Consider the following 55,920-nt stretch of genomic DNA (forward strand, 5'->3'; position numbering starts at 1 on the left):
GCGGATTCAACAGAGCAGTTCGAACTCGAATGGGATGAGAACGACGGTGAGGAGGGTGGCGGAAGTGATCAGTTAGAAATCGAGTAGTCACTCCGCACGCACGCTGAGCGGGTGGTTCAAGCGAACTTCTCTGGAACAAATGTAGCCTCTGTGCTTACTTCACCCTCTATATACAGCAGCCGGAACCGATCAATCACTGACGATTTTAAGAGAGCCGCCGTGTCGGTGGAGCCGACCGCTTCCGCCGACGCCCCGGACGCGGCCCCCTCGTCGCGGTGTGCGAACCGGCCCGTTTATCCGGGATCCGTCCGTGGCGGCGCACGTATGAGTGGAACCTCGCCGGCGACGGAGCGGGAGATCGACCGCAACCTGTTCGTCACCGTCTCCGGCCCGCCCGGCTGCGGGGCGACGACGCTGGTCGAGGCGCTGGCGGAGGCGCTCGACTGCGGCTACGTCTCCGGGGGGGAGCTGTTCCGAGAGATCGCCGCCGAGCGCGACATGAGCCTCTCGCAGCTCATCGCGAAGACGGGCGAGTCCGAGGAGATCGACCGCGCGCTCGACCGCCGGCTCCGCCGGATCGCCGAGAAGTGGGGCGCCGCGAACAAGGCGTTCATCCTGGAGTCGCGCCTCGCCGGCTGGATCGCCGGCAACCGCGCCGATGTCCGGATCTGGCTCGACGCGCCCGACGAGGTGCGCGCCGACCGGACGCTCGACCGCGAGGAGATGACCTCCGAGATGCAGGTCCGCGAGGTGATAGAGGAGAAGCGGTACAAGTCGTACTACGGGATCGACCTCTCCGACCGCTCCATCTACGACCTCGCGATCAACACGGGACGGTGGGATCCGGAGACGACGCTCGACGTCGCGCTCACCGCGATCGAGGGCTACGACGTCGAGGCCGACGAGGGCGCGTTCGACACGCCCGACTTCGAGATCTAGCGGACCTTCTCGGCCCGCGTCCTTCCGGGCCCGGCCTTCTCGCCCTGTCTTTCCGGACCCGTCCTTCTCGCCCTGCGGTCCCTCGCCTACAGCGTGATCACGTGGTCGACGCCGACCTCGCCGAGCGCCGCGTAGAGGTCGGGGAAGCAGCCGACGGTCGCGCCCTCGACCGTGTTCGTCGGCTCGTACCGGTCCCGGCCGTGCTCGTCGGTGCGGTCGAACTCGGCGAGCCCGCGGCGGGTCGCGCACTGATCGCAAAGCATGAGGAGGATGTCCCGCTCGGCCGCCACGTCGGCGAGCCGCTGCCCCAGCGGGTCGCCCCCGCGGAGCGCGTAGGTGTTGTCGTGGAAAAAGAACATCCCGACCACGTCGGCGCCGTGCGCGTCGGCCTCCAGCTGCGGGAGGATCATGTCCCCGAGCACGTAGTCGATGGTCTGTCCGGCCGTCGCGAAGACGTAAGCGACCTTCATACCGCGTGGTCGAGCGGTCCGCTGATTGCTCCGCGGGCATCGGCAGCGTTCCCCGGTGTCTGTGACGACGGTTCGCGGCCCCGACCGCCGGACCGCGCTCAGACCACGACGGACCCGAAGGGATACGCGCCCGTCTCCGCCGTCCATATCGGACCCCGCGAGACGTCGACGAGCGAGACCCGGTCGTCGTCGTAGTGCGAGACGACCAGCCGGTCGCCGACGCGGGTCGCGGCGAGCCCCGGCGCCGGGGTGTCGACGATCGCGCCCGAAAGCGAACGGAGGCCGTCGGCGGCCGCGTCGAGCACCCACCGCTCGCCGCCGATCCTGAACAGGTCGACGGGCCGGTCGAACCCCTCGTGGACCGCCGCGAGCCCGAGGTCGCGGTCGAACTCGTGGACGACGCCGTCGCCGCGGCCGGGGACGAACACCCGGTCCGCGGTGACGACGAGGTCGTACGGGTCGGCGCCGACCGCGGCCTCGCCGAGGACGGAAGCGTCGGAGGCGTCGCCCGGCTCGTCGGTGCCTCCCGCCGCGTCGGGCCTTCCCGGCGCGTCGGCCCCTCCCGGCGCGTCGACTCCCTCCGGATCGAACGCGACGACGCGGGCGCCCGCCTGATCCACGGCGTAGCCGCGGTCGCCCTCGGGGCCGACCGCGACGCCCTGCACTCGGGCGTCGGGACCGACATCGACGGCGCCGAGTCGCTCGCGGGCCGCGGGGTCGACGACGTCGACGACGCCCTCCCGGCGGCTGCCGGCGTAGAGCCGATCGCCGTCCTGAGAGACGGCGACCTCGTGGGGCTCGGCGCCGACCCCGATCCGGGCGACGAGGGTCAGCGACTCGGGGTCGACGACGGCGAGCGCGTCGCCGGCGGTACAGGAGACGAACAGCTCCCCGTTCGCGGTCGCGAAGTGCGAGGGGCCGAGCACGCCCGTCTCGACCCGCGAGACGGCGCCGTCCGCGTCGACCGCCGTGACCGCTCGCTCGCCCATCGTCGCGACGAACGTCCGTCCCCCGCGGGTCGTCGCGTGGACCGGGTGGCTGCCGACCGGGACCTCGCCGAGGGGCTCGCCGTCGGCGAGCGCGAACAGCGCGAGCGCGTCGTCGCCCTCGCAGGGGACCGCGACGATTCGGTCGGGCGGACCGTCTGAGCCGCTCTCGCTCATCCGGTACAGGAGAAGTCGCCGCCGCCGTCGTCGCCGCCGACGCTCCCCTCCGTCTCGATCACGGCGCTCGTCTTGGTCTCGACGGGGTACCGCCCGCGGTCCCCCTCGACGTTCGACCACTCGCCGAACCCGCCGTCGTACAGCCGCACGTCCTCGAAGCCGATCGCCCGCAGCGTCAGCCACGTGGACGTGGGGTCGACGTTGTCGTCGCCGTAGACGACCACGGTGCCCGAGCGGTCGAGCCCCGCCCGGTTCTCGTACAGCTGCACGAGCTCGCCCGGGTCCGTCATCTGCCGGCCGTCGACGTTGCCGACCCAGTGGACGCCGATCGCCCCGGGGAGATGTCCGTGGCGGTCGTTGTCGGGATTCAGGGCGTCGGCGGCGGGCGCTCCGAGGTACGCCTCCGGGACGCGCACGTCGACGAGCCCCGGCCCGTCGCCGTTGAACGTCCCGACGCGGTCGGCGAGCCACTCGCGGGTGACCCACGCCGACGCGGCGGGGTCGGCCTCGTACTCGGTCGGCTCGACCCGGTCGCGGGAGCCCGTTCCGAGCCGACCGTTCCAGCCCGAGAGGCCGCCGTTGAGGACGCGGACCGATCCGGCGTGGCCCAAGGCGACGAGCGCGAACGCGGTCCGGGTGACTCGCGACCCGACGCTGGCGCCGTAGACGAGGACGTCGTCGTCGGGGGACACCCCGACCTCACCGAACGCGTCGGCGATCGCCTCGACGTCCGGGACCAGTCCGGCGTCGGTCGACGCTCGGCTCGTGACCGCGTCGAACGGGACGCGCCTGGCGCCGTAGATCCGCTCCTCGCGGAAGCGCTCGGTGTCGCGAGCGTCGAGGACGACGACGTCCCCCCGGTTCTCGGCGAGCCAGCTCGGTCCGACGAAGTGCGAGACGTTCCCGCTCAGCCCGTACTGCGCGGCGGTGTCGGCCGGGGTGGTGATCCCGAGACAGCCGGCCGTGCTCGCCGCGCCGGCGGCCGTCGCACCCGCCGCGGCGCGGAGGAGGCCTCGGCGAGTCGACGCGGGATCGGACCCGCTCGTCTCGTCTGCTCCGGCCGCGTCGCTCTCGGCGGGGTCGGCGGGCGAGTCGCTCTCGGCGGGGTCGGCGGGCGAGTCGCTCTCGGCGGGGTCGGCGGGACCGTCGTCGCGCACGTTATCCGAGGCCATCTACCCGCAGTAGCAGTGGTCGTCCATGCACCACGACGCCTCCATCTCGCCGAACGCGATGCCGAGCGAGGCGAGCGACGCCTGGAGGCTCGACACCGCGTCCTCCTCCGGGCGGACCGTGCCGGCGACCGCGCCGGTGGGCGCCTCGCCGGCCTCGACGGTCGCGACGACCTCCCGCTCCGCGTGGTCGATCACGGCGACCTGGTTCGCGTCCTGCACGGGGACGTACAGCTTCTCGCGGTTCGGCCCCCACGCGCCGGCGATGCTGCTGCCGCCGACGTCGAGCGTCGTCGCGTACTCGTTCGCCTCCAGGTCGACGACGCCGACCCCCTCGCCGGGGATGAAGAGGTACGCCGCCGAGTTGTCCGGGGCGACCTCGCTCGTGATCGGCGCGCCCGGGAGCCCGTCGTCGCGGGTGACCTTCGCGATCTCCTCCGGGTTCTCCGGGTCGGAGATGTCCCAGACGCTCTCGGAGCCCTCGCGGGGCACCTCGGGGTCGCCGCCGAGCGTCCCTTCCCCGTTCTCGACGAGCAGGAGCTCCCCGTCGAACGAGGCGGTGCACATGAAGGGGAGGACGTTGCCCTCGGTGACCGGTTCGCCGGCGTCGACACGCGTCACCGTCTCGAACGGGTCGACGCTCAACACGCGGACCGCCTCGTCGGCGACGTCGACGACGAAGGCGTAGTCGCCGTTCGGGCCCAGCGTCATGTCGCAGGGGCCGACGTAGCCGGTCTCGATCTCGGCGGTCACCTCGCCGAACGCGTCGCTGTCGCGGTCCGCGTCGACGCGGAAGATAGCGTGGGCCTCGTCGCCCTCGGGCGCCATTCCGGTCGTCCCGCCCGAGGCGATGAGGAGGTGCTCGCCGTCGGGCGTCACGTTCGGATAGTTCGGGCCGTATCCGGTCTCGACGAAGGCGAGCTCCTCGAGGGTGCGCTGGTCGAACGCGCGGACGCCCCCGGAGACGTTCAGCCAGAGCACGTCGTGCTCGTCGTCGACGCCCGTGGCGTACTGGTTGGCCGGGAAGGAGGCGGTCGTGCCGAGGAACGCGGTGTTGAGCAGCTCGTCGCTCTCCGTGTCGATGACGCTCAGCGTTCGGTCGCCGTTGTTGAACACGAACATCGTCGGCGCGGGCTCGTCGCCGTCACCGCCGCCACCGCCGCCGGAACAGCCGGCCAGCGCCGTCGTCGCGCCGACGGCGCCCGACGCCTGCAGGAGGCGTCGCCGGTCGATCCCGTCGGCGAAGGGGTTGCGCCGGTCGTCGTTCGCCAGCTCGCTCCCCTTCGCGGGACGGGGACCCGCGTCGGCGGACGCGTCCGGCGCGGCTTCGCCGGAGTCGCGCGGCGCCGAGTCGTTCGATCCGCATCCGCAGTCGTCGCTCATATCCGCACGACGCGGCTCGCGCCTAAAGGGCTCCCGGAGGCGCGCTTCGTTGCCCCGTGTGTCAAATAGCGGCAAGTGTTGTTTGTTCCTCTGATCATCGCGCACCGTTACCGTCTTCAGCGACGTTTTACGCCGGGGAGCACTCGACCCGCGTAATGATACTGTCTCCCGTCGCGTACGTCGGGATATCGATCGCGGTCGGCCTCTCGTTCGGCGTGCTGTTACAGAAGGCGCGGTTCTGCTTCGTCAGCGCGTTCCGGGACTTCGTCGCGTTCAAAGACACGCGCGTGCTGAAGGGACTGCTCGCCGGGCTCGCGGTGATGACCGTGTTCTGGAGCCTGCAGGCCACGTTCGGTTACTTCCGCGGCTTCTGGACGCCCGCGTGGGGGCTGGGGTCGCTGTTCGGCGGCTTCGTCTTCGGCCTCGGGATGACGCTCGCCGGCGGCTGCGCGTCCGGCACCCTCTATCGGGCCGGACAGGGGTACCTCCAGTTCTGGCTCGTCCTCCTCTTCATGTTCGTGGGGTACGTCCTCTTCGCGTTCGCGTTCCCCGTGGCGGAGACGTACTACTTCCAGACGCTGAACCCGTTCGAAGGGCGGACGCTGTACCTCTCGCTGCCGTTCTCGCCGGCGATCACGGGGACGCTGGCGGTCGCGGCCGGCACCGTCGCGTACGCGTTCGTGAAGGGGCGGAGCCGGCTCCCGGACGACCCCTCAGGCGGGACCGGCGTGGGGGCCGACACACGCGCACAGGCCGTTCTCGGCGCCTCTCGGACGCTCTCGGCCGTCTCGGTCGGCCTGCGTGGCATCGCCGACGGCACCGTCGAGTACGTCCGCGGCCTCCGCGGCGACGACCGACCGGTGAGAGTCCGGCTCCGCGACTCGTGGGACGCGCGGACCGCGGGCGTCGCGATGGCGGTCGTCGCGAGCCTCTGGTTCTACGTGCACGGCCACTGGGCGATCACCGGCAGCGAGGCGCGCTGGGCCGGCTACCTCCTCGCGCAGACCGGCTACGACGTCGCGAGCGTCGAGTACTGGGGCTCGATCCTCTTCCGCGACGGCGACATCTCCCTGAGCATCGACATGGTGATGATCGCGTCGCTCGTCGTCGGCTCCTTCCTCGCCGCGTACGCCTCCGGCGACTTCCGGATCCGGAAACCGAAGCTGAACCGCGTGCCGAACTACGCCGCGGGCGGCCTCCTGATGGGCGTCGGCTCGCGGCTCGCCGCCGGCTGCAACATCGCGAACCTCTTCTCGGGGATCGCGCTGCTCTCCGTGCACTCGTTCCTCGCCGGCGGGGGGATCGTCCTCGGCGTCTACGTCATGACTCACTACATGTACCGCGAGGTCGGCTGCGCGATCTGACCGACGGCGCCGATCCGCCGTCGGTCCGGTCAGTCCGCCACCGGATCGAGCACGGCGACGTCGCTGACCTCGAACCGAGTGCCGCCGTTCGGGGCGTCCGTGACCGCGATCTCCCAGCCGTGCGCGGAGACGACGCTCGCGACGATCGCCAGCCCCAGCCCGCTCCCCTCCGACTCCGACGAGTACCCCCGCTCGAAGACGGAGTCGCGCTCGATCTCCGGGATGCCCGGTCCGTCGTCCTCGACGAAGAACCCCGCGTCGTCGGGCAGCGCGCCGATCCGGACCGTGACGTCGTCGCCCCCGTGCTCGATCGCGTTGCGAAAGAGGTTCTCGAACAGCCGCCGCAGCCGGTCGGGGGCCGCCCGGATCGCCAGGTCCGACTCGACGCGGAGCGCGGACTCCTCGGTCACGACCGATCGCCAGCATCGCTCGGCCACCGACCCCAGTCGGATCTCGTCGGCCGACTCGACGGACCGGCCCTGTCGGACCATCGTCAGCACGTCCTCGATGAGCTCCTCCATGCGGTCGAGCGCGGTCGCCGCCGTGTCGAGGTCCCGATCGCCGGTCGACTCCCGAGCGAAGTCGACGTACCCCTGCGCCACCCCGAGCGGATTGCGCAGGTCGTGGGCGAGCACGCTGGCGAACCGGTCCAGCCGCTCGATCTCGACCGCGGTGCGCCGACGCTGCAGCTCGTGTTCGAGCACCCGGGCGATCAGCTCCGCGAACAGCGTTTCCTCGTCGCTGAAGGGCCGCGATCGGGCGCCCTCGGAGACGAAGCAGACGGTCCCGTAGAGCTCGTCGTCGACGACGAGGGGGCTCCCGTGGTAACAGCGGAGTTCGTGCGCGTCGAACGCCGGGTCGTCGGCCCACCCCTGTTCGGGGGCGTCGTGGAGCGCGACCGTCTCCCGATCAGCGACGACGCGCCGGCAGTAGGTGGTCCCGAGGTCGAGAACCAGTCCGGCCGGGAACGCCCCCTCAGGCGGGTCCGTACTGGCGACCGTCTCCCAGTAGTCGCTGTCGGAGTGGATCTCCGTCAGGTGGGCGTTTTCGACGTCGAGGTACCGTTTCCCGAGCGCGAGGGCTCGTTCTGCCTTCTCGTCGAACTCGCGCGACTCGTTCATCACCTCGTAGAGCTCTCGGCGGGCCTTCTCGGCGTCCATGCGGGCCACTAACTGGCCTGCGGTACAAAGAGATACGCCAATGTGACAGTCGGACGCACATATAGTTTCAGAGACCGCTGTGCGGGCCGCCGCCCTCTCCGAGCGCTGCCGACGGAAACCGGGGGGCGGGTCGGGGCGACCTCCGTGTCAGCGGACAGATCGGGGCGAACTACGCGTCGGCGGACGCGTCGGTCTCCAGCTCGAAGTCCCACTCCTCGTAGCCGCCGGACATGCTGGCGACGACGATGTCTTCCTCGACGCCCTCGTAGCTGCTGATCAGCATCGCGGCCTGCTTCGATGACTGGCCGACCGGACACGCGCAGACGACGTCCCTGTCGTCCCAGTCGATGTCCGGGACCATCGACGGGAGGTCGCCGAGCGGGACGTTGATAGCGCCCGGGATGTGACCCCGCTCGTACTGTTCCTGCGGTCGCGTGTCGATGACGCGGATGTCGCCATTCTGGACGCGCTCGTTGACTTCCTCGGGGGTGAGTTCTTCGACCATGATCACTCCTTCCGCATGAAGATGCGGTAGCGGCCGTCGCCCGACTTCCAGACCTTCGCGGTCGCGTCGTCGCCGACGGCCTTCGGGACGTTCTCCGTGCTCGGGACGTGGTCAGTCTCTTGGACGAGCACGTCGCCGGGGGAGAGCCCCGCGACGGCCTTCTTGGCCTCGACCTGCGGGTACGGGCAGACCTCGCCGGTCATGTCCTGTACTTCGGTCGCGTCCTCGAAGAGCGCCTCGGCGGTCTCGTCGTCGAGCTCGTCGGGCATCTCGACGACGTCGTCCCACGATGGTTGGCTCATACGGCTCGGTAGACGATTCGCCGTGTAACGCCTTTCGTGACCGGCAGGCTTCTCCCGTATCTCTGACGGGCGATCGCGACGCACGACCGCGATAGGCGCCGAGACAGCCGTTTCCGTCGGACTCTTACCCGGGAGCGATCTACGAAGCCCATGAGCCAGTACGTCGTCGACGAGTCGACGATCTTCGAGACGCCCCTCGTGGAGCTCGACCTCGACCTCGGGGCCGACGCGGACGTGTACGCGAAGGCGGAGTGGTTCAACCTCTACGACGCCCCCCACGGCGGCGGGTCGATCAAGTCCCGGATCGCGAAGGGGATGCTGGACGGCGCCGAGGAGCGCGGCGACCTCGAGTCCGGCGTCACCGTCATCGAGCCTACCTCGGGCAACACCGGCAGCGAGGTGGCGCGGCTCGCGGCCGCCCGCGGCTACGACGTCGAGATCGTCATGCCCGACAACGCCGCCGGCGGGAAGGTGGACGCCGTTCGGGACGCGGGCGCGGAGATCCACTTCGTCGACGCCAACCTCGGCTACGACGCCGTCATCGAGCGCTGCGAGGAGATAATCGCCGCGGACCCAGAGGCGTACTTCCGCCCGAACCAGTACGAGAACCCCGACAACCCGGGCACCCACGAGCGGACGACCGCCCGGGAGATATACGAGGCGACCGACGGCGACGTGACTCACTTCGTCGCGGGGGTCGGGACGGGCGGGACGATCACGGGGACCGGCCGGGGCCTGACGGACCTGAGCGACGGGGCGACGGAGATCGTCGGCTTCGAGCCCGACGAGCAGCTCCACGCCATCGACGGCCTGAAATACCTCAAGACGGGCGACCACTACCACCCCGAGACGTACGACGAGTCGGTGCTCGACCGGACGGAGTACGTCGCCACCTCGGACGCGTACGACCAGGCGCGGGCGCTCCGCGAGCGCTACCTCGACGATCCGGTGCCGATCGCCGACCTCGGCCAGCACGACGAGGCGACGGTCCGCGAACACCTCCGCGTCGACGATCAGTTCGTCGTGGGCACGTCGGCGGGCGGCGGCGCGGCCGTCGTGGCGAACCTGGACGCGGCGGGCGAGCTCGACGACGACGACGTCGTCGTTTTCATGCTGTGCGACCGCGGCGACAAGTACGCAGACATCCCGCTCTGGGAGGACTACTTATAAGCGAATCCCGCCGCGAACCGAGAGACGGACCGGTTACCGACCGCCGGACGCCGCCGGGATGACGCGGACCTGCGCGTCTGCCGGGACCTCGGCGTCGACGCCGTCGACGGGCGTCCCCTCGACGTAGACGTTGATGAACTCCTTTATTTCGCCGTCTTCGAGCACGCTGTCTCTGAGCTCCGGGCCGTGCTCGTCGGCGTGGTTGTCGAACAGTTCGTTGACGGTCTCCCCTTCGACCTCGACCTCAGAGGTCGCGGACCCGCCGACGAGGACGGCCGGCAGCTTAATCGTGGCCATATTAGCGGTTCTCGTCCCAGTCAAAAAAGGACCCCGCCGACGGCAACGGTGGCCCCGGTCTAACACGACCGCCGAGCCCGGAGCGACGCGCCCGCGACGGACGTTCTGCCGTCGGTCCCGCGTCCGCGACGAGTCGAGCGAGGCCGTCGTCGGGCGCGGTACCGGCCGGCTCCCCGTGCGCCGCCGGTCGTCCTCTCGATGCGTTGCGGGCCGTCCCCCGATGCGCCGCGGGCCGTCCCCAGATGCGCAACCGGTCGTGCGAACCGGGCGCATCTCCGAGATGTCGGCAGCACGCGCCGGTGGGCGGCCGTCTTATTGGTTTGCAGCGACAAGCGGCGGCAAATGAGCGACCTCGACCTCGATCCGACGCAGCTCGACCGGTACTCCAGGCACATCATCATGGACGACGTCGGTCCCGAGGGGCAGAAGGCCCTGCTCGACGCCGAAGTGCTCGTGCTCGGCGCCGGTGGGCTCGGGGCGCCGATCATCCAGTACCTCGCCGCCGCCGGGGTGGGGACGCTCGGCGTCGCCGACGACGACGAGGTCGAGCTGTCGAACCTCCAGCGCCAGGTGATCCACGGGAACGACGACGTGGGACGGAAGAAGGTCGACTCCGCCGCCGACTTCGTCGAGGGACTCAATCCCGACATCGACGTCCGGAAGCACGAGCTGCGGGTGACCCCGGACAACGTCGAGGAGCTAATCTCCGGCTACGACTTCGTCGTCGACGGCACGGACAACTTCGCGACGCGGTACCTCGTCAACGACGCCTGCACGCTCGCCGGGATCCCCTTCTCGCACGGCTCCATCTTCAAGTTCGAGGGGCAGGTGACGACGTTCGCGGGCGACGACGACTCGCCGTGTTACCGCTGTCTGTTCCCCGAGGCGCCGCCGGCCGGGATGGTCCCGAACTGCGCGACCGCCGGCGTCCTCGGCGTGCTCCCCGGCACCGTCGGCTGTCTGCAGGCGACGGAGACGGTGAAACACATCATCGGCGAGGGCGAGTCGCTGGACGGCTCGATGCTGTTCTTCGACGCGCTCGACATGGAGTTCGACAAGGTCGAGATCCCCAAGCAGGACGACTGCCCGGTGTGCGGCGACGACCCGGCCATCGAGTCGGTACAGGACGTCGAGTACGACGCCTCCTGCGCCATCGACGTCGGCGGCGACGACGAGGCGGAGCCCGAGATCGAAGCGAGCGACTGATCGGTCGGGCCGAGGCTCGGAGAGAATTCCCTCTCGACGCGAGCGCTGATTGCGATGTGCACTCAAAAACGAGCGTCAGCGACGCGAGTTAACTCATAAACGATGCGGTGGCGCGTGCCTCCGAGGCCGTCTCGCGGCCGAGGAGCACGCGCGAGGTCGTCGGGCTTCGCCCGACTGCCAGAGGCGCGGAGCGCCTCGCTGTCGCCGGCGCTCCGCGCCGGCTGCCAGAGAATCTCCGATTCTCGCTGGAGTCGCGACCGAAGGGAGCGACGAGGCTGGGGAGGCGTGAGGCTGCCAGGCGGTGCGGTCGGGTGGGACTCAAACGGGCAGCCGCCGGCGGCGTCGCCGCCGGCTGCCAGCGGCGCGAAGCGCCTCGCTGCCGCGAGGGCGAAGGCGGTCTTCATCGGTGACCTAGCGTCGACCGCGTACAGCCGATCGGCTGTGGATTTAGCGGTTTTCACCGCCGATCTAGAATCAACCACGTATAAACGAGCGGTCGAGGCTGCGAAGCCCGTCACCGCCGACTCCGAGATTCACAAGCGGACGTCGTATCCGAACCCGTCCTATCGCTCGCTCCGCACCGAGACGGTCTCCTGTTCGAACCCCTCCTCGTCGCCCCGCCAGCGCCACGAGCCGACGAACGGGTAGCCGTCCAGCGCGCAGATCACGTACGAGTGACCGGGCCAGGTCGCCCGCGCGGCGTCCGTCTCGCTCGGGTGCGTCGGGCCGGTCGGGTGCGAGTGGTAGAACCCCACCACGTCGAGCCCGTCGTCCTCGATCGCTTCGATGAGCTCGAACTGCTCCTCGGGGTCGATGAGATAGCGGATCTGGGGCGTGTCGGCGACGTTCTCCGCCTGATACGCCTCGGTGACGACGCTCGGCTCGCCGTCGGTGCCGTGGGTGCCGGCGAGCACGCCGCAGATCTCCGCCTCGCCGCCGCCGTACGCGTGGTACACGATGTCGTCGTACACGGCCCGTGAGAGTTCGATCATGGGCGAGCGAAGGCGACTCCGACCGATAAGTCCGTCCCGACCGGCAAAGGGCGCGCTCCGTCACAGGTAGCGGCAGTCGTTGACGGGCCGGGGGAGGGTTTTTCCCGCCGCGGTCGGAGTCACACCCATGAGCGACGCCCGAAGCGGGTCCCCGGCGCCGACCGCCGACGAGGCACTCCACACGACCCTCGACATGCCCTTCGACGACGCGGTCCCGTTCGTGCAGATCGAACACGAGCTCGCCGACTTCGAGACGGTGCAGGTGACGCGGCTCGATCAGATGATCGAGGGGATGCTCGGCCACGACGACGTCGAGCGGACGGCGCTCATCGTCGTCTGTCACCCCGAGATTGCGTTCGACGCGATCGAGATCGACCCCACGCTCGCCGGGATGCTCCCGTGCACCACCATCGTGTACGAGCGCGAGGGCGACGACTTGGTCCACGTCCACCACACGTCGGCGACGAAGGCGATCCGCGACCTCGGCTGCGCGCCCGCGGACTGCGGCGGCGCGGTCGACGACCTCGTCGAGAAGACCGGCGAGCTGATGACGGTCGTCTGGGAGAACATCGAAGAGCACGGTCGCGGGCGGCCGTCCGAGTAGGTCGCCGAACTCCCGGCCTCGGGCCCTCCCCGCTACAGCCCTTCGACGCGACGCAGCGCGTCGCGTACCTCTCCCGGCGTCTTGTAAGGGCCGCCCTGTACCCGGTGGTCGGGAAGGAGGATGGGGATCGGGTTCTCGTCCAGCGCCGTTCGCACGAGTCTGAGGTCGTCGGGGTCGTCCGCGTCGAGCGCCGCCAAGCGTGTGAGCCGACTCACGGACACCTCCTCGCCGTAGGGGACCGTCCGGAGCGCTTCGAGGACGTCGCGGCGGTCCGTCGGCACCGTGAGTCCGACGGCGACCTCGGCGAACTCGTCTCGCTCCCCGCGGACGTACGCGCCGATCCGGTCGAGGAGTTCGTGATCCGGCCTCGCGTCCGCCGGTATCTCCGCCGGGAACGACACCGAGATCACCCGTCCGCCGGCGAATCCGACCTCCACCGCGCGACCGAGGCCATCGAACTCGCGGGCGAAGACGCCCGACGCTCCCGTCGAATTCATACCCGTCATACGACGGCCCCGACGGTTAAAATGATGGGACGGACGGAGCGTCGCGTCGCCGACTCGGCCGCTCGTCCGTTCCGGGCGGGTCACGCCCGCAAGCCTTATGAACAGATACGTGCATTAGTGTACACTAATGGAGGATCCAACCGAGCTGGCCCCTGCGGTCAGGTCGATCCTGTCGGCGGCGCGCGAACGGGCGGCAGAGGGGCGTACCGACCGCGTCGCCGTCGACCCGCGCGACCTGCGCGCCGCGTTCGACCGGGCCGAAGAGGACGGTCGCGTGCCGGTCGTCGCGGAGGTCAAGCAAACGAGCCCCACCACGGACGGGACCCGCGAGGACGACCCCGTCGCGCTCGCCGAGGGGATGGTCGCGGGCGGCGCCGCCGCGCTGTCGGTGCTCACGGAGCCGGAGCACTTCGGCGGGAGCGTCGAGGTGCTCGACCGCGTGCGCGAGGCCGTCGACGTGCCGGTCCTCCGGAAGGACTTCGTCGTCGCCGAGCCCCAGCTAGACGCCGTCGAGAGCGACGTCGTCCTGCTGATCGCGCGGTTCGTCGGCGACGACCTCCCGGACCTGTTGGCCGCCGCCCGCGATCGCGGCTTTCAGGTCCTCGTCGAGGTCCACGACCGCGAGGAGCTGGCGCGGGCGCTCGACGCGGGCGCGACCGCGATAGGCGTGAACAACCGCGACCTCGCGGAGCTGGTCGTCGATCTCGGAACCTTCGACTCCGTGGCGCCCCACGTCCCGGACGACGTGACGCTCATCGCCGAGAGCGGTGTCGGATCCCCCGCCGACGTCCGGCGGATGCGGGCGGCCGGCGCCGACGCGCTGCTCGTCGGGAGCGCGATCATGGACGGCGACGTCGAGGCGAACACGCGGGCGCTGACGCGGGCGGAGGCGGACGGCGAGGCAGAGACGGACGGCGAGGCTGAGGCGGACGAAGACGCGGAGACGGACGAAGACGCGGAGGCGGTCATCGACGAGACCACCGACACCACGGAGACACCCACATGAGCGAAACCGAATCATCGACGAGCGAGGTTGGAGAGCTTTCGCGCCGCCCGGGCCGCGAGCGCGGCCGAGAGGACGGGAAGTTCGGCCGCTACGGCGGCCAGTACGTCCCCGAGGCGCTGATGCCGGCGATCGAGGAACTGACCGACGCCTACGAGCGGTACGTCCTCGAGAACGAGGACGGCTTCATGGACGAGCTCCGCGAGCGGCTCGCGGACTTCGGGGGGCGCCCGATCCCGCTTCAGCGGGCCGACCGGCTCTCCGAGCGCTACGACACCGATGTCTACCTCAAGCGCGAGGACCTGCTTCACGGCGGCGCGCACAAGCTGAACAACGCGCTCGGGCAGGTCCTGCTGGCGAAGTACATGGGGAAAGAGCGGATCATCGCGGAGACGGGCGCGGGCCAGCACGGCACCGCGACCGCGATGGCGGCCGCCCACCTCGACATGCCCTGCGAGATATACATGGGCGAGCGCGACATCAACCGCCAGCGTCCGAACGTCTTCCGGATGAAGCTCAACGGCTCCGAGGTGAATCCGGTGACCGCGGGCCGGGGCACTCTGAAGGAGGCCATCTCGGAGACGATGCGCGACTGGGCGACCACCGTCGAGAACACCCACTACGTCATCGGGTCCATCGTCGGCCCGCACCCGTTCCCGGTGATGGTCCGCGACTTCCAGGCCGTCATCTCGGAGGAGGCGCGCGCGCAGACTATCGAGAAGACGGGCGCGCTCCCGACCGACGTGGTCGCCTGCGCCGGCGGCGGCTCGAACACGATGGGGACGTTCGCGGCGTTCGTCGACGACGAGGAGGTCGCACTTCACGCGGTCGAGGCCGGCGGCTCGACGCTGGAGGTCGACGAGGAGGCGGGCGTCGCCCCGAACTCCGCCTCGCTCTTCACCGGCGAAGAGGGCGTGCTCCACGGCGCGCGCACCAAGCTCCTGCAGGACTCCGACGGGCAGATCATGGAGAGCCACTCGATATCCTCCGGGCTCGACTACGCCGGCGTCGGTCCGGAGCTCGCGTACCTCGTCGACGAGGGCCGCGTGAATCCCGTCGCCGTCGACGACGACGTCGCGCTGGAGGGGTTCCACCGGCTCTCGCGCACGGAGGGGATCATCCCCGCGCTGGAGACGGCCCACGCCTTCGGCTTCTTAGAGGAGCACCACGAGGAGCTCGGCGAGCGCGTCGTCGTGAACGTCTCCGGGCGCGGCGACAAGGACCTCGACGCGGCCATCGAGGAGACGGACAAGCGCGACATCGACGAGGCGCCGGACATGTCGATGTTCACGGGGGGGATCTGAATGGCGGAGCGGACCGCGGAGTCGACGGCGAAGCCGGAGACGGGAAACTCGGCCGCGATAGCCGAGGCGTTCGCCGACGGCCCCGCATACGTCCCCTACCTCGCCGTCGGCGACCCCTCCTACGAGGCGTCGCTGGAGTACGTCCGCGCGCTCGACCGCGGCGGCGCCGACGTCATCGAGCTCGGACTCCCGTTCTCGGAGCCGATCGCCGAGGGGCCGACGATCCAGGGCGCCCTCGTGCGCTCGCTCGACGGCGGGATGACGCCGGACCGGTTCTTCGCGTTCGCCGAGGAGCTCGACGTCGACGCGCCGCTGGTCTGTATGACGTACTACAACCTGATTTACCAGTACGGAGAAGAGGCCGGTCCCCGTCCCTTCGTCGAGCGCGCCGCCGCGGCCGGCATCCAGGGGCTCGTCGTTCCGGACCTACCGGCGGAGGAGGCCGACCCGCTCCGGGAGGCCTGCGACGAGTTCGGCCTCGACCTCGTCTTCATCGTCGCGCCGACCACGGTCGGCGACCGGCTCGACCGGATCATGGGGCGCGTGTCGGGGTACGTCTATGTGCAGGCGCGGCTCGGGACGACCGGCGCGCGAGACGACGTCTCCGAGCAGACCACGGAGAGCCTCGACCGGCTCGCGGAGTACGACGTGCCGAAGGCCGTCGGGTTCGGCATCTCGGCGGGCGAGCACGCGGAGCGCATCGTCGCCGGCGGCGCCGACGGGATCATCGTCGGCTCGGCGCTCGTCGACATCGTCGCCGAGGGCGTCGAGGAGGATCTGCCCACCGACGAGGTCGCAGACCGGTTGGAGGCGCTCTCGCGGGAGCTGAAGGAGGGCGCCGAGCGCGGCCACGCCGCCCGCGTCGGCGCGGCGGAGTCGCGGTGACCGCGGGTTCGAGCCAATACGACCCCGAACGAAACCCACTTACCTGCGATTGCCACACTCTCACACAACGACCGAACCCATCATGACAGCAGGACTCTCGGCACGACTCGAACGCATCTCCACAAATGACCGGTACCTCATCGTCCCGATGGACCACGGGATCACGATGGGCGCCGTCGACGGCCTCGTCGACATCGAGTCGACGATCGACGGCGTCACGCGCGGCGGGGCGGACGCGGTCCTCACGCAGCGCGGCGTCGCCCCCCGCGTCCATCCGAACAAGAACGACGCGGGCTACATCGTCCACGTCAACGGGTCGACGACGATCGGCCCCGACGAGAGCGACAAGCGCGTCACCGCCACCGCCGAGGACGCGGTGCGCGCGGGCGCCGACGCGGTGTCGTTCCACATCAACGTCGGCTCCGACCACGAGCCCGACCAGATCGAAGAGCTGGCGGAGCTGACCGCCGACGCCGACCGCCTCGGCCTGCCGGTGCTCGCGATGGCCTACGCGCGCGGCCCCGGCGTCGACGAGACCGATCCGGAGTCGCTCGGGCACGCTGTCCGGCTGGCCGAGGAGCTCGGCGCCGACGTGGTGAAAACGGGGTACTCCGGCGACGGCGACTCCTTCGCCCGCGTCACGGAGTCGACCCGGCTGCCGGTCGTCATCGCCGGCGGGTCGAAGGGCACCGACCGCGAGACCGTCGAGATGGTGCGCGGCGCGATGGACGGCGACGCCGCCGGCGTCTCGATGGGACGGTCGATATTCCAGCACGAGGACCCCGAGGGGATCGCCCGCGCCGTCTCGGCGATCGTCCACGACGACGCGGACGTCGAGGAGGCGCTCCGAGCGGGCGGCTTCGTCGAGGCGTAAGGGGTCACGCAGCGCCGGCGGTCACCTCGCCCCGACGTTCTGCTCTCCCTCGAACGAGTCCGGATCGGGCTCGATGTCGGCGTACTGCACCGCGCGACGCCCGAGCGTGAGCGCTCGGTCGTCGAGGGCCTCGTCGACCAGGTCACCGTCCTCGAACTGCGCGTGGGCGCGAGGAACGGCGACCTGATGCGGGATCACCCACGCGTTGAGCGCCCGACAGACGGAGCGGAGGTGTTCTAACGCGGTCACCGGGAAGCCGCCGCCGGCGACCGCGAGGAGGCCGACGGTCTTGTCCTCGAACTCCTCGAAGCCGCAGTAGTCGAGCGCCGTTTTCAGCGTCGAGGAGTACGAACCGTGGTACATCGGTGTCCCGAGGAGGACGGCGTCGGCCGCGCGGACCCGCGCGGTGAACGCGTCCGCGTCTCCCGCCGAACCGCGGTCGGCGTCGTACGTCGGCAGGTCGTACTCGCGGAGGTCGATCGGTTCCGGGGTCCCGCCCGCACGGCGGACTCCGTCGAGCGCGCGACCGACGGCCAGTCGCGTGTAGCTCGTCTCTCGGAGGCTCCCCGCGACGCCGACGACGCGTGGTGAGTCGGACATGGCTCACGCCACGCGCCATCGCCACTAATACGATCGGGGCGATCCGGTCTCGGGAAGCGACGCGACGCGGAGCGCCGCCGCGATCAGCAGGTGACGCTGACCCGCTCCTGCGGCTCCGGCTCCCCCACCGGCCCGTTCGGGTCGACCGTCTGCTCGACGTGGAAGACGGTCACGGACTCCACCGAGCCGTCCGTCCGCTCGCACGCGTACGCCGCCAGCGGTCGGTACTGCGTCTCCCCGGCGTACCGGATTCGGTGGCCGTACTGATGCCAGAGGGTCGTCGGATACGTGTCCGCCGCGTCCGGTGGACGGTCGAACGCGACCGGCCCGCCGTCCGACGCGTCGACCGTCGCCCCGGATTCGAGCGTCGCTCGGACGACGTACCAGCTGGAGGTGTCGGGCGGGTTGGGCGCGAAGAACGACCAGCTCACCTCCGAGAGCTCGCCGGCCGACTCCGACGCCGGCATGTCGACGAGCCCGACCCCCGCGGCCTGCCAGACCACGAGCGCGACGAAGACGCCCACGAGCAGGACGGCGGCCGCGACGCGGATCCCGCGACGCGCCCGCGACGTGACCGGAGACGCGGTTTCGGTCGCCCTTCCGCCGTCGCTTCGGTACGCCCGCTCTGGGAGCCGAGACGGCCCGGGGAGGTTCGACGCGAGCAACTCGACGGCGTCCCAGACCCTCGGCGGGAAAAACAGGAGCAGGACCGAGACCATGACGAACGGGAACACGCCGAGCCGCATCGTCGCGGCCATGCCGAGGTGCGCGGAGACGAACGCGAGGGCGACGCCGGTTCGCAGCCACCCGGTGGCGGCGACCAGCAGCACGGACGCAGAGAGGAGCGCGATCCAGAGCCAGTTTATCGCCGCGAGGACTGCGGTGTGGTCCGAGACGAACGGGCCGAACAGCACGACGAACTCCTCTATCTGGAAGATCCGCGGGACCGCGACGCCCGACATCCACGCGTCGCTCCGGTACTTGGAGACCACGTTGGCCGCGTAGATCGAGGCGATCGTCAGGAGGGTGACGGCGGTTCCGAGCGAACAGACCCGCTGACCGACGCCGCTCTCACCCCCGTCAGACGCGCCTTCATCGGCGTCGTCGCGGTAACCGGGGTCGCTCGACCGGCCGGCACCGAGCGACCACCGGGCGTCGAGCGGGAGAAAGAGGCTCAAAAAGAGGAGTACTATCAGGATCGTGTTCCCGCCGTTGATCACGAACGGGTTGCGAGCGTAAAGCGACGCGAGCAGGACGAGGGAGAGACCCGTCGACGCTCGCGTTCGGTAGCCGACGAGCAGGCAGACGGCGGCGCACGCGCCGAGCGCGAGGAGCCCCGTTTGGACCCGCGCCGAGCCGGACGCCGCGTGGATCGAGACGGTCTCCAAGAACGGGTACAGCTCGGCGAGCGTCGAGCGCGGCAGGACGCCGTCATCGGTGTAGAACGCGCCCACCACCGGGAGGCGGTAGACGAGCAGGTCACCGAGGAGTAGGAGGGCCAGCCCGATCCGGAACGCGCCCAGCGCTCGCGGATCGATCCCGAGGTGCGGCGCGGCGCGCTCCCGGAGGGCCTCGCGCGCAGCGGCGTATCGGGACCCCGCGTTCGAGGGCCACCGGCGTGGTGTCTTCATTCGGGGGTGTACGTCCTACGATACAAGCTTAGTTATAAGTGCTTTGTCGTCTACGGGTCGTTGCGTCGCCAACGGCGGACGGTCCCGCCGCGCCGTCGACCGCGAATGACGCTCCCGTCGCGCAGTCGCCCGCAACGCGCGACCCTTCCGCAGTTTTCAAGCCCGCCCGCCGTGAGGTTCCGACAATGACACGCACGGTCTGGGTGAAAGCCGACGGGAGCGTCGGCGACTGGGAGGCGCGCAAGCGACGGATCACGACCGCCATCGAGGCCGGCGCGGACTGGGTACTCGTCGACGAGGCGGACGTGGGGCGCGTCCGCGAGCTTGGCGACGTCTCGGTCGCGGCGTTCCGCTCGGAGGCGGACGTCATCGACGACGCCGAGAGCGACGCCGAGGCCGACGCCTACTTCGTCGGCAAGGGCGGCGAGGGCGACGGGACGATCGACCTCCCGAACGACTTCTCCGGTTCCGCGGACCTCACGACGGTCCGCCGGAGCGACGACCGCGCCCAGGGCGTGTACGTCCGCGTGCTGGGGACCGAGTACGAGCGGTTCGCCGAGGAGGCGGCGGCGGACGCCGAGTACACGATCGTCGTCGGCGAGGACTGGTCGATCATCCCGCTGGAGAACCTGATCGCGCGGGTCGGCGAGGAGACGCACCTCGTCGCCGGCGCGACGACCGCGGCCGAGGCCCGGACCGCCTTCGAGACGCTGGAGATCGGCGCGGACGGCGTCCTCCTCGACAGCGACTCCCCCGACGAGATCCGGGGCGCGGTCGACGCCCGCGACGCCGCCGACCGCGAGACGCTCGACCTCCGACACGCCGAGGTGACCGCGGTCGAGCGCACCGGGATGGCCGACCGCGTCTGCATCGACACCGGCTCGCTGATGGACGACGACGAGGGGATGCTCGTCGGGTCGATGTCGCGCGGGCTCTTCTTCGTCCACGCCGAGACCGCGGAGTCGCCGTACGTCGAGTCGCGCCCCTTCCGCGTGAACGCCGGGGCCGTCCACGCCTACGTCCGCAACGCCGAGGGCGGCACGAACTACCTCGCGGAGCTCTCCAGCGGCGACGAGGTGCAGATCCTCGACACCGCGGGTCACACGCGCGAGGCGATCGTCGGGCGCGTGAAGATCGAGAAGCGACCGATGTTCCGGCTGCAGGCCGAACTGGAGACCGAGGACGGGGTCGATCGCGTGGAGACGCTCATCCAGAACGCCGAGACCGTGAAGGTGGCGACGAGCGACGGCAAGAAGGCCGTCACCGATCTCGAAGCCGGTGACGAGGCGCTCGTTTATTACGAGGACGTCGCGCGCCACTTCGGCGAGGCGGTCGAGGAGAGCATCATCGAGAAGTAGCGAGGCCGAGCAGCGAAACGTCGAGCGTCGCGGTAGCGGGACGGCGAACGAGGCCTTTTAAACTGATCCGCGTGTCGGTGATCGTCAAAAATGTCGCAACGAAAACCAATATGTTCTGCATGTTCCATCCGCTTCCATGGCAGTCATTCACGAGCATGACCGCGTGGAGGAGGCCAACTGGCTGGAGCGCGTCGCGCATCTCGCGCAAGCCGCCAACCCGGCGTTCGCGGCCGGGAGCGTCATTGTGCCGCTGTCGTTCGTCGCCGCCGGCGTCCTCCTCTCGAGCACGACACTCCTGTTTTATACCCACGTCGCCGCCGGCGCGGTCTGGTTCGGGTTCGCGCTGATCTTCCCGGCGGTCATCGGGCCGACCCTCGGCGGCCTCGATCGCGAGACCGCGGCGGACGTGACGACCGCGCTGACGCCGAAGGTCGTGTTCTTCGTGCTCGGGTTCTCCCTGACGACAGTCGTCTCGGGGACGATCCTGCTCGGGTCCGTCTTCGGACTCGGCTACGGGTTCTCCGGACGGTGGCCGACCCTCTCGCTGACGCTGGGCTGGGGACTCTTCGTCTTCGGGCTGCTCGTCCCGAACCGGATCCACCTGAGCGCGTACTACGAGAGCCGGTCGGCGGAGCCCGACGCCTCACGACTCGAGGCGATCGAGAAGCGGAATCTCGTCGTCGGACTCCTCGAGGCGGGCGCGATGCTCGCGATTATCGTGCTGATGACGGGGCTCCGGCTGGGGTGAAGCCCGCATAACCCACGAAACCGCGGAGACCGCCGAGAACGCGGAGACCTCAGTGCCTCAGAGGTCGTACAGCTCGCCGTACTTCTCCTCGACGTAGTCGGTGAACGCGTCGGCGGAGAACGCCTCGCCGGTGGCGCGTTTCACCAGCTCGTTCGTCTCGTAGCGCGAGCCGTGCCGATGGACGTTCTCGCCGAGCCACGACTGCAGCTCGTCGAAGTCGCCGTCGGCGACCTTCGCGTCGAGGTCGTCGATCTCCGCCTCGGCGGCCTCGAACAGCTGGGCGGCCATGACCGAGCCCAGCGAGTACGTCGGGAAGTAGCCGAAGTTGCCGTGGCTCCAGTGGATGTCCTGGAGGCATCCCTCGCTGTCGGTGTCGGGGCGAATTCCGAGGTACTCCTCGTACTTGTCGTTCCAGACCTCCGGGACGTCCTCGACCGCGAGGTCACCGCGGATCAGGTCGCGCTCGATCTCGAACCGGACGATGATGTGGAGGTGGTAGGTGAGCTCGTCGGCCTCGACGCGGATGAGGTTGTCCTCGTGCACCTGGTTGAACGCCTCGTAGGCGTCCTCGACGCTCGCGTCTTCGGTCTGCGGGAACTGCTCTTGGAACCGCGGGAGGAACAGCTCCCAGAACGGCCGGCTCCGCCCGACGTGGTTCTCCCAGAGCCGCGACTGCGACTCGTGGACGGAGAGGTCGCGCGACTCGCCGAGCGGGGTGGCCCACTCCTCCCGCGGGAGCCCGAGGTTGTACTGCGCGTGGCCGTACTCGTGGATCGTCGAGCCGATCGCGCCGAGCGGGTCCGACTCGTCGAACCGGGTGGTCACGCGGCAGTCGAACTGGTTGCCGGAGGTGAACGGGTGCGAGGAGACGTCGAGCCGGCCGCGATCGAAGTCGTAGCCGAGGAGTTCGAGCGCCTCGCGGGCGAGTTCCTCCTGCTCGTCCTCGGGGAACGTGCCCTCGAACGTGTCGACGGCGAGGTCCGCGTCGGCGTCGCGGATCGCGTCGATCATGGGGACGAGCGTCTCGCGGAGCTCCTCGAGGATCGACTCGGCGCGGTCGATCGAGAGGCACGGCTCGTAGTCCTCGAAGAGGACCTCGTAGGGGTCGCGGTCGGGGTCGATGTGTTCGGCGTACTCCCGTTTGAGCTCGACGTGCTTCTCCAGGTACGGCGCGAACGTCTCGAACTCGTCCTCAGCTTTCGCCTCCTCCCACGCCTGCAGCGCCTCGGAGCCGGTCTCGGAGATCTCCTCGACGAGTTCGACCGGGACCGCGTCGGCGCGCTCGTACTCGCGGCGGACCTCGCGGACGACCGCCGCCCGCTCGTCGGAGAGGTCGGCGTCGTCGAGCTCGGCGAGCAGCTCGCCGGTCTCCTCGTCCGTGATCATGTCGTGGCGGATCGACGAGAGCGTCGACAGCTGCTTCGACCGGGCGGGGGTGCCGCCCTCGGGCATCATCACCTGTTGGTCCCACCCGAGCACGCCGGCGGCGCTCCCGACCGTGTTCCAGCGTCGAACGCGGTCCAGGAGGGCCTCGTACGCATCGGGGGCGTCGGTCGCGTCGTCGGCCGCGGCTTCCGTTGCCATACGTCACGGATCGGTCGCGTCGATTAAGAAGGGACCGAATCCGGAACGCCCCGGCCGGGTGAGCGCGACCTATTTCCGATCGGCCGCCGAACCGACGGTACCGAATGGAGACCGACGAGGACACCATCGACCTGCGATCCGACACCGTCACGACGCCCTCGGCCGAGATGCGCGAGGCGGCCGCGACCGCCGAGGTCGGCGACGACGTGTACCGCGACGACCCCGCGGTCAACGAGTTAGAGCGCCGCGCCGCCGAGGCGGTCGGGACCGAGGCCGCGCTGTACGTCCCCTCCGGGACGATGGCCAACCAGATCGCCGTCCACGTCCACACGGAGCCGGGGCAGGAGCTCCTCTTGGAGCGCGAGTCGCACATCTACCGGTGGGAGCTCGCCGGCGCGGCGAAGCTCTCGGGCGCGCAGACTCGCACGATCGACGCCGGCGACCGGTGCGTCCCGACCCCGAAGGAGGTTCGCGAGGGACTCGTGAGCGAGGACCTCCACCGGCCCGGGACCGGCCTCCTCTCGCTGGAGAACACCCACAACTACCGCGGGGGCGTCGCGGTGCCGGTCGAGGGGATCGCCGCGGCCGCCGACGTCGCCCGCGACGCCGACGTGCCGGTCCACCTCGACGGCGCCCGCGTGTTCAACGCGGCTGTCGCGCTCGGCGTCGACGCGAGCGACGTCGTCGACCCCGTCGACAGCGTCACCTTCTGCCTCTCGAAGGGGCTCGGCGCGCCCGTCGGCTCGATACTCGCGGGCGACGAGGCGTTCGTCGAGGCGGCCCGCCGCGTCCGGAAGCTGTTCGGCGGCGGGATGCGACAGGCCGGCATGATCGCCGCGCCCGGCCTCCTCGCCCTGGAGAACGTCGACCGGCTCGCGGACGACCACGCCAACGCCGAGCGGCTCGCCGCCGGGCTCGACGCGCTGGACGGGGTCGACGCGCCCGCGCCGGACACCAACATCGTCGTCGCGCACACCGAGGACGCCGGGATCCCCGCGTCGGACCTCGTCGAGGCCTGCAAGTCGGCCGGCGTCGGTTGCGTGGAGTTCGACGAGCACACGACGCGGTTCACCACGCACCTCGACGTCGACGAGGACGACGTCGACGCCGCGATCGACCGCATCGGCGACGCGGTCGCGACGCTGTCGGCCTGAGCCGGCGGACTCGAATTTCCGGCGCACACCACGGAAACGTTCAATTCGGCGGGCAAACAACGACGGGTTATGGAGCTGACACCCGTCGGTAGGAGCTCGCGGCCCGGGCGAACCGAGGTGGCCGGTGCCCGCCCCTGAGGTGGTCGGCGTCGACATCAGCGGCCGCCACGAGGAGGCGGGCGAGTACCTGATGGTCGCGGCCGCGGTCCACGCCCGGGTCGGCTCGACGCGGATCCGGTCGGTCGAGGGGATGGGCTTCGCCGCCGTGCGCGAGGGACCGACGCTCGACGCGACCCTCGGCCTCGTCGCGACCGCGGTCGGGAACCTGCCGGAGCCGTCGGACGGCCCGATCGTCGCCGAACACGGCGAGTTCTACGAGGAGCCCCCCGATCGAGTCGGGCTGAGCTTCCGACCCGAGTTTAAATACGTCGAGAGCATAGGAGAACGCGAAACAGTGCAGGCAGCACACCACGCCGCGTACGCCGCCCGAGACCTCCTCTTATGACCGGGAGCGTCGAGGGGGCGAGCGCCGACGGCGACGCCGAATCGGTCCCCCGAGAGCGGCGGGCGGTCGTCGCCAAGCGCGTCGACTCCGGCGACGCCGACCTGGCCGAGATCACCCAGCTCGCCGCGGCCGCGGGGTACGAGGTCGTCGGCGAACTCACCCAGACCCGCACCGAGGACGCCGCGTTCATGTTCGGGGAGGGAAAGGTCGCGCAGCTGCGCGACTTGGTCCGCCGGACCGACGCCGGCGCCGTCATCGTCGACAACGACGTCGGCCCGTACCAGACGTTCAATATCGGCGGGGAGCTCCCCGAGGGCGTCGAGGTGATCGACCGGTTCACGCTCATCCTCGAGATATTCGGTCAGCGCGCCAACACCCGGAAGGCGCAGCTCCAGGTCGAGCTCGCGGAGCTCCGGTACGAGCTCCCGCGCGCCGAGGCGAAGGCGAGCCTCGCGAAGCGCGACGAGCGCCCCGGCTTCATGGGGCTCGGCGAGTACGACGAGAGCGTCGAGCGCGACATCAAACGCCAGATCTCCGAGATACAGGACGAGCTGGAGTCGATCGCGGAGAAGGAAGAGGCGCGCCGCGAGCAGCGCCGCGACTCCGGCTTCGACCTGGTCGCGCTCGCGGGGTACACGAACGCCGGGAAGTCGACGCTGATGCGCCGGCTCGCGGCCGAGATCGACGTCGACGAGAACGCCGACCGACACCCCGACCTCGACACCACCGCCGAGTCGCAGGACATGCTGTTCACCACGCTCGGCACGACGACCCGCAGGGCCGAGATGGAGAAGCGAGACGTGCTGCTCACGGACACGGTCGGGTTCATCGCGGACCTTCCCCACTGGCTCGTGGAGTCGTTCGAGTCGACGCTCGACTCGGTCTACCGCGCCGACCTCGTGCTGCTCGTCGTCGACGCGAGCGAGCCGGTCGAGGACATGCGCGAGAAGCTCGTCACGAGCCACGACACCCTCTACGAGCGCAACGAGGCCCCCGTCGTGACCGTGTTCAACAAGGTCGACCGGCTCGCGCCCGGCGAGTTGGCCGATAAGCGCGGTGCGCTCTCCGGTGTCGCCCCCGACCCCGTCGCCGTCTCGGCGAAGACGGGCGCGGGCGTCGCGGAGCTCCGCGACCGCGTCGAAGACGAGCTCCCCGACTGGGAGCGCGAGCGGCTCGTCCTCCCGGTCTCCGACGAGGCGATGAGCCTCGTCTCGTGGATCCATGACCACGGCCACGTCGACGAGGAGTCGTACGCGAGCGACCAGGTGACCGTCGACTTCGAGGCCAAACCCTCGATCGTGGCCCGCGCGCGGTCGAAGGCGGCGGATCTCGCGCCCGCGGAGTCGACGTAGCCGACTCGCCGCCGACCGGGACCGCGGACAAAGTATACATTCCTCCACTTGCGAACGGGTATCATGGACGACGCCGGAGTCGACGGCCGACGGCGGGACCGCCCCGTCGCCGACGACGACGCCATCGAGCCGCCGACCGGGTTCCGCGAGCGGGCCGTGGCGAGCGACGCGGGGGTGTACGACGCGTTCGCGACCGAGGGGCCCGACGCCTGGCGGCGGGCCGCCGACCTCCTCGACTGGGAGCGACCGTACGAGAGGGTGCTCGACGACGGCGACCCGCCCTTCTACGAGTGGTTCCCGGACGGGCGGCTCAACGCCGCCGTCAACTGCGTCGACCGCCACCTCGACGAGCGGCGCAACCAGCTCGCGATTCGCTGGTTCGGCAAGCGTGGCGAGCGGCGGTCGTACACCTACCTCGACTTACACCGCGAAGTGAACGCGCTCGCGGCCGGCCTGCGGGAGCTCGGCGTCGAGGAGGACGACGTGGTGACGCTGTACCTCCCGATGGTTCCGGAGCTGCCGGTCGCGATGCTGGCGTGCGCCCGCATCGGCGCGCCGCACAACGTCGTCTTCGCGGGGCTCTCGGCGGAGGCGCTCGCGACCCGCCTCGACGCGGCCGACTCGTCGTACCTGATCACCTGCGACGGCTACTACCGCCGGGAGGACGCGTTCAACCAGAAGTCGAAGGCGGACAACGCGCGACTCCGGGCCGACGGCGACCTCGCGGCGACGGTCGTCGTCGACCGGCTGGGCGACGCGCTGGACGTGTCGCTCGGCGCCGACGAACACGCGTACGAGTCGCTCGTCGACGCGCACGACGGCGAGACGGTCGAGCCGGTCGCGCGCGACGCCACCGACCTCCTGTTCGTGATGTACACCTCGGGGACGACCGGCCGGCCGAAGGGCGTCGAACACGCGACCGGTGGCTACCTCGCGCACGTCGCCTGGACGACCCGGAACGTCCTCGACGTCCGCCCGTCGGACACCTACTGGTGCGCGGCCGACATCGGCTGGATCACGGGCCACTCGTACGGCGTGTACGGCCCGCTCTCCGTCGGGACGACGACCGTGCTGTACGAGGGCTCGCCGGACTACCCGGACCGGGACCGCGTGTGGGACCTCATCGAGCGCAACGCGGTCAGCGTCTTCTACACCTCCCCGACCGCGATCCGGTCGTTCATGAAGTGGGGCGCGGAGTACCCCGACCGCCACGACCTCTCGTCGATCCGGCTGTTGGGCACCGTCGGCGAGTCGATCACGCCGAAGGCGTGGCGCTGGTACCGCGACCACGTCGGCGGCGGCGAGGCGCCGATCGTGGACACGTGGTGGCAGACGGAGACGGGCGCCATCGCGCTCGCGACGCTGCCCGGGATCACGCCCATGAAACCGGGGAGGGTCGGGCCGCCCCTGCCCGGGATCGACGCGCGCGTCGTCGACGAGGACGGCGAGCCGGTGGACCCGGGCGAGCCGGGCTACCTCACGATCGGGTCGCCGTGGCCCGGCATGCTCCGCGGGCTCCGCGAGGGTGACGAGCGCTACCGCCGGGAGTACTGGGTCGAGGCCGAGGACGGGTGGCGGTACCGGACCGGCGACGGCGCGACGGTCGACGAGGACGGCTACGTAACCATTCTCGGTCGCGTCGACGACGTGATCAACGTCCGGGCGCAGCGGTTCAACACGGCCGAGCTGGAGTCGGCGATCGTCGGCGTCGAAGGGGTCACCGAGGCCGCGGTCGTCGGCGACGACGACGGCGACGTCGTCGCTTACGTGACCACTCGGAGCGACGTCGAGCCCGGCGAGCCGCTCAGGACGGCGATCGGCGAGGAGCTGGCCCGCGAGGTCGGCGACCTCGCCCGCGCGGACCGGATCGTGTTCACCCCCGACCTCCCGAAGACGCGCTCGGGCAAGATCATGCGCCGCCTGCTCGAAGACATCGCGCGCGGCGAGGAGTTCGGCGACGTCAGCGCCCTCCGGAACCCTGAGGTCGTCGGAGAGATCGAGTCCGCCGTTCGAAGTGAGTAACCGAATACGGTTCCCAAACACCGCTTTCGAAATTTCTTAAGGATCCATAAGCGTGGCCGCCGAAGCGTCGGTATGGGAACGCTGGTCTCGCGGTCCGCGCTTCACGACCGGAGGCGCGCGGTCGCCAAGACGCACTGTTACCGCGCGTTCATGGTCATGATCACCGTGACCGTGGCGTGGGCGATCGTCGGCGACGTCGGCGACGCCGTGAACATCGGGCTGGTGACCAACGCCCTCAAGACCGCGACTTACTACGCCTACGAGCGCCTGTGGGACCACGTCGCGTGGGGCGTCGCCGACGGCGTCTGAGTCGGCCGCCCGGTCGCGGCGGTCTCGGCGGCCTCGGCAGGGGCGGACCGCGGGTGCTCGGGCGGATCCCCGTCGTCCGGGGCGCACCGCCTTCGGGCTGACCGCTCGACGGCTATTTCGGGTACTGTCTGAAGACCGAAATTCTGACCGTCCATAAGGTGCGATCAGAGCGGTCGGTCGACCGCGTCGGCTGAAGTTCGCCTTGCAGACCGCGCGAGGCGACTAAAGGGGGAAGATTTTTCTTTCGGGTTTCTGTCTACTTACGAAACAGATGGTCGACGGCCTCGACGGCGACGCCTACGACGCGCTCCTGACCGCCGCGGAGACGTACCGCGCCGCGGTCGTGGTTCGCCTCGCCGGCGAGGCCGGGCTCCGAACCGGCGAGATCACCCGCGTCGCGCCGCGGGATCTCCGGGACTCGGGCGTCGCCTCCGGCGCGTCCCTCCTCGCCGTCCCGGACGGCTCGGGAACCGACGGCGAGGCCGAAGGGGAGCCGACGAACGGCGCCGAGTCGACGGTGGCGATCGACCGCGAGACAGTCGTCCCCGCCTCGCTGGCGTCCGAGCTCCGCCGGTACGCCGAGAGCGAGGGACTCGACGACGCGGAGCCGTTCGTGGGCGTGTCGCCCCGGCGCGTCCAGATGATCGTGTCCGAGACGGCCGAGCGGGCGGCGGCGCGGACCGACGGCGCGGTGCCGGCCGACGTCACGCCGAGCGATCTCCGGGAGACGTTCGCGCGCCGGCTCCTCGTCGATCGGGGCGTCGACCCGCACGCCGTGCGCGAGGCCGGCGGCTGGGAGACCCTCGGCACGCTCGACGAGTTCCTCGGCCCGCTCGACGGGCGGGAGATCGCCGAGGCGTTCGCCCCCGCCGGGGGCGCCGAAGCCGGCGGTACCGGCGCTCCGGATCCGGACGCGGGCGGACGGGCCCCGAGCGCGCTCGGCGGATTCGAGGCCCTCGCCGACGGCGAGGCGAGGGAATCGCCGCTCGCCGCGGTCCCGGAGCGACTGGTCGAGTCCGGTCGGTGGGCCGAGGCGTGGGTGGTCCGCGGATCGGTCGACGACGGCCGGGCGGAGGTCGTGGGAGCAGCCGGGGTCGACCGAGAGGTCCTCGTCGACCGCGGCGTCACGCGGGAGGGGCCGTGGCTCGGCGCGGTCGAGGACGGCGAGCCGGTCCTGACGGACGGGGAGCCCACCGCCGGCGGCCGGCCCGGGATCGCCGTCCCCGCCGGCTACCGGGACGTGACGCACGGCGCGCTCTGCGTCGTCGCCGACGACGGCGCGCCCGTGTCGGACGTCGAGCGGCGGGAGCTGGTCGCGCTCGGGCGCTGTCTCGGCTGGGCGGTGACGGCGGGCCGGTGGCGCGACCTCCTGCACTCCGACGCCGTCACCGAGGTGGAGTTCCACACCGCCGACGACGGAGCGTTCCTCGCCCGCGCGAGCGCCGCCCTCGGCTGTGCGATAGAACTCGACTCCACCGTCGGCGTCACCGACGAGGCCTCGCGGCTCTACGTCTCCGTCGCTGGCGCGAGGCCCCAGGGCGTCGCCGACGTCGTCGACGGCGCGGACGGCGTCTCTGACCTCCGGGTGACCGAGACGCGCGAGGACGGCTGTTCGGCCTCGGTCCGCGTCGAGGGAGGGTCGGCGGTCCGGACGCTCACCGAACACGGCGCGACGGTCCGCGAGGCGACCGCGGAGGACGGTCGCGTCCGCGTCGTCGCCGACCTCCCCGGGGGCGCCGACGTCAGACCGGTGGCCGACGGGCTCCGCGCGGCCTTCGACGACGCCCGCCTCGCGAGCAAGGAGTCCGTCGTCCGGGCGTCACGGCCGGAGTCGTCGTTCCGCGAGGGGGTCGCGGACCGCTTCACCGACCGCCAGTGGGCCGCGCTGTCGGCCGCGTACCACGGCGGCTACTTCGACTGGCCGCGGGAGAGCACCGCCGAGGAGGTCGCCGACGCGATGGAGGTCTCCTCCCCGACGTTCCACAACCACCTCCGGAAGGCCCAGCGCGCCCTGCTCGACGGCCTCTTCGACGAGGAGTACCGAGAGCGCCGTTGACGCGACCCACGCGAATCGTTTATATTGGGGTTCGAGAGCGCGACGCGGACGGGACGGAGCCGGGCAACGCGCCGCGTATTCCTCATGATTTTTCGTATTTAGCGTCAGCGTTTATATGCCGAGATCGGTTGGATACGACCGTACCATGACAGAGGGTGACGGTCAACTGGAAGCGAGACTTGAAGAGCAGGAGGTGTTCGAGCCGCCCGAGTCGTTCGCGGCGCAGGCGAACGTCTCCGACCCCGAGATCTACGAGACGTTCGAGGAGAACTGGCCGCAGTGCTGGCAGGCGGCAGCCGACCTCCTCGACTGGGAGTCCGACTACGACCAGGTGCTGGACGACAGCGACCCGCCCTTCTACGAGTGGTTCACCGGCGGCGAGCTGAACGCGTCCGCCAACTGCCTCGACCGACACCTCGACGAGCGCGGCGACGAGGCCGCGATCGAGTGGGTCGGCGAGCCGGTCGACGAGGACGACCGCACGTACACGTACGCGGAGCTCCACCGCGAGGTGAACGAGTTCGCGGCCGCCCTCCGCGATCAGGGCGTCGAGGAGGACGACGTCGTGACGATGTACATGCCGATGATCCCGGAGCTACCGGTCGCGATGCTGGCGTGCGCCCGCATCGGCGCGCCCCACAGCGTCGTGTTCGCCGGGTTCTCGGCCGACGCGCTCGCGACGCGGATGAACTCCGCGGAGTCGGAGTACCTCGTCACCTGCGACGGCTACTACCGCCGCGGCGACCCCCTCGACCACCTCGACAAGGCGAACGAGGGGCTCGCGGGCGTCGACCACGACACCACGACCGTCGTCGTCGACCGGCTCGGGCCGAACGGCGACGACTTCGGTCACGACCTCGGCGACGACCAGCTCGATTACGGCGACCTCGTGGCCGAGCACGAGGGCGCAGAGGTGGAGCCTGTCACCCGCGACGCCGAGGACATGCTGTTCCTGATGTACACCTCGGGGACGACGGGACAGCCGAAGGGGGTGAAACACACGACCGGCGGCTACCTCTCGTGGGTGTCGTGGACCTCGCAGTCGGTCCTCGACATCAAGCCGGATGACACGTACTTCTGCTCGGCCGACATCGGCTGGATCACGGGTCACTCCTACATCGTCTACGGGCCGCTCGCGCTCGGGACGACGACGATGATGTACGAGGGGACGCCGGACCACCCCGAACAGGACCGCCTCTGGGAGATCGTCGACGAGCACGACGCGACCCAGCTGTACACGGCGCCGACGGCGATCCGCGCGTTCATGAAGTGGGGCTCGGAGTACCCGGACCGCCACGACCTCTCCTCGCTGCGGCTGCTCGGGACTGTCGGCGAGCCGATCAACCCGCGGGCGTGGAAGTGGTACTACCAGCACATCGGCGACGAGGAGTGCCCCATCGTCGACACATGGTGGCAGACGGAGACCGGCGGGATGATGATCACGACCTTACCCGGGATCAAGGACATGAAGCCCGGGGCGGCGGGCCCGCCGCTGCCGGGGCTGGACGTCCAGATCCTCGACACGCTCGGCGACGAGGTAGAGCCGGGGAAGGCCGGCTACCTCACGGTACAGAAGCCGTGGCCCGGCATGCTCCGGACGCTGTACAACAACGACGAGCGCTACATCGACGAGTACTGGGCGGAGTACTCCGACACCGACAGCGACGACCCCGAGGACTGGGTGTACTTCCCGGAGGACGGGGCGAAGATCGACGAGGACGGGTACATCACCGTCCTCGGCCGCGTGGACGACGTGTTGAACGTCTCCGGCCACCGGCTGGGGACGATGGAGATCGAGTCCGCCATCGTCGGCGTCGAGGGGGTCGCGGAGGCCGCCGTCGTCGGTGGCAACCACGAGATCAAAGGGGAGGCCGTCTACGCGTACGTGACGACCGAGGACGGGTACGAGGGCAACGAGGAGCTCCGCGACGCGATCGTCGCCGGCGTCGAGGACGCCATCGGCCCGATCGCCCGGCCGGAGCAGGTCGTGTTCACGCCCGACCTGCCGAAGACGCGCTCGGGCAAGATCATGCGGCGCCTGTTGGAGAACATCGCCGACGGCGAGGAGCTCGGAAACACGAGCACGCTCCGGAACCCGGAGATCGTCGAGGAGATCCAGCGGAAGGCAGAGGGCGAGTAGCCGCTCACCGGCCTCGTTTTCGACACGCAACCGGTACCGGAGCACGCCGACGCGCCGACGACCATCACGATCGATTCAGATAATCGACGCGCGACGACACGCGATACCGATACACCACGGCACACCGATACACATGACAGATAATAGTTCACACGATACTGACGACGCGGCCACCGATGGTGGACGAGCAGCGGGCGACGCGGCCACCGACGGCGGCGTCGCCACGGGCGCGGCACAGCAGCACCGACAGACCGACTACCTCAGCGAAGAGGTGAACCTGCTGAAACCGAGCACCGCGTATATGCGGGACCACCTCAGAATCGTCTGGACCGGGTTCATCGTTTGGGCACTCATCGTCTTCGGTCCGGTCACGATGACGATGCTCGCACCGGGCACGATGACGACGACCATGCCGGTGCTCGGATTCCCCTGGCACTACTTCTTAGTCGCCTTCGGCGCGCCGACGGGCGCGCTGATCTTGGCGGCCGTCTACGCCCGCCAGCGGGACAAGTTGGACGATAAGTACGGCATCGACCACAGCACCGACACCGGGTCGGCCGACACCGCCAGCGACGGGGGGCAGCGGGAATGACGCTCCCGCTCCAAGCCGAGGCGCTCGATATCTCCTTTAAGCTCCTCCCGGCTATCATCGTCTTCCTGATGATGGCCTCTTTCCTGGCCATCGGCTTCGTGTTCAAGGTGGCAGACACCGAGGGCATGTGGGTCGCCGGTCGGGGTATCGGTAACATCGAAAACGGGATGGCGATCGGCGCCAACTGGATGTCGGCCGCCTCGTATCTCGGCCTCGCCGGGCTGGTCGCGCTCGCCGGCTTCTACGGGCTCGCGTTCATCGTCGGCTGGACGACCGGGTACTTCGTCCTGCTCATCTTCCTCGCGGCCCAGATGCGCCGGTTCGGGAAGTACACCGCGCCGGACTTCGTCGCGGACCGATTCAACTCCCCGATGGCACGCGCGCTGGCCGCGTTCACCACGCTGCTCATCGCGTACGTCTACTCCGTGGGCCAAGCCCGCGGGATGGGGCTGGTCGGTCAGTACGTGTTCGGACTCGACATCATCCCGATGATCATCGTGATGATGACCATCACCGTCGGCTACCTCGCGCTCTCGGGCATGCTGGGCGCGACGAAGAACATGGCCGTTCAGTACGTGATCCTCATCGTCGCGTTCCTCGCGGGCGTCTACGTCGTCGGCTTCTCGCAGGGGTACTCGACGGTGCTCCCGCAGATCGAGTACGGCGCCCTGTTCAGCGAGCTCGGCCGGCAGTTCAGCGAGCCGTTCATCGGCGGGAACAGCTACTACCTGTGGGTCGCGACGGCGTTCTCGCTCATCTTCGGCACGTGCGGCCTCCCGCACGTTCTGGTCCGGTTCTACACGGTCCAGAGCGAGCGGACCGCCCGCTGGTCCACCGTGTGGGGGCTGTTCTTCATCCTGCTCCTGTACTGGGCCGCGCCGGCGATGGCGGCCTTCGGCGTCGACCTCTTCGCGACCGTGAACGGCATCTCGTCCGAAGCGGTGTTCAGCGGCGAGCAGGCGATGTCCGGCGCGGAGGGCGACGTCATCGTCGTGCTGGCCGCACAGTTCGCCCAGTTACCGACCTGGTTCGTCGGGCTGGTCGCCGCCGGCGCGATGGCGGCCGCGATCGCGACGACGGCGGGGCTGTTCATTACGGCCTCCTCCGCCGTCGCTCACGACATCTACGCCGAGCTCATCAACCCCGACGCGACCCAGCGGCAGCAAGTGCTCATCGGCCGGGCGACCATCGTCGGGATCGGCGCGCTCGTCACGGTGACCGCGTTCAACCCGCCGGCGCTCATCGGCGAACTCGTCGCCTACGCGTTCTCGCTCGCGGGCACCGTCCTGTTCCCGATGTTCTTCCTCGGGTTGTGGTGGGAGAACACCAACCGGCAGGGAGCGCTCGCGGGGATGACCGTCGGCCTGGTGCTGTGGTTCACCTCGATCGTCAACAGCGTCCTGCCGGCCTACGTCGGCTTCCTCGCCGACATCGCCGGTGGCTCCGGACAGGCGCTCATCCCGGTCTACGCCCAGTACGTGCCGCCGATCGGCGCCGCCTTGGTCGGCACGCCGCTCGTGTTCCTCGTCACCATCGCCGTCTCGATGGCGACGCCGGAACCCCCGCTGGAGACCAAGCGGATGGTCCGCCAGTGTCACAGCCCCGAACCGATGGGCCAACAGCAGACGGCAGAGGACGTCGTCGCCGACGGCGGCGAGGAGATGACGGCCGACGGGGGCCGCGCGGCCACGGAGGAGTGATCCATGTACGAACACATTCTGATCCCGACTGACGGCAGCGACGTCGCAGAGTCAGCGGTCGAACACGCGCTCGACCTCGCGGAGCAGTACGACGCCGAGGTCCACGCGCTGTACGTGGTCGACATCGACTCGGTCAACCTCGGCCTCGGGACCGAGCAGGTCGACCGGCTCAAGCAGGGCCGGTTCGACGAGATGGAGGAGCTGAAATCGAAGGCCGACGAGGCGACCGGCGCCGTCGCCGCCCGCGGCGCGGAGCGGGATATCGAGGTCGTCGAGCAGATCTCCGGCGGCCGCCCGCACACGGTGATCGCCGACTACGCCGAGAACCACGACGTGGACCTCATCGTGATGGGGAGCCACGGCCGCGCCGGCGTCCGGCGCGCGCTCCTCGGGAGCGTCACCGAGCGGACGCTTCGGTCGACGCACGTGCCCGTTCTCGTCGTCGACTACGCCGACGAGGACTGAGCCGCGACCGCGGGCGCGGCCGCGTTCCGTCGCGGCCACGGGCGTTCGACCGACCGACTCGCACCGCTTCCGGAACACCGACGTACCCCGACCGACACGCACACTCATGACAGAGACGAAGCCGATCGACGACAGCGACGAGGAGAGCCTCGCCGACCGCGTCCGATCGCACGTCACCGAGCACCGGACCGGCATGGTGCAGGACCTGCTGTTCGCGGTCGTCTGGGTGACGCTCGTGTCGCTCCTCTTCGATTACGCGTTCACGAACGCCCCGCAGTGGGTGTTTTACATGTTCATGCTCGCCGGAATCCCGGCGTACTTCGGCTTCTTTATCTCGCTGGAAATGGCGAAGGAACAGCGGTAGTCCCGGGTCGCGGTCCGGCGTCAGTCGTCGACCGTCTCGGCCGAGACGTCCGGGCCTTCGACCCCCTCCCCCTCCCCTTCTTCCCGGTCTCCGCGGTCGTCGCCCGGCGCGACCGCCGCACCGTCCGACTCGTCGACGACTCCCTCCGTCCACGTCCCGCGCAGGAACCACGCCACGCCGACCGCGAAGGAGACCACGGCGGCCATCGCGTACGCCCACCAGAGCCCCACGACGCCCCAGTCGAGCCCGACGTAGCTGATCTCGATCGCGGGGACGTCGACGGGACCGACCGCCCCGCCGCCGAGCGTGATCCCGACCGCCCCGAACGCGAGCAGGGCGGCGAGCGGAATCCGGACGGCCCACCGGGAGAGCAGCGAGAGCGCCAGCGCCGCCTTGGTGTGGCCCGCGCCGCGGAACGCGCCCTGTATCACCATGAGCCCGCCGAAGAACGCCCACGACAGCGCGATGACGCGGAGGAAGACGACCCCCTCGGCGACCGTCGCCGGGTCGTCGATGAAGACGCGCATCGCGACCGCCGGAAACAGCCAGACCGCGCCGCCGGCGACGCCGAGGAGCGCCATGGTCCCTAGCGTGGCGACGCGGGTGACGGCGACGGCGCGGTCGGGCGTCTCCGCGCCGAGGTTCTGTCCGACCCCCGTCGCGGTCGCCTGCCCGACCGCGCCCGCGACCGACCACGAGACGGACATGAGCCTGACGCCGATCCCGTAGGCCGCGGTCGCGGCCGGGCCGAACCGAGCGACCAGCGCGGCCATGAAGACGGCCGCGAACGACCGCGCCCACCCGTCGAGCGTCGCCGGGTACCCCACGCCGATCAGCTTCCGGAGGATCTCCGGGTTCGGCGCGAGGTCGCGGACGTACAGCTTCACCCCCCAGTCGCCGCGCAGCAGAATCCAGACGCCCGTCGCGGTCGCGAAGAGGCGCGCGATCAGCGTCGCGATCGCGGCCCCGCGCGTCCCGAGTGGCGGGACCGGCCCCCATCCGAGGATGAAGACGGGATCGATGACGATATTGATCCCCGCGGAGATCCCGACCAGCCACATCGCCGTCGTCGTGTCGCCCGCGCCCTGCAGGGAGGCGCGGAACGCGAAGAAGAGGAACGTGAGCGGGAGCGTGAGGAGGATCACCTCGATGTAGGCGAGCGACTCGACGAACACCGCGTCCCGCGCGCCGATCCAGTAGAGCAGCCGGTGACGGGCCGCGAACCCGAGGGCGGCGAGGGCGACGGAGACCGCGACCGCGAGCAGCACCGTCTGTCCCACGACCTCGTCGGCGCGCCGGTCGTTGCCGGCGCCGACGTGCTGGGAGACCAGGGCGATCGTCGCGGCCGTGAGGCCCACCGCGGTCGAGACGAACATCCACGACAGCGGGAACATGAGCGAGACGGCGGCGACGGCCTCGGTGCTCACCCGCCCGACCCAGAACATGTCCGCGAGGTTGTACAGCGTCTGGAGGAGGTTCCCGAGCACCAGCGGCCACGCGAGGTCGAACAGCTTCGGCGAGATGGCTCCCGCCGTCATGTCGACCCGAGCGTCGTCTTTCGCCACGAGTTACGTTCGAACGTACGGCCGCTCGCGACCTAACGTTTCGGGAAACGGTTCGCGATCCGACTCGCGGGCCGATGCGGGCGCGGACGGTGCCGCGCGCGACCGGCGGCGATTCCGACGTTCCGGCCGCGAAGGGGTCCGCCGCGGCGATCCGGTCCGGAAAAACGGACATAGAGCCTGTCCGGGTCTGAGAGCGTCGAATACGGGTGGATCGGAGCGCACACAACACTTATCATCCAGTCGGGAGTGTGTCCGAATGCGATGGCGACAGGTAAGGTCGACTTCTTCAACGACACCGGCGGCTACGGATTCATCGAGACTGACGACGCTGACGAAGACGTATTCTTCCACATGGAAGACGTCGGCGGCCCGGACCTCGAGGAAGGCCAGGAGGTAGAGTTCGAGATCGAGGAGGCGGACAAGGGTCCGCGCGCGACGAACCTCACTCGGCTGTAGCTCGCTCGGCCGTACCCGCGACCGGCGACGGCGGACAGCTCTCGAAACGCGTTCCGCGTATATTACACCGCGAGCGGCGTCGCCGGTGTTTTGACCTCCGAGCCAGAGGACGCCGACATGGAGGTCGACGACCTCGACGAGTTCGTCGCCGAGCACCTCGACCGCTACGCCGAGACGCAGGGAGTCCTCCCCGAGCGGCTCGACGAGTTCGGCGACAGGTACCGGGCGCAGGGGCACCTGACCCGCGAACAGCTGTACGACATCGCCTACGAGTCGTCGACGCGGAGCGCGTACCACGTCCGGAAGAACCCGGAGCGGCGCTGTCGGGAGGTGACCCGCAACGCCCGCGCCGTCGACGGGGACTTCTCGACGATCCACCTGATCACGGGGCTCACCGGGTTCAAGGCGCCGACGGCGTCGTGCGTGGTCGCCGCGCTCGACGGCGACCGCCACGCCGTCGTCGACACCCGCGTCTGGGCGTCGCTGGAGCGGTTGGGGTATCTCGACGGGCGGAAGGAGTCGTTCGACGCCGCCGACTACGTGACGATGATCGAACCGATCCGCGAGATCGCCGAGGAGACGGGTCACCGCGCGGTCGACGTCGGCTACGCGCTGTTCGCGCACGACGACCGCGTGCGGGAGGGCACGCTGCATTAGTCGCCGCGGTTTCTTTTAAATAGGAAACTCGACGCCGGTCGCCTCCTCGGAGTACTCCCAGAGCCGGCGGGCGTCCGCGCGGTCGTACGAGGCGTCGTTCGACCGGCCGACGGTCGGCGTCCCCCGCATGTTCATGAGACCGCCCGGCTCCACGTAGGCGCCGCCGTCGACGTCGGCGGTCGCGGCGTACAGCATGGGGAGGGCGCCCGTCGCGGCGTCCTGTCCGAGCACCGCGTTCGCGGCCTTCATCCCGACCTTCATCAGGGGGTTACCGCTCGCCTCCGCGGTGCGGTGCTGGAGGTTCGTCGCCGCGTAGCCCGGGTGGCAGGCGACGCTTCGGATCTCGGGGTCGTCGCCCCCGTCGTTCCCCCTCGCGTCGGCGATCCGCCGCTGGAGCTCGTAGGCGAACAGCAGGTTCGCGAGCTTGCTCCGGCCGTACGCCTTCCACTTCCCGTACGAGCGCTCCCAGTTGAGGTCCGAGAAGTCCATCTCGCCCTGCTCGTGGGCGCCAGACGACTGCGTCACGACGCGGGCCGCCCCGCCGATCCCCTCGGCGGCGTCCAAGAGCGGGAACAGGCGCCCCGTGAGCGCGAAGTGGCCGAGGTGGTTGACGCCGAACTGGGTCTCGAAGCCGTCCTCGGTCTCGCTCCGCGGGATCGCCATCACCCCGGCGTTGTTACAGCAGACGTCGACCGCGTCGTAGTCGGCGGCGAGTCCCTCGGCGAAGGCCGCTACCGAGTCGAGGGAGGCGAGGTCGCACTCGCGGACGTCGAGGTTGAGGTCCTCGCGATCGAGGGCGCTCTCGCGTCGGATCTCGTCGGCGGCGCGATCGCCGCGCCGCACGCTCCGGCACGCCATCACGACCGTCGCCCCCTTTTCGGCGAACGCACGGGTCCCCTCGTAGCCGAGTCCGCTGTTCGCCCCGGTGACGACCACAGTTTTCCCGTCCAGTCGCGGCATCTCGTCGGTCGTCCAGCCTGACATGGGAGACGGAAGGGGTCTCACGCGGAGAAAGCTGTCGGCGGGCGAACCGGTAACGGATAAATACAGCGCGAAACGAGACGCGCCCCCGCGATCAAACCTGCTCGAATTTCTCGAGCACCACGGCGATCACGTCCTTCGACGGAACGTCGCGGACTCTGTATTTGGTCGGGTGCCGCTGGTCGTGCGGGTACGCATCCGGCTGTGGGACGCTGTACTCTTCGTTGCCGTTGAAATTCCGGAGGAACTCTCGCGTGATCATCGGCTCGACGAACGCCAGACGCGACGAGTCGGCGTCACCGATGAACCCCTGGATGAGTGTGTTATCGAAGGCACCCGGATCACCGACATCGTCCGGTCCGTCGGGTAGTTCGGGCGCGTCCGCAGGGGCCGTGTGTTCGCCCATGTCCCTGATGTATCGCTGGTCGGCGACCGGATCGGGCGCCCGCGCGTACCCCTCGGGGAGCTGGTCGTAATCGAAATTCGTGTCGGTCACCTTTCCATCAAAATCCGGTGCTGGGCTTCCGGACGTGTACTCCCCGTTCCCGGTGTCATACGGCGGGAGCCGCGGCCCCTCGACGGCGTCGACCGTCGCGGGGTCGAGCATATGGAAGTGGATGTCGAAGTGCGGCTTGAGCCACGCGCCCTTGCCGCCGAAGTGACCGCCCGGATTCCAGTTGAGTCCCAAGAACGTGAATGGTGTGTCTGCCGTGTCCGGGAACGGGACGAAGAACTGAAGCGAGTACTTGTAGTGCACCTCCAGCGCCTCCCCGGTCGGGTTATATTTATCCGCGTATGGACCGCGGCCTGAGCTCTCTGCGGCATTCTTGAGCTCTTCTGCACTTGGTAACGCTTCCAGCGCCGCGCGGTCGAACTCAACACCGTGGTACTCCGTTTCTCCCGATGGCGTCACTTTCGTGAACGTCCTGACGATACCCTTTCCGAGTTTTATGCGTCTCCCGTACTCTGTCAGTCGCTTCGGAGGGAATTTGCCTCCTCCGGAGTCGCTTCCGCCGTTTCCGTTGCCCGGTTTGCCTGCGACGGTCGACGACCCCCAGACGATGGCGGCACCGGCCGCGGCCACTCCCCGGAGAACCCCGCGTCGGTTCGCGTCCCGCGGTCGGTCCGCGTTTCGCGCTCGACTCGGCTCTCCACTCGCGTCGTCGTTTGCCATGGGTGTGCTGCCTCCCGGCACGGTCGTTGACAAGGCACATGTTACCATGCCACTATATACAATAATTTTATGTTATTTTAAATTATTGATGACAGGGTCGCGACGGAAGCGCTCTCGCAGTCGCCCGAAGTCCACAACGCGAGAGCGACCAATATATCCGAATGAGACGGCGTCTGACGCCGGGATCCACTTTCACCGCGCCGGCGGTGCGTTTTTAGGTGCCTCGGTGGAAGGGAGGGGTACCGAATGACGTCCTTCCAGTCGACGATCGGCGACGAGGAGGGGATCGCGGAGGAGCTGGCCGAGGGCCAGCGCGAGATCTCCATCGCCGAGTTCTTCGAGAAGAACAAGCACATGCTCGGGTTCGACTCGGGCGCCCGCGGGCTCGTCACCGCCGTCAAGGAGGCGGTCGACAACGCCCTGGACGCGACCGAGGAGGCCGGCGTCCTCCCCGACATCTACATCGAGATCGAGGAGGTGGGCGACTACTACCGGCTCGTCATCGAGGACAACGGGCCGGGCATCACGAAAGCGGAGCTCCCGAAAGTGTTCGGGAAGCTCCTGTACGGTTCAAGGTTTCATACACGTGAACAAAATCGCGGTCAACAGGGAATCGGGATTTCAGCGGCCGTACTGTACTCGCAGTTGACGTCCGGCCAGCCCGCGAAGATCACCTCGCGCCCGAAGGGTCAGTCGCGGGCGCAGTACTTCGAGCTCATCATCGACACCGACACGAACGAGCCGGAGATCAAGGCGGACGAGGAGGCGACGTGGGACCGCCCCCACGGCACCCGCATCGAGCTGGAGATGGAGGCGAACATGCGGGCCCGTCAGCAGCTCCACGACTACGTGAAACACACCGCGGTCGTCAACCCCCACGCCCGGATCGAACTCCGCGAGCCGGGGCTCGACGAGCCGATGAAGTTCGAGCGCGCGACCGACGATCTACCGGCTGAGACGAAGGAGATCCGCCCGCACCCCCACGGGGTCGAGCTCGGCGCGCTCATCAAGATGCTGGAGGCGACCGAGTCGTACTCGGTGTCCGGGTTCCTCCAGGAGGAGTTCACGCGGGTCGGCAAGAAGACCGCGGACAGCGTCATCGACAACTTCCGGGACGTCTACTACGGGCGCGAGCTCTCGTGGACGCCGCCGCGCGCGCACGACGACCGCGACGTCGCGGCCGCGGTGAGCGAAGCGGTGGCCAACAAGGGGAAGGCGGCGACGACCGCCTTCGCGGAAGGCGTCGCCGAGACGGTCTCGGGGAACGACCGGCTGAGCCGGTCCGAGCTCGCGACGATCGTCGGGAACGTCGCCGACGGCGTCGAGGACGACACCGGGAAGACGTTCGGCGGGACCGTCCGGGAGAACGCGGTCGACGCGGCGTGGCGGGCGATCACCGGGGTCGACACCGACGGCGAGCCGGTCGGGGCCGCCGCGGGAGACGCGGCCGGCGACGGCGAGGACGACGGGGGAGAGGCCGACTCCCCCCTCGTCGCCGACGCGTACGCGCTCGTCGACGAGGTGACGTCGACTCGGAAGGACGACGCCGCGGTCCAGGCGATGGCCGACGCGCTGACGCGCCGGTTCCTGAACCTCGACGGCGACGCCTTCCGGATCGCTCGCGACGACCTGGATCGGCTCGTCGCCGACGCGGCGAACTTCGTCGCCGAACAGCACGACGCGACGTTCGGAGAGACCGCCCGCGAGAACGTCGTCGAAGCGTTCTGGTCCCGTGCGCGCACCGTGCCGGACGACCCGCCGAAGGTGCGCGACGTCGCCGCCGACCGCGACGCCGCGGCCGACCTGCTCGAAGCGATGCGCACCACGGACATCCTCGCGCCGCCGACCGACTGCCTCGCGCCCATCACGGCCGAGCTCGTCGAGGCCGGGCTCCGCAAGGAGTACGACGCCGACTTCTACGCGGCGGCGACGCGCGACGCCGAGGTCCACGGCGGCGACCCGTTCATCGTCGAGGCCGGCATCGCCTACGGGGGGAATATTCCGGCGGAGGGCTCCGTCGAGCTGCTCCGGTTCGCGAACCGCGTCCCCCTCGTCTACCAGCGGGGCGCCTGCGCGACGACGGACGTGATCAAGTCGATCGGCTGGCGCAACTACGGGCTCGACCAGCCCGGCGGCTCGGGGATGCCGAACGGGCCGGCCGTGATCAGCATCCACGTCGCCTCCACGAACGTCCCGTTCACGAGCGAGTCGAAGGACGCGCTCGCGAACGTCCCCGCGATCGAAGACGAGATCGAGCTCGCCGTGCGGGAGGCCGCTCGGGAGCTGAAGTCGTTCCTCAACAAGCGCCGCTCGATGCAGCAGCGCCGCGAGAAGCAGGACGTGCTCGGGAAGATCCTCCCGGAGATGGCCGACAAGGTCTCCGAGGTCACGGGCCGCCCGCGCCCCGACATCGACGGCGCGCTGGCGCGGATCATGAACAACGTCAGCGTCGATCGCGAGGTGTCCGACGGCACCGTGACGCTGGTCGTCGAGAACCACTCGGACGTGAACGAGCAGTTGGAGATCACCGATATCGTCTCGACCGAGCCGACCGACCCCTCGGACGGGACGGTCGTCGACATGGACGGCGAGTGGTTCGTCCAGTGGAAGCCCGAGGTCCCCTCGGGCGACGAGCGGGAACTGACGTACGCGGTCGACGGCGACGCCGAGTTCGAGGTCAGCGTCGGCGGCGTCGAGACGGAGAAACTCACGGTGAACGCGTAAATGACGACAGACACTGACGCACGAGACGAGCTGATCGACCTGGCCGCCGACTTCTACGACCAGTTCGCGGACGGGACGATCCCGGAGCTGCAGCTCCCGACGCGGACGAAGAGCAACATCGAGTACGACACGGAGAGCGGCGTGTGGACGTACGGCGACCGCACGTCGACGCGCAGCGCCAACTCGGTGCGGGGCGCCCGCAAGCTGCTGAAGGCGGCGTACACGATCGAGTTCCTCGCGAACCAGCTCGACGAGGGGCGCTCCTCGACGCTGCGGGAGCTGTACTACCTCTCGGAGTCGTGGGACAACGACGAGGCGCAGTTCAAGTCACAAGACGAGTCCAACGACCTCGTGGAGGACTTAGAGATCGTCACGGGGGTCACCCGCGAGGACTTCCACATGCGTCCGGAGGAGTCGGGGGCGACCCTGATGGGACCGCTGGAGATCCGCGAGCAGACCCGCCGCGGCGAGCGCGAGATCCACTGCCAGGAGGACGTCGGTGAGGGCGGGTACCAGATCCCGAACAACCCGGACATGATCGAGTTCCTCGACGACGACATCGACTTCGCGCTCGCGGTGGAGACCGGCGGGATGCGCGACCGGCTCGTCGAGAACGGGTTCGACGAGGAGTACGACTGCCTCGTCATCCATTTAAAGGGCCAGCCGGCGCGAGCGACCCGCCGCATCACGAAGCGCGTCCACGACGAGCTCGACGTCCCCATCGCCGTCTTCGCCGACGGCGACCCGTGGTCCTACCGGATCTACGGCTCCGTGGCGTACGGCTCGATCAAGTCCGCGCACCTCTCGAAGTACCTCGCGACCCCGGAGGCGCAGTTCGTCGGGATCCAGCCCGAGGACATCGTCGAGTACGACCTCCCGGCCGACCCGCTCTCCGACTCGGACGTGAACGCCCTCGAGTCGGAGCTGGAGGACCCGCGCTTCCAGACCGACTACTGGGAGGAGCAGATCGAGCTCCAGCTCGACATCGGGAAGAAGTCCGAACAGCAGTCGCTCGCGAGCCGCGGGCTCGACTTCGTCACCGACACGTACCTCCCCGAGCGGCTCGGAGCGATGGGCGTGCTCTGAACGGAGGTGTCGCATGCCCTACGATCGGCTGCGGCGGCGTCTCACTGAGTCGGATTCTCCGACTGTGACGACGCTTCCCGACGGAAGCGTCGACCACTTCTGTACGGTCGCCGAAGACGACGCCGAGTCGCCGGAGACCCGCGACGCGTTCGGCCGGGAGATCCTCGGAGATCGGTCGTCGTTCTCGTTCGCTGTCGAGGCGACCGAGCCCGGCGGCCAAGCGGTCAACGCGGCGAAACAGCTCCACGCGCTCGGCGGATCGGTCACCTGTTACGGCCACCTCGACGCGCCGGTATTCGAGTCGCTACCCTTCGATACCGTGTCGATGGGGGCTCCGGCGGTCGTGTACGTGTTCGGCTTCAGCGATCGGGACGTGATGTTCGTCGAGGCCGCCGACGTCGCGGAGTGGACCCTCGCGGAGGTACGCCGAGTCGCTGATCTCCCGGACGTGTTCGGGGGTGACGCCGTCTGCTGTAGTAACTGGGACTCCGTGGCGGGGCTCGAAAGCGCGTTTCACCGGCTGAGCGACGCGGACGTCCCGCGGATCCCCTTCGTTTTCGACCCGGGCGATATCGTCGGGTGCGAGCCCGACGAGATCGGTGCGTTGCTCGACGCAATGGCCGCTCTCCAAGACGCGTTCGACGTGGTGTACTCCGCCAATCGGCAGGAAGTCCGGGCGACGGCCGCGCCCCTGTCCGGACCGTTCGACCACGACCTCGCCAGACTCGCCGCGATCCGAGCGGAGACGGGCGTCACGGCCGCGGTGATGCACGCGAGAGACGAGGCCGCAGCCGTCACGTCCGACGATCGTCTGCGGGTCAGCAACTACAGCGTCGAGCGTCCGGTCCGACACACCGGTGGCGGCGATCGATTCACCGGCGGGCTCGGCCACGCGCTGGCGTGCGGGTGGGATTGGGACGTCGCGCTGGCGTGTGGAAACGCCTGTGCGGTCTCCTACGTCGAATCCGGCAGTACCGGCGGTCCGAACGAGATCGCCGCATTCCTCGACGAAAGGCCTCCCGTCGACTCCTGAGCGAACGCCTCCCCGCTACCACCCGACCGTCTCAGGTTCGCTTACCGGTCTTCGGACGCGATCTCGTCGATCTCGCGCCGCTCGCCGTCGGCGTCGTCGTTCGCGTACTTATATACGACGCCGTCCGCCTCGTCGGCGGTCGCGTTGTGCGACCCGTCACAGAGCGGCTTCGAGTCGGAGAGGCCGCACTGACAGACGTATATCTTGCCGTCGTCGCCGGTGTCGGACTCGTCGAGTATCGCCGGACCGCGCTCCTCGTGGGTGACTTCGCGCGCCATGTCACGTCGATCCGTGCCCGCAGGCATACGGTTTGGGGCCGGTCCGGGCGGGGCGACCGAGACCCCGCCGGAACCGCCTTGGGCGTGGGGCCCGTACTCGGCGTATGAGCGAGACCGAGGAGGGAGACGCGGTCGACCCGGGAGAGCTGACCGACGAGGAGTGGCGCGAGCGGCTCTCCGAGGAGGAGTACCGCGTGCTCCGCGAGAGCGGCACGGAGGCGAAGTTCTCGGGCGAGTACGTCGACCACCACCCCGACGACGGGGAGTACCGCTGTCGGGCCTGCGGGACCGTCCTCTTCGACGCCGAGACGAAGTACGAGTCCGGCTGCGGCTGGCCCGCGTTCTACGCGGCCGAGGAGGAGTCGGTGACGACGACGGTCGACACGAGCCACGGGATGCGCCGCACCGAGGTGCGGTGCGCGAACTGCGATTCCCACTTGGGCCACGTGTTCGACGACGGCCCCGAGCCGACCGGGAAGCGGTTCTGCATCAACTCGGTCGCGATGGAGTACGACGACGAGTGAGCGCGCTCGGTGCGCCCGGGGAACCGACGCTGGCGGCGTTGATCACGCTGGCGGCGTTGATCACGCTGGCGGCGCGGACGGAGAGACTGGCGGAGAGACCGGCGACGCCCTCGCGCCCTACTCCGCCACCGAGAGCCTGACGACGAACGCCGCCCCCTCCGGCTCGTTGTCCTCGATCCACACGTCCCCGTCGTAAATCTCGACGAGCGACCGGACTAGGTACAGCCCGATACCGGCGCCCGGGCTGTCGAGTCCCTTCTCTCCTTTCCCGAACACCTCGTCGCGCTGGCCCTCGGGGATCCCGGGCCCGTTGTCGGCGACGCGTACCTCGACGACGCCCTCGCCCTCGTCGAGGGTCGCCGACACCGTCACCGTCGGCGGCGTCTCGTCGTTGTGCTGGACCGCGTTCCGCAGGAGGTTCCGGAACACCGAGCTCAGCATCTCGTCGGCGACGACCGCCTCGTCGGGGAACGATCCCTCGACGGTGAACACCGCCTCCGAGTACGCCGAGCGGACCTCCTCGACCTGCTGGGAGAGGACCCTATCGAGCGCGACGCGGCTCGGGTCGGTGTCCTCCCGGAGCATGACCTCGGCCAGGTCGCGGACCGTCGTGGTCAGCGAGACCGCGCTCTGGGTGTTTCGCTTTATGACCTCTAGGTACTCCTTCCCGTCCTCGTCGACGTGGTCGTCGAGCAGTTCGGCGTACGCCCCGACCAGCTGGAGGTCGTTGCGAATGTCGTGGCGCATCACCTGGTTCAGCAGGCGGAGGTCGTCGCGCTGGCGCTTGAGGCGTTCCTCCGGGGTCACGCCGTCGGCCGACTCGGCGTCCGCGCCGTCGCTCGCGCTCCCGGCCGGCTCGGAGTCCGCACCGTCGCTCATGTCAGTGACGAAGGGCCGCCGCCGGTTTTTATATACCGGTCGCGAGCGGGGGGCGCGAGCGACCCGACGGAGTCGCTCACAACCCCTCGTCGAGCAGTTCGCGAGCGATGATGTTCTTCTGGATCTCGGTGGTCCCCTCGTATATCTGGGTGATCTTCGCGTCGCGGTAGAGCCGCTCGACGTCGTGGTCGTTGACGAAGCCGGCGCCGCCGTGGACCTGGACCGCCTCGTCGGCGACGTCCACGGCGACCCGCGAGGCGAACTCCTTGGCCATCGACGCGAGCGCGGTGAGATCGCCGGATTCGTTGTCGACCGCCCACGCGGAGCGGTAAGTGAGCCAGCGGGCGGCCTCCGTGTTCGTGTGCATCTCCGCGAGCTTGTGTTTGATCGCCTGGAAGTCGCTGATCGGGCGGTCGAACTGCTCGCGCTCCTCCGCGTACTCAAGTGCGCGCTCGGCCGCGCCGCGGGCGATCCCGACGCCCTGCGCGGCGACCGCGGTGCGTGTCTCGTCGAAGAACTGCATCAACTGGAGGAATCCCATCCCGCGCTGGCCGATCAGGTTCTCCTCCGGCACCCTGACGTCGTCGAAGCGGAGCTCCGCGGTGTCGCTCGCTCGGATACCGAGCTTCCCGGTGATCTTGTCGCGGGTGAGCCCGTCGCGGTCGCCCTCGACCAGGATCTGCGAGTAGCCGGAGTAGCGGTCGTCGATCTCCGGGTCGGTCTCGCAGACGACGACGAAGTAGTCGGCGACGGTGCCGTTCGTGATCCACATCTTCGACCCGTTGATCACCCACTCGTCGCCGTCCTTCTCCGCGCGGGTCTCGACCGACGTCACGTCCGAGCCCGCCTGCGGCTCCGAGATCGCCGAGCCCATCACCGCGTCGCCGGCGGTCACCTCAGGGAGGACGCGCTCCTTCTGTGCCTCCGTACCGAACTCCATCAGCGCCTCGGCGCCGAACCCGGCGCTGGAGACGCAGAGGCCGATCCCGGGGTCGGCCGCGAACAGCTCCTCGGTCAGGATCGCGTTCTCCACCGACGAGTACCCGACGCCGCCGTACTCCACCGGCACGTGCGGCGCGAGCAGGCCCATCTCGGCGGCCTTCTCCATGACCTCGTGGGGGTACTTTTCATCGACGTCGTACTCCGTCGCGACCGGTCGGATCTCCTCGTCGGCGAACTTCCGCACCTCGTCCCGCAGGTGTCGTTGCTCGTCGGTCAGCTGGAACTCCATGTTCACCCGATCCGCCGAATTCATCATAATTATTCGTAAATGACGAGGAATCCGGAGCGCGTTTATCACGGCGTCCCGGCACGGCGGGCGTCTGATCGCGCCGTGTCTTCCGGTCGGCGCCCGTGTCGACGGATCGTCGACCGCGAGCGGTCGGGGTTACCCCCGTCCGTCACCGACCCCGTCGAACCGATCGAGAGCGAACGGGTCTGCGTCGACCGGCGGGTCCGAGTCCGTGGCGAGCGCGGCGGCGACCTCGCCGACGACCGGCGCCGTCTTGAACCCGTGTCCGGACATCCCGACCGCGACGACGACGTTCCCACCGTCGGGGAGCGTGTCGATGATGTAGTCCCCGTCCGGCGTCTGCGACAGCACGCACGCCTTCGTCCCCAGCACCGCCCCGTCACCGGTCGGCGCGAAGTCGCGGGCGAACCCGCGCGCCGCCTCCGTCTCGGCCAGTCCCGCGTCGTGAATCTCGTCGGGATGGACGGCGCTCCCCTCGGCGTGGGTCGCCCCCACCTTGAATCCGGGAACGCGATGCCGGGGGAGGCCGTAGAAGTGCCGGCCGTCCTCGGTGTCCATCACGAACACCGGAAACGAGTCGGGCGCGAACGCGGCCGGGGTCCGCGGCCGGATCCGACAGGCAACGTGCCGCTCGCGCTCCACCAACCCCTCCACCGCGGCGACGTGGTCGGCGGCCCAAGCGCCCGACGCGACCACGAGCGAGTCGGCGTCGTAGTCCCGTCGCGGCGTCCGAACGCGGACCCCGTCCTCGCCCGCGGTCCAGTCGACTACCGGCTCGCGGGCCCGCAGCTCGGCGCCGTCCGCCATCGCCGCCTCGGCGAGCGCGACGAGACACCGCTCCGGGTCGAGGAGCCCGCCGTCGGGCTGGAACACGGCTCGGTACCCCTCGGGGAGGTCGTAGGCCGGAAACCGGTCGTTGACAGCGGCCGCGTCCAGCACCTCGTGGTCGATGTCGTGGGTGTGACAGGTCGCTCGCGCGCCGGTGAACGAGTCGCCCGACTCGGGCCCGACGGTCAGGGACCCGGTTCGATAAAAGAGGTCGGCCTCCGCGTCGCGGTCGAGTCGCTGCCACGCCCGTCGGCTCCGGCGAAGCATCGGCACGTACATCTCGCCCTCGTGGTAGGCGAGTCGGAAGATGCGGCTCGGTCCGTGCGAGGTCGCCCGCGGGTTCGGGAAGTCGCCTCGCTCCAACAGCAGCACGTCTCGACCCTCGCCGGCGAGCGCGCGGGCGGCCGCACACCCCACCACGCCCGCACCGACCACGACTGCGTCGTACTCGCCCATACCCGCTCGTGGCGGGCGACCGCGTTAGTCGTTTGGCTCCGAGAAGCGAGACCGACCGAGCGCGCTCGGCGGGCGCTCGGCGGACGCTCGTCAGTTACGCCCGTTGACGAACGTCGCGATCCGGTCGGTCGCCTCCTTCAGCTCGCGCATCGAGGTCGCGTACGACACCCGGAGGTGGCCCTCGCCGCCCGCGCCGAAGACGGAGCCGGGGACGACGGCGACGCCCTGCGCCTCCAGCAGCTCCTCGGCGAAGACCTCGTCGTCGCCGCCGCAGTCGGGGAAGGCGTAGAAGGCGCCGCCGGGCTCGAACGTGTCGAGGCCCATCTCGTTGAACCGGGAGACGACGAGTCGGCGGCGGCGGTTGTACTCGTCGACCATCTCGGTCACTTCGTCGTCGCAGCGGTCGAGCGCCTCGATCGCCGCGTACTGCGGCGTCGTCGGCGCCGACAGCATCGTGTACTGGTGGATCCGGTTCATCGCGTCGATCGCCTCGGTCGGTCCGAGCGCGTACCCGAGCCGGAGGCCGGTCATCGCGTACGCCTTCGAGAAGCCGTTGACGACGACGGTGCGCTCGCGCATCCCCGGCCGCGTGACGATCGAGGCGTGGTCGGTCCCGTACGTGAGCGCGGCGTAGATCTCGTCGGCGATCACCCGGATGTCGTTCTCGCGACAGAAGGCGGCGACCGCCGCGTACTGCTCGTCGGTCATGGTCGCGCCGGTCGGATTGTTCGGGTAACAGAGGACGAGGAGGTCCGCGTCGGCGGCGCCCGACGCCTCCAGCGCGCTCCGCGTGAGCGCGAAGTCGTCCTCGGCCCGCGTGGGGACCGTCAGCCGCTCGCCGCCGGCCAGTTCGATCCCCGGGCCGTAGGAGATGTACGTCGGCTCGTGGACCGCGACCGTGTCGCCGGGGTCGACGAGCGCGCGGAAGGCGAGGTCGACCGCCTCGCTCGCGCCGGTGGTGACGAGCACCTCCTCGGCCGGGTCGTACGACTGGTCGTAGCGCTCGTGTTGGGCCGCGATCCGCTCGCGGAGGGCGGCCATTCCGCGGTTCGACGTGTAGGAGGTCTTCCCGCGTTCGAGCGAGTCGATCGCGGCGTTCCGGGCCGCCCACGGCGCCGAGAAGTCCGGCTCGCCGACGCCCAGCGAGATCACGTCGTCGCGCGCCTCCGCGAGCTCGAAGAACTTCCGGATCCCCGACTCGGGGAGGTCGCGCGCGCGCTCCGAGAGCCTCATGGCGAGACGGAGAGGCGGTCGTCGTCGTCGCCGTCCTCGAACCGCACCCCGCCGTCCTTGTACGTCTCCATGATGTAGTGAGTCACCGTCTGGGTGACCTCCGGCATGGGCGCGACCTGCTCGGAGATGAACCGGGAGACGTCCTGCATCGTCTCGCCGAGCACCTCGACGGCGAAGTCGTAGTCACCGGAAACGAGGTGGAGGGCGTCGACCGCCGGGAACTTCGCGATTCGGTCGGCGACCTGCTCGTACCCCGTTTCGCGGTCGAGCTCCACGTTGATCTCGACGACCGCCCGGATCTTCCCCTCGTCGACGCGGTCCCAGTCGATGACCGCCTGGTAGCCGTGGACCACGTTGTCCGCCTCCAGCGCCGCGATGGCCTCCTCTACCGCGGCGGCGTCGAGGCCCGTCTGGGCCGCGATGTCGTCGATGTCCTCGCGGGCGTTCCGCGCCAACACGTCGAGTACCTCGCGCTCGGCGTCCATACTTCACGATCACGCGGGGGCGGTTTATGAGTAGCGACGCGCGCAAGACGGGCCGTCGGCCGCGGCGCGCTGGTCGGCGCTCTCCCCCCTCCGCTATCCTTACCACTTTGGGGGCCGCACGCGTACGCCCGGCCATGTCACCAGCGACGACGACCCGGAGCGAGACGTTCGACGTCGGCGGCGACCTGACCGTCAATCGCCTCGGCTTCGGCGCGATGCGAGTCACGGGCGAGGACATCATCGGGCGGCCGGCCGACGAGGAGGAGGCCAAGCGGGTCCTCCGGCGGGCCGTCGAGCTCGGCGTCGACTTCGTGGACACCGCCGACTCCTACGGGCCGGGCGTCAGCGAACGCCTGATCGGCGAGGCCCTCGGCGACCCCGACGACGTGGTCGTCGCCTCGAAGGCCGGGCTGCTCCGCAACCGCGAGGGCGACTGGCTCCCCCACGGCGACCCGGACTTCCTGAAGAATCAGGTGCTGTGCAGCCTCGACCGGCTCGGGGCCGACACGATCGACCTCTACCAGTTCCATCGGCCCGACCCGGACACCGACTTCGAGGCCTCCGTCCACGCCTTCGCGGAGATGAAGGACGCCGGGCAGATCGCCCACGTCGGCCTCTCGAACGTCACCGTCGAACAGCTGGAGACGGCGACGGAGATCGTCGATATCGCGACCGTCCAGAACCGGTACAACGTCGGGCACCGAGACGACGAGGACGTGCTCCGCGCCTGCGAGCGCGACGACGTGGGGTTCATCCCGTGGGGGCCGATGTACGCGGTCTTTCAGGAGGGGCCGGCCGCCGTGCTCGACGAGGTCGCCGAGCGTCGCGACGCCACGCCACAGCAGGTCGCGCTGGCGTGGCTGCTCGAACACTCCGACGTGACGCTCCCGATCCCGGGCACGTCGAGCGTCGAACACCTCGAAACGAACGTCGCGGCCGCCGACCTCTCGCTGACCGACGAGGATATGGCAGCTCTGGACGAGATCGATCTGCGGGCGTAGAGCGCCGACGAGCGATGTGCCCCGATTCCTGAGCCCTCTCACGGCGTCCGGCCTCGGGTGCGTCGGCGTCAGTTCCCCGCGCTCGGGACGGCAGTCGCCGTGCCGGGGTGTCCAGGATCGTTCGGCGGCTAGCGGCGCGGGCGGTTGGACCTCACGGTCCGGAACGGCCGTCTTCGGCGACGACCGGCGCGGGCCGTTCGCGTGGACCGTCGATACCCGCCGCCGCTTCAGGAGCACCGTTCGGGCGGCCAGAGCGGCCGTCGCCGACGAGTGTGTCGAGCGAGCTAGCACCGCGGACGGAGGTACGCACGGCCCGCGTCGGAGGACTCACGTCGAACGACGCGACCCCCGTACCGTGAACGACGGCGTCCGGGTGCGGGTCGGTAACGACGGAGCCGATCGAGCCCGTTGGAGCACCCGATCGCTTTGACGTCGAAGGTCTCTCTCGGTCGGAGACGCGCCGACCCCCGGGCGATGACGGTCGCGACCCACACCCCTCGTTCGCCGTCCGTTGTCACGATGGCCGCCGTTCTTCACCGACCTCGACCGCCCCGCCATCGTGTACGGCAGGTGGCCGCCAGTGGCGGCCGGCAGGGGCGCGATCGGCCGTTAGTATATAAGTGAGTTATACTCATAAGCCGGAGACCGATGGGCCGAGGGCTCCACGTTCCACCCGTATGACACGGAACGACCGCGTCCGCGACGGCGCCGACAGAACCGAACCGAAGTTCTACCTCCCTGCCGCGTCCGCTCGCCCGGCCGCACTCGATTGGTTTGACCGGGTCCGCGCGACGCTGTTCAAGCCGCCACGGTGACGAGTCGAGAACGCTGCGAACGGGTCCGCCGGAGGGTCTTCGAACAGCCGAACCGGACCGGTCGGTTCGGGCCGACACCGTGTCGGTCCCCAAGTCGCCCTCCCGGTCCGAACCGCACACGTATGAGACATAGGTATATCACCGCGACCCGCGTATCCGAAGGCCGTGCCCAACCGGGCGACGGGACTCACCGAACGACCGCCGCAGTGACGCCGGTCGCGAGCGTTCGACCGTCGATTTGCGCCGACCACCTCGGCACCCGTCGCTCACGGAGGTGGAACTCCGGAGGCAGTTCCCTCACAGAACGATGAGCGATATTAAAGCGGTCGTCCGAGTCGAGCACGCCGACATCGTCCTCACGGGCGCGGTCCGTCACGACAGCAGTGCGAGCGTCGAATCGGTATCGGAGGCGGGCACCGATCCGACGTCCGGGCGGTTCTTTTACCGCGTGGAATCGTCCGATCTCCGTCGGTTCGAGAGGGGATTGCGGAACGATCACACAATCGGGGCGTTCGAGCGCCTGCGTGAAACCGGCGACGGGAGGGCGATTTACAGCGTGGAGTATTCGGACGAAGCAACGATCGTCTCGCCGGTCGTCTCGGCGGCGAGCGGTGTCATCCTCGACATGGAAAACGAGGGTGGCGCGTGGAACCTGACGGTGTGGCTGCCCGAGCGAGCGAATCTGACTCGCCTGTGGGACTACGCACGACGGAATGACATCAGTATCGAGCTCGTGCGTGTCAACGAGTACGATGGCATCGGTACCACGGACGCGGGACTGACCGACAGCCAGCGGGAGGCGCTCCTCGTCGCGGTCGATGCGGGGTATTTCGAAGAGCCCCGAGACGTGACTCTCAGTGACGTCGCCGCCGACCTGGACATCTCTCAGCCCGCGGCTAGCGGGCTCCTTCGGCGCGGAATCAAGCGACTGATCATCTCCTCTCTGATGGACGACAGCGAAGAGCCGAACAGGTGAGCCCCCGTCGCAAGTGCGAGCGTGTCGCGAGGACTCCGGGACGTACCGTGCGTGTGACCTCAGTGTCCGGAAAGTCGGATGGCCAGAGAGAGCCGTCTGAACGGCCAGTTCACACCCGTCGAACGCGTCGCACCAAACGACGTATGCCCGCGACGGGGGCCTACGCGTCGAACGGGTTCACCAGCTCGACCGTCTCCTCGCGGTCGGGACCGACGCCGACCGCGTAGACGGGCGTGTCGGTCTCGTCGGCGACGAACTCGAGGTACTCGCGGGCCGCCTCGGGGAGCGCGTCGTAGCCTTCCTCGGCGACCGCGGCCGAGTCGAACTCCGCCCAGGTGTCGAGGGACTCGTACACCGGTTCGCACCGCTCCCATCGGTCGGTCGTGGTGGGGACGGTATCGATCTCCTCTCCATCTAGCTCGTAGCCGGTACACACCTTCAGCCCGTCGAGCCCGGCGAGCACGTCGACGTGATTGACCGCGAGCCCCGTGAAGCCGGAGACGCGCGCCGCGTGGCGCAGCATCGGGAGGTCGAGCCAGCCGATCCGACGGGGGCGACCCGTCACGGTGCCGAATTCACCGCCCTTCTCTCGGATGTCGTCGGCGAGCGCCTCCTCGTCGGCGTCCCCGTCGAGCTCGGTCGGCATCGGCCCCTCGCCGACGCGGGAGAGGTACGCCTTCACGATCCCGACGACCTCGCCGTCGCCGACCTTCGTGACCCCGAGCCCGGAGCCCACCGCGGCGGCGCCGGCGGTCGGATTCGAGGACGTGACGAACGGGTAGTTCCCGTGGTCGACGTCGATGTGCGTCCCCTGAGCGCCCTCGAAGAGGATCTCGTCGCCGGCCTCGTGGCGGCGGTGGAGGTAGTCCGAGCAGTTGACCGTCATCCCCTCGTCGGCGAGGCGCTCTCCGATCGCGGCGAACTCCTCGTGGAGCGCGTCGACGTCGAACGCCTCGGCGCGCTCTTCATCGCCGTCGATCTCGAGCCCGTACACGTCCTCGACGATCGCGCGCTTCTGCGGGACGGCGTACTCCAGTTTCTCTCGGAGCACGCCGGGGTCGAGCAGGTCGGCGACCCGGACCCCTCGGCGGCCCGCTTTGTCCTCGTACGTCGGCCCGATTCCGCGGCCGGTCGTGCCGACCTCGTCGCCGGCGTCGTCGTCGGCCTTGACCTCCTCTTCGATCCCGTCCAGCACGCGGTGGTACGGCAGGATCACGTGCGCCCGGCGGGCGACCCGCACGTCCGGGTCGAGCCCGCGCTCGCGCAGGCCGTCTATCTCGCTGAACAGCGTGCGCGGGTTGACGACGCAGCCGTTGCCGAGGACGCCGACCGTGCCGCGGACGGCACCGCTCGGTACCAGCGAGAGCTTGTACTCCGCGCCCCCCTCGACGACGGTGTGGCCGGCGTTGTCGCCGCCCTGATAACGGACTACGACGTCCGCGTCCCCTCCCCACCGGTCGACGAGCGCGCCCTTGCCCTCGTCACCCAGCTGGGAGCCGACGATGGTGAGTGTCATACGGCCCGGTGGTTCCTTCCGGGGGGTAAAACAGATTACGGTCCGCGGACGCGATCACCCCACGAACGTGCATCAGATTGCGGCGTACTCATATGAGGTATGCCCGTTCGTGCGATAGATCCCCG

At 69.6% G+C, this 55,920-nt stretch carries 53 protein-coding genes; 30 read left to right on the top strand and 23 right to left on the bottom strand.

Features of this window, described 5'->3' with window-relative positions; genetic code table 11:
• Window positions 1-324 precede the first annotated feature (324 nt).
• The gene (cmk, locus tag DJ75_RS16305) at window positions 325-939 is read left to right on the top strand and encodes a (d)CMP kinase (protein WP_094525474.1); all 615 of its coding nucleotides are present in this window, start codon (window positions 325-327) and stop codon (window positions 937-939) included.
• Between the two features lie 86 nt (window positions 940-1,025).
• On the opposite strand, the gene DJ75_RS16310 is transcribed toward cmk, so the two are convergent.
• From DJ75_RS16310 to DJ75_RS16325, 4 genes are all read right to left on the bottom strand, one after another.
• Window positions 1,026-1,409 carry a SaoD/DsrE family protein gene (locus tag DJ75_RS16310; protein ID WP_094525475.1) on the bottom strand — a complete coding sequence of 128 codons (384 nt, stop codon included), beginning with the start codon at window positions 1,407-1,409 and terminating at the stop codon, window positions 1,026-1,028.
• Window positions 1,410-1,507: 98 nt separating this feature from the next.
• Window positions 1,508-2,572, bottom strand: coding sequence for a YncE family protein (locus tag DJ75_RS16315; RefSeq protein WP_094525476.1), 1,065 nt, complete (start codon window positions 2,570-2,572; stop codon window positions 1,508-1,510).
• The gene (locus tag DJ75_RS16320; RefSeq protein ID WP_094525477.1) at window positions 2,569-3,744 is read right to left on the bottom strand and encodes a sulfurtransferase; all 1,176 of its coding nucleotides are present in this window, start codon (window positions 3,742-3,744) and stop codon (window positions 2,569-2,571) included. Before DJ75_RS16320 ends, DJ75_RS16315 begins: the two co-directional genes overlap by 4 nt.
• Entirely contained in the window at window positions 3,745-5,124 is a 1,380-nt protein-coding gene (locus DJ75_RS16325) for a twin-arginine translocation signal domain-containing protein (RefSeq protein WP_094525478.1), read from the bottom strand. It abuts the gene before it with no gap.
• Window positions 5,125-5,279: 155 nt separating this feature from the next.
• Here DJ75_RS16325 and DJ75_RS16330 point away from each other — a divergent pair, with 155 nt between their 5' ends.
• Complete coding sequence (locus tag DJ75_RS16330) at window positions 5,280-6,488, top strand: YeeE/YedE family protein (protein WP_094525479.1); 1,209 nt, start codon at window positions 5,280-5,282, stop codon at window positions 6,486-6,488.
• A gap of 29 nt (window positions 6,489-6,517) precedes the next feature.
• On the opposite strand, the gene DJ75_RS16335 is transcribed toward DJ75_RS16330, so the two are convergent.
• From DJ75_RS16335 to DJ75_RS16345, 3 genes are all read right to left on the bottom strand, one after another.
• Entirely contained in the window at window positions 6,518-7,648 is a 1,131-nt protein-coding gene (locus DJ75_RS16335; protein WP_094525480.1) for a HAMP domain-containing sensor histidine kinase, read from the bottom strand.
• Window positions 7,649-7,817: 169 nt separating this feature from the next.
• A complete protein-coding gene (locus DJ75_RS16340) occupies window positions 7,818-8,153 on the bottom strand; it encodes a rhodanese-like domain-containing protein (RefSeq protein ID WP_094525481.1) in 336 nt (111 codons plus the stop codon).
• A gap of 2 nt (window positions 8,154-8,155) precedes the next feature.
• Complete coding sequence (locus DJ75_RS16345; protein WP_094525482.1) at window positions 8,156-8,455, bottom strand: sulfurtransferase TusA family protein; 300 nt, start codon at window positions 8,453-8,455, stop codon at window positions 8,156-8,158.
• Window positions 8,456-8,605: 150 nt separating this feature from the next.
• Here DJ75_RS16345 and DJ75_RS16350 point away from each other — a divergent pair, with 150 nt between their 5' ends.
• A complete protein-coding gene (locus DJ75_RS16350) occupies window positions 8,606-9,625 on the top strand; it encodes a PLP-dependent cysteine synthase family protein (RefSeq protein WP_094525483.1) in 1,020 nt (339 codons plus the stop codon).
• A gap of 33 nt (window positions 9,626-9,658) precedes the next feature.
• Here DJ75_RS16350 and DJ75_RS16355 read toward each other — a convergent pair whose 3' ends face one another.
• Window positions 9,659-9,922, bottom strand: a complete 264-nt coding sequence (locus tag DJ75_RS16355; protein ID WP_094525484.1) for a MoaD/ThiS family protein — start codon at window positions 9,920-9,922, stop codon at window positions 9,659-9,661.
• 342 nt (window positions 9,923-10,264) lie between these two features.
• Between DJ75_RS16355 and DJ75_RS16360 the strand changes: the two genes are divergently transcribed.
• Window positions 10,265-11,128, top strand: coding sequence for a molybdopterin-synthase adenylyltransferase MoeB (locus tag DJ75_RS16360; protein ID WP_094525485.1), 864 nt, complete (start codon window positions 10,265-10,267; stop codon window positions 11,126-11,128).
• A 563-nt stretch (window positions 11,129-11,691) separates the two neighbouring features.
• Here DJ75_RS16360 and DJ75_RS16365 read toward each other — a convergent pair.
• On the bottom strand, window positions 11,692-12,120 hold the full coding sequence (locus DJ75_RS16365) for a desampylase (RefSeq protein ID WP_094525486.1): 429 nt from the start codon (window positions 12,118-12,120) through the stop codon (window positions 11,692-11,694).
• A 127-nt stretch (window positions 12,121-12,247) separates the two neighbouring features.
• Between DJ75_RS16365 and DJ75_RS16370 the strand changes: the two genes are divergently transcribed.
• Window positions 12,248-12,724: a DUF302 domain-containing protein gene (locus DJ75_RS16370; RefSeq protein WP_094525487.1), complete on the top strand. Its 477-nt coding sequence runs from the start codon at window positions 12,248-12,250 to the stop codon at window positions 12,722-12,724.
• Window positions 12,725-12,756: 32 nt separating this feature from the next.
• Here the strand turns inward: DJ75_RS16370 and DJ75_RS16375 are convergent, their stop codons facing one another.
• A complete protein-coding gene (locus tag DJ75_RS16375; protein WP_094525488.1) occupies window positions 12,757-13,221 on the bottom strand; it encodes an MGMT family protein in 465 nt (154 codons plus the stop codon).
• 136 nt (window positions 13,222-13,357) lie between these two features.
• On the opposite strand from DJ75_RS16375, the gene trpC reads away from it, so the two are divergent.
• The 4 genes from trpC to DJ75_RS16395 all read left to right on the top strand — a co-directional run bounded on the left by trpC (window position 13,358) and on the right by DJ75_RS16395 (window position 17,296).
• A complete protein-coding gene (gene trpC, locus DJ75_RS16380; RefSeq protein ID WP_094525489.1) occupies window positions 13,358-14,236 on the top strand; it encodes an indole-3-glycerol phosphate synthase in 879 nt (292 codons plus the stop codon).
• Entirely contained in the window at window positions 14,233-15,537 is a 1,305-nt protein-coding gene (gene trpB, locus DJ75_RS16385) for a tryptophan synthase subunit beta (protein WP_094525490.1), read from the top strand. Before trpC ends, trpB begins: the two co-directional genes overlap by 4 nt.
• Window positions 15,538-16,422: a tryptophan synthase subunit alpha gene (gene trpA, locus DJ75_RS16390; protein WP_094525491.1), complete on the top strand. Its 885-nt coding sequence runs from the start codon at window positions 15,538-15,540 to the stop codon at window positions 16,420-16,422. It begins immediately after the preceding gene.
• Between the two features lie 82 nt (window positions 16,423-16,504).
• Window positions 16,505-17,296, top strand: coding sequence for a 2-amino-3,7-dideoxy-D-threo-hept-6-ulosonate synthase (locus DJ75_RS16395; protein ID WP_094525492.1), 792 nt, complete (start codon window positions 16,505-16,507; stop codon window positions 17,294-17,296).
• Window positions 17,297-17,317: 21 nt separating this feature from the next.
• On the opposite strand, the gene DJ75_RS16400 is transcribed toward DJ75_RS16395, so the two are convergent.
• Window positions 17,318-17,896 carry an NADPH-dependent FMN reductase gene (locus tag DJ75_RS16400; protein ID WP_094525493.1) on the bottom strand — a complete coding sequence of 193 codons (579 nt, stop codon included), beginning with the start codon at window positions 17,894-17,896 and terminating at the stop codon, window positions 17,318-17,320.
• Window positions 17,897-17,979: 83 nt separating this feature from the next.
• Window positions 17,980-19,527 carry an HTTM domain-containing protein gene (locus tag DJ75_RS16405; protein ID WP_094525494.1) on the bottom strand — a complete coding sequence of 516 codons (1,548 nt, stop codon included), beginning with the start codon at window positions 19,525-19,527 and terminating at the stop codon, window positions 17,980-17,982.
• A 185-nt stretch (window positions 19,528-19,712) separates the two neighbouring features.
• Here DJ75_RS16405 and DJ75_RS16410 point away from each other — a divergent pair, with 185 nt between their 5' ends.
• A complete protein-coding gene (locus tag DJ75_RS16410) occupies window positions 19,713-20,885 on the top strand; it encodes a 3-dehydroquinate synthase II (protein ID WP_094525495.1) in 1,173 nt (390 codons plus the stop codon).
• A 136-nt stretch (window positions 20,886-21,021) separates the two neighbouring features.
• On the top strand, window positions 21,022-21,633 hold the full coding sequence (locus DJ75_RS16415) for a hypothetical protein (protein WP_094525496.1): 612 nt from the start codon (window positions 21,022-21,024) through the stop codon (window positions 21,631-21,633).
• A 57-nt stretch (window positions 21,634-21,690) separates the two neighbouring features.
• Here the strand turns inward: DJ75_RS16415 and DJ75_RS16420 are convergent, their stop codons facing one another.
• Window positions 21,691-23,217, bottom strand: a complete 1,527-nt coding sequence (locus DJ75_RS16420; protein ID WP_094525497.1) for a carboxypeptidase M32 — start codon at window positions 23,215-23,217, stop codon at window positions 21,691-21,693.
• A 104-nt stretch (window positions 23,218-23,321) separates the two neighbouring features.
• On the opposite strand from DJ75_RS16420, the gene DJ75_RS16425 reads away from it, so the two are divergent.
• The 11 genes from DJ75_RS16425 to DJ75_RS16475 all read left to right on the top strand — a co-directional run bounded on the left by DJ75_RS16425 (window position 23,322) and on the right by DJ75_RS16475 (window position 35,876).
• Entirely contained in the window at window positions 23,322-24,371 is a 1,050-nt protein-coding gene (locus DJ75_RS16425) for a low specificity L-threonine aldolase (RefSeq protein ID WP_094525498.1), read from the top strand.
• A gap of 139 nt (window positions 24,372-24,510) precedes the next feature.
• The gene (locus DJ75_RS16430) at window positions 24,511-24,876 is read left to right on the top strand and encodes a DUF2209 family protein (RefSeq protein ID WP_094525612.1); all 366 of its coding nucleotides are present in this window, start codon (window positions 24,511-24,513) and stop codon (window positions 24,874-24,876) included.
• A complete protein-coding gene (hflX, locus tag DJ75_RS16435; protein ID WP_094525499.1) occupies window positions 24,873-26,228 on the top strand; it encodes a GTPase HflX in 1,356 nt (451 codons plus the stop codon). Before DJ75_RS16430 ends, hflX begins: the two co-directional genes overlap by 4 nt.
• 63 nt (window positions 26,229-26,291) lie before the next feature.
• Window positions 26,292-28,250 (top strand): acetate--CoA ligase, encoded by a 1,959-nt coding sequence (acs, locus tag DJ75_RS16440; protein ID WP_094525500.1) that lies wholly within the window; start codon window positions 26,292-26,294, stop codon window positions 28,248-28,250.
• A gap of 72 nt (window positions 28,251-28,322) precedes the next feature.
• The gene (locus DJ75_RS16445; protein ID WP_094525501.1) at window positions 28,323-28,559 is read left to right on the top strand and encodes a DUF2061 domain-containing protein; all 237 of its coding nucleotides are present in this window, start codon (window positions 28,323-28,325) and stop codon (window positions 28,557-28,559) included.
• A gap of 271 nt (window positions 28,560-28,830) precedes the next feature.
• A complete protein-coding gene (locus tag DJ75_RS16450) occupies window positions 28,831-30,615 on the top strand; it encodes a bacterio-opsin activator domain-containing protein (protein ID WP_094525502.1) in 1,785 nt (594 codons plus the stop codon).
• A gap of 145 nt (window positions 30,616-30,760) precedes the next feature.
• Window positions 30,761-32,755: an acetate--CoA ligase gene (gene acs / locus DJ75_RS16455; protein ID WP_094525503.1), complete on the top strand. Its 1,995-nt coding sequence runs from the start codon at window positions 30,761-30,763 to the stop codon at window positions 32,753-32,755.
• Between the two features lie 133 nt (window positions 32,756-32,888).
• Window positions 32,889-33,347: a DUF4212 domain-containing protein gene (locus DJ75_RS16460; protein ID WP_094525504.1), complete on the top strand. Its 459-nt coding sequence runs from the start codon at window positions 32,889-32,891 to the stop codon at window positions 33,345-33,347.
• The gene (locus tag DJ75_RS16465) at window positions 33,344-35,047 is read left to right on the top strand and encodes a VC_2705 family sodium/solute symporter (protein ID WP_094525505.1); all 1,704 of its coding nucleotides are present in this window, start codon (window positions 33,344-33,346) and stop codon (window positions 35,045-35,047) included. Before DJ75_RS16460 ends, DJ75_RS16465 begins: the two co-directional genes overlap by 4 nt.
• A gap of 3 nt (window positions 35,048-35,050) precedes the next feature.
• Window positions 35,051-35,512, top strand: coding sequence for a universal stress protein (locus DJ75_RS16470; RefSeq protein ID WP_094525506.1), 462 nt, complete (start codon window positions 35,051-35,053; stop codon window positions 35,510-35,512).
• 106 nt (window positions 35,513-35,618) lie between these two features.
• On the top strand, window positions 35,619-35,876 hold the full coding sequence (locus DJ75_RS16475; RefSeq protein ID WP_094525507.1) for a hypothetical protein: 258 nt from the start codon (window positions 35,619-35,621) through the stop codon (window positions 35,874-35,876).
• 20 nt (window positions 35,877-35,896) lie between these two features.
• On the opposite strand, the gene DJ75_RS16480 is transcribed toward DJ75_RS16475, so the two are convergent.
• On the bottom strand, window positions 35,897-37,414 hold the full coding sequence (locus DJ75_RS16480) for an MATE family efflux transporter (RefSeq protein ID WP_094525614.1): 1,518 nt from the start codon (window positions 37,412-37,414) through the stop codon (window positions 35,897-35,899).
• 288 nt (window positions 37,415-37,702) lie between these two features.
• Between DJ75_RS16480 and DJ75_RS16485 the strand changes: the two genes are divergently transcribed.
• Both DJ75_RS16485 and DJ75_RS16490 read left to right on the top strand, forming a co-directional pair.
• Window positions 37,703-37,897, top strand: coding sequence for a cold-shock protein (locus DJ75_RS16485; protein WP_004045866.1), 195 nt, complete (start codon window positions 37,703-37,705; stop codon window positions 37,895-37,897).
• Between the two features lie 117 nt (window positions 37,898-38,014).
• Entirely contained in the window at window positions 38,015-38,554 is a 540-nt protein-coding gene (locus tag DJ75_RS16490; RefSeq protein ID WP_094525508.1) for a hypothetical protein, read from the top strand.
• Between the two features lie 15 nt (window positions 38,555-38,569).
• On the opposite strand, the gene DJ75_RS16495 is transcribed toward DJ75_RS16490, so the two are convergent.
• Together DJ75_RS16495 and DJ75_RS16500 are read right to left on the bottom strand one after the other, a co-directional pair.
• Window positions 38,570-39,538 carry an oxidoreductase gene (locus DJ75_RS16495; protein ID WP_094525509.1) on the bottom strand — a complete coding sequence of 323 codons (969 nt, stop codon included), beginning with the start codon at window positions 39,536-39,538 and terminating at the stop codon, window positions 38,570-38,572.
• Window positions 39,539-39,629: 91 nt separating this feature from the next.
• A complete protein-coding gene (locus DJ75_RS16500; protein WP_094525510.1) occupies window positions 39,630-40,709 on the bottom strand; it encodes a hypothetical protein in 1,080 nt (359 codons plus the stop codon).
• 246 nt (window positions 40,710-40,955) lie between these two features.
• Here DJ75_RS16500 and DJ75_RS16505 point away from each other — a divergent pair, with 246 nt between their 5' ends.
• The 3 genes from DJ75_RS16505 to DJ75_RS16515 are packed head-to-tail and all read left to right on the top strand — an operon-like array spanning window position 40,956 to window position 45,552.
• Complete coding sequence (locus DJ75_RS16505; RefSeq protein ID WP_094525511.1) at window positions 40,956-43,433, top strand: DNA topoisomerase VI subunit B; 2,478 nt, start codon at window positions 40,956-40,958, stop codon at window positions 43,431-43,433.
• On the top strand, window positions 43,434-44,519 hold the full coding sequence (locus DJ75_RS16510; protein ID WP_094525512.1) for a DNA topoisomerase IV subunit A: 1,086 nt from the start codon (window positions 43,434-43,436) through the stop codon (window positions 44,517-44,519).
• A gap of 13 nt (window positions 44,520-44,532) precedes the next feature.
• A complete protein-coding gene (locus DJ75_RS16515; protein ID WP_094525513.1) occupies window positions 44,533-45,552 on the top strand; it encodes a carbohydrate kinase family protein in 1,020 nt (339 codons plus the stop codon).
• Between the two features lie 41 nt (window positions 45,553-45,593).
• Here DJ75_RS16515 and DJ75_RS16520 read toward each other — a convergent pair whose 3' ends face one another.
• Complete coding sequence (locus DJ75_RS16520; protein WP_094525514.1) at window positions 45,594-45,830, bottom strand: CDGSH iron-sulfur domain-containing protein; 237 nt, start codon at window positions 45,828-45,830, stop codon at window positions 45,594-45,596.
• A gap of 104 nt (window positions 45,831-45,934) precedes the next feature.
• Between DJ75_RS16520 and msrB the strand changes: the two genes are divergently transcribed.
• Window positions 45,935-46,354, top strand: coding sequence for a peptide-methionine (R)-S-oxide reductase MsrB (gene msrB, locus DJ75_RS16525; protein ID WP_094525515.1), 420 nt, complete (start codon window positions 45,935-45,937; stop codon window positions 46,352-46,354).
• 117 nt (window positions 46,355-46,471) lie between these two features.
• Here the strand turns inward: msrB and DJ75_RS16530 are convergent, their stop codons facing one another.
• The 5 genes from DJ75_RS16530 to DJ75_RS16550 form a co-directional block, all read right to left on the bottom strand.
• On the bottom strand, window positions 46,472-47,233 hold the full coding sequence (locus DJ75_RS16530) for a sensor histidine kinase KdpD (protein WP_094525516.1): 762 nt from the start codon (window positions 47,231-47,233) through the stop codon (window positions 46,472-46,474).
• 76 nt (window positions 47,234-47,309) lie between these two features.
• Window positions 47,310-48,464 (bottom strand): acyl-CoA dehydrogenase family protein, encoded by a 1,155-nt coding sequence (locus DJ75_RS16535; protein ID WP_094525517.1) that lies wholly within the window; start codon window positions 48,462-48,464, stop codon window positions 47,310-47,312.
• 156 nt (window positions 48,465-48,620) lie between these two features.
• Window positions 48,621-49,769: an N-methyl-L-tryptophan oxidase gene (gene solA, locus DJ75_RS16540; protein ID WP_094525518.1), complete on the bottom strand. Its 1,149-nt coding sequence runs from the start codon at window positions 49,767-49,769 to the stop codon at window positions 48,621-48,623.
• A 90-nt stretch (window positions 49,770-49,859) separates the two neighbouring features.
• Window positions 49,860-51,002 (bottom strand): pyridoxal phosphate-dependent aminotransferase, encoded by a 1,143-nt coding sequence (locus tag DJ75_RS16545; RefSeq protein WP_094525519.1) that lies wholly within the window; start codon window positions 51,000-51,002, stop codon window positions 49,860-49,862.
• A complete protein-coding gene (locus DJ75_RS16550) occupies window positions 50,999-51,487 on the bottom strand; it encodes an Lrp/AsnC family transcriptional regulator (RefSeq protein ID WP_094525520.1) in 489 nt (162 codons plus the stop codon). Before DJ75_RS16550 ends, DJ75_RS16545 begins: the two co-directional genes overlap by 4 nt.
• 134 nt (window positions 51,488-51,621) lie before the next feature.
• On the opposite strand from DJ75_RS16550, the gene DJ75_RS16555 reads away from it, so the two are divergent.
• On the top strand, window positions 51,622-52,488 hold the full coding sequence (locus DJ75_RS16555) for an aldo/keto reductase (protein WP_094525521.1): 867 nt from the start codon (window positions 51,622-51,624) through the stop codon (window positions 52,486-52,488).
• A 1,122-nt stretch (window positions 52,489-53,610) separates the two neighbouring features.
• Window positions 53,611-54,279: a helix-turn-helix domain-containing protein gene (locus tag DJ75_RS16560; RefSeq protein ID WP_094525616.1), complete on the top strand. Its 669-nt coding sequence runs from the start codon at window positions 53,611-53,613 to the stop codon at window positions 54,277-54,279.
• Between the two features lie 160 nt (window positions 54,280-54,439).
• On the opposite strand, the gene DJ75_RS16565 is transcribed toward DJ75_RS16560, so the two are convergent.
• Window positions 54,440-55,795 carry an adenylosuccinate synthase gene (locus DJ75_RS16565; RefSeq protein WP_094525522.1) on the bottom strand — a complete coding sequence of 452 codons (1,356 nt, stop codon included), beginning with the start codon at window positions 55,793-55,795 and terminating at the stop codon, window positions 54,440-54,442.
• Window positions 55,796-55,920: the final 125 nt, after the last annotated feature.

This window comes from Halorubrum sp. Eb13 (genome assembly GCF_002252895.1).
Lineage (GTDB): Archaea > Halobacteriota > Halobacteria > Halobacteriales > Haloferacaceae > Halorubrum.

Coding starts and splice junctions, on each gene's coding strand:
- cmk (WP_094525474.1), top strand. CDS start 325: ATGAGTGGAACCTCGCCGGCGACGGAGCGGGAGATCGACCGCAACCTG.
- DJ75_RS16310 (WP_094525475.1), bottom strand. CDS start 1,409: ATGAAGGTCGCTTACGTCTTCGCGACGGCCGGACAGACCATCGACTAC.
- DJ75_RS16315 (WP_094525476.1), bottom strand. CDS start 2,572: ATGAGCGAGAGCGGCTCAGACGGTCCGCCCGACCGAATCGTCGCGGTC.
- DJ75_RS16320 (WP_094525477.1), bottom strand. CDS start 3,744: ATGGCCTCGGATAACGTGCGCGACGACGGTCCCGCCGACCCCGCCGAG.
- DJ75_RS16325 (WP_094525478.1), bottom strand. CDS start 5,124: ATGAGCGACGACTGCGGATGCGGATCGAACGACTCGGCGCCGCGCGAC.
- DJ75_RS16330 (WP_094525479.1), top strand. CDS start 5,280: ATGATACTGTCTCCCGTCGCGTACGTCGGGATATCGATCGCGGTCGGC.
- DJ75_RS16335 (WP_094525480.1), bottom strand. CDS start 7,648: ATGGACGCCGAGAAGGCCCGCCGAGAGCTCTACGAGGTGATGAACGAG.
- DJ75_RS16340 (WP_094525481.1), bottom strand. CDS start 8,153: ATGGTCGAAGAACTCACCCCCGAGGAAGTCAACGAGCGCGTCCAGAAT.
- DJ75_RS16345 (WP_094525482.1), bottom strand. CDS start 8,455: ATGAGCCAACCATCGTGGGACGACGTCGTCGAGATGCCCGACGAGCTC.
- DJ75_RS16350 (WP_094525483.1), top strand. CDS start 8,606: ATGAGCCAGTACGTCGTCGACGAGTCGACGATCTTCGAGACGCCCCTC.
- DJ75_RS16355 (WP_094525484.1), bottom strand. CDS start 9,922: ATGGCCACGATTAAGCTGCCGGCCGTCCTCGTCGGCGGGTCCGCGACC.
- DJ75_RS16360 (WP_094525485.1), top strand. CDS start 10,265: ATGAGCGACCTCGACCTCGATCCGACGCAGCTCGACCGGTACTCCAGG.
- DJ75_RS16365 (WP_094525486.1), bottom strand. CDS start 12,120: ATGATCGAACTCTCACGGGCCGTGTACGACGACATCGTGTACCACGCG.
- DJ75_RS16370 (WP_094525487.1), top strand. CDS start 12,248: ATGAGCGACGCCCGAAGCGGGTCCCCGGCGCCGACCGCCGACGAGGCA.
- DJ75_RS16375 (WP_094525488.1), bottom strand. CDS start 13,221: ATGAATTCGACGGGAGCGTCGGGCGTCTTCGCCCGCGAGTTCGATGGC.
- trpC (WP_094525489.1), top strand. CDS start 13,358: ATGGAGGATCCAACCGAGCTGGCCCCTGCGGTCAGGTCGATCCTGTCG.
- trpB (WP_094525490.1), top strand. CDS start 14,233: ATGAGCGAAACCGAATCATCGACGAGCGAGGTTGGAGAGCTTTCGCGC.
- trpA (WP_094525491.1), top strand. CDS start 15,538: ATGGCGGAGCGGACCGCGGAGTCGACGGCGAAGCCGGAGACGGGAAAC.
- DJ75_RS16395 (WP_094525492.1), top strand. CDS start 16,505: ATGACAGCAGGACTCTCGGCACGACTCGAACGCATCTCCACAAATGAC.
- DJ75_RS16400 (WP_094525493.1), bottom strand. CDS start 17,896: ATGTCCGACTCACCACGCGTCGTCGGCGTCGCGGGGAGCCTCCGAGAG.
- DJ75_RS16405 (WP_094525494.1), bottom strand. CDS start 19,527: ATGAAGACACCACGCCGGTGGCCCTCGAACGCGGGGTCCCGATACGCC.
- DJ75_RS16410 (WP_094525495.1), top strand. CDS start 19,713: ATGACACGCACGGTCTGGGTGAAAGCCGACGGGAGCGTCGGCGACTGG.
- DJ75_RS16415 (WP_094525496.1), top strand. CDS start 21,022: ATGGCAGTCATTCACGAGCATGACCGCGTGGAGGAGGCCAACTGGCTG.
- DJ75_RS16420 (WP_094525497.1), bottom strand. CDS start 23,217: ATGGCAACGGAAGCCGCGGCCGACGACGCGACCGACGCCCCCGATGCG.
- DJ75_RS16425 (WP_094525498.1), top strand. CDS start 23,322: ATGGAGACCGACGAGGACACCATCGACCTGCGATCCGACACCGTCACG.
- hflX (WP_094525499.1), top strand. CDS start 24,873: ATGACCGGGAGCGTCGAGGGGGCGAGCGCCGACGGCGACGCCGAATCG.
- acs (WP_094525500.1), top strand. CDS start 26,292: ATGGACGACGCCGGAGTCGACGGCCGACGGCGGGACCGCCCCGTCGCC.
- DJ75_RS16445 (WP_094525501.1), top strand. CDS start 28,323: ATGGGAACGCTGGTCTCGCGGTCCGCGCTTCACGACCGGAGGCGCGCG.
- DJ75_RS16450 (WP_094525502.1), top strand. CDS start 28,831: ATGGTCGACGGCCTCGACGGCGACGCCTACGACGCGCTCCTGACCGCC.
- acs (WP_094525503.1), top strand. CDS start 30,761: ATGACAGAGGGTGACGGTCAACTGGAAGCGAGACTTGAAGAGCAGGAG.
- DJ75_RS16460 (WP_094525504.1), top strand. CDS start 32,889: ATGACAGATAATAGTTCACACGATACTGACGACGCGGCCACCGATGGT.
- DJ75_RS16465 (WP_094525505.1), top strand. CDS start 33,344: ATGACGCTCCCGCTCCAAGCCGAGGCGCTCGATATCTCCTTTAAGCTC.
- DJ75_RS16470 (WP_094525506.1), top strand. CDS start 35,051: ATGTACGAACACATTCTGATCCCGACTGACGGCAGCGACGTCGCAGAG.
- DJ75_RS16475 (WP_094525507.1), top strand. CDS start 35,619: ATGACAGAGACGAAGCCGATCGACGACAGCGACGAGGAGAGCCTCGCC.
- DJ75_RS16480 (WP_094525614.1), bottom strand. CDS start 37,414: ATGACGGCGGGAGCCATCTCGCCGAAGCTGTTCGACCTCGCGTGGCCG.
- DJ75_RS16485 (WP_004045866.1), top strand. CDS start 37,703: ATGGCGACAGGTAAGGTCGACTTCTTCAACGACACCGGCGGCTACGGA.
- DJ75_RS16490 (WP_094525508.1), top strand. CDS start 38,015: ATGGAGGTCGACGACCTCGACGAGTTCGTCGCCGAGCACCTCGACCGC.
- DJ75_RS16495 (WP_094525509.1), bottom strand. CDS start 39,538: ATGTCAGGCTGGACGACCGACGAGATGCCGCGACTGGACGGGAAAACT.
- DJ75_RS16500 (WP_094525510.1), bottom strand. CDS start 40,709: ATGGCAAACGACGACGCGAGTGGAGAGCCGAGTCGAGCGCGAAACGCG.
- DJ75_RS16505 (WP_094525511.1), top strand. CDS start 40,956: ATGACGTCCTTCCAGTCGACGATCGGCGACGAGGAGGGGATCGCGGAG.
- DJ75_RS16510 (WP_094525512.1), top strand. CDS start 43,434: ATGACGACAGACACTGACGCACGAGACGAGCTGATCGACCTGGCCGCC.
- DJ75_RS16515 (WP_094525513.1), top strand. CDS start 44,533: ATGCCCTACGATCGGCTGCGGCGGCGTCTCACTGAGTCGGATTCTCCG.
- DJ75_RS16520 (WP_094525514.1), bottom strand. CDS start 45,830: ATGGCGCGCGAAGTCACCCACGAGGAGCGCGGTCCGGCGATACTCGAC.
- msrB (WP_094525515.1), top strand. CDS start 45,935: ATGAGCGAGACCGAGGAGGGAGACGCGGTCGACCCGGGAGAGCTGACC.
- DJ75_RS16530 (WP_094525516.1), bottom strand. CDS start 47,233: ATGAGCGACGGTGCGGACTCCGAGCCGGCCGGGAGCGCGAGCGACGGC.
- DJ75_RS16535 (WP_094525517.1), bottom strand. CDS start 48,464: ATGGAGTTCCAGCTGACCGACGAGCAACGACACCTGCGGGACGAGGTG.
- solA (WP_094525518.1), bottom strand. CDS start 49,769: ATGGGCGAGTACGACGCAGTCGTGGTCGGTGCGGGCGTGGTGGGGTGT.
- DJ75_RS16545 (WP_094525519.1), bottom strand. CDS start 51,002: ATGAGGCTCTCGGAGCGCGCGCGCGACCTCCCCGAGTCGGGGATCCGG.
- DJ75_RS16550 (WP_094525520.1), bottom strand. CDS start 51,487: ATGGACGCCGAGCGCGAGGTACTCGACGTGTTGGCGCGGAACGCCCGC.
- DJ75_RS16555 (WP_094525521.1), top strand. CDS start 51,622: ATGTCACCAGCGACGACGACCCGGAGCGAGACGTTCGACGTCGGCGGC.
- DJ75_RS16560 (WP_094525616.1), top strand. CDS start 53,611: ATGAGCGATATTAAAGCGGTCGTCCGAGTCGAGCACGCCGACATCGTC.
- DJ75_RS16565 (WP_094525522.1), bottom strand. CDS start 55,795: ATGACACTCACCATCGTCGGCTCCCAGCTGGGTGACGAGGGCAAGGGC.